Origin of the sequence: Microbispora rosea (genome assembly GCF_900156315.1) — a bacterium.
In the GTDB taxonomy this organism is placed as follows: domain Bacteria; phylum Actinomycetota; class Actinomycetes; order Streptosporangiales; family Streptosporangiaceae; genus Microbispora; species Microbispora rosea.
In genome coordinates, this window is record NZ_FTNI01000015.1 from 110,620 (window position 1) to 166,711 (window position 56,092).

Annotated in this window: 54 protein-coding genes, 2 tRNA genes and 1 riboswitch (2 of these 57 running past the window's edge); of the genes, 29 read left to right on the forward strand and 27 right to left on the reverse strand. The window is 71.4% G+C overall.

Going from position 1 to position 56,092, the window contains the following annotated elements:
• Positions 1-1,157: the 3' portion of a zinc-dependent alcohol dehydrogenase gene (locus BXA11_RS21515; protein WP_030512105.1), read on the forward strand. Its footprint begins 19 nt before the window's first position; 1,157 of the gene's 1,176 nt are visible here — the last part of the coding sequence; its start codon lies off the left edge, out of view; the stop codon is at positions 1,155-1,157.
• 446 nt (positions 1,158-1,603) lie between these two features.
• Positions 1,604-3,874 (forward strand): HelD family protein, encoded by a 2,271-nt coding sequence (locus tag BXA11_RS21520; RefSeq protein ID WP_076437190.1) that lies wholly within the window; start codon positions 1,604-1,606, stop codon positions 3,872-3,874.
• A 127-nt stretch (positions 3,875-4,001) separates the two neighbouring features.
• On the opposite strand, the gene BXA11_RS21525 is transcribed toward BXA11_RS21520, so the two are convergent.
• The gene (locus tag BXA11_RS21525; RefSeq protein WP_156081149.1) at positions 4,002-4,502 is read right to left on the reverse strand and encodes a hypothetical protein; all 501 of its coding nucleotides are present in this window, start codon (positions 4,500-4,502) and stop codon (positions 4,002-4,004) included.
• A gap of 140 nt (positions 4,503-4,642) precedes the next feature.
• On the opposite strand from BXA11_RS21525, the gene BXA11_RS21530 reads away from it, so the two are divergent.
• Both BXA11_RS21530 and BXA11_RS21535 read left to right on the forward strand, forming a co-directional pair.
• Positions 4,643-5,176: a peptidylprolyl isomerase gene (locus tag BXA11_RS21530; RefSeq protein ID WP_076437192.1), complete on the forward strand. Its 534-nt coding sequence runs from the start codon at positions 4,643-4,645 to the stop codon at positions 5,174-5,176.
• A gap of 120 nt (positions 5,177-5,296) precedes the next feature.
• Complete coding sequence (locus BXA11_RS21535) at positions 5,297-6,160, forward strand: rhomboid family intramembrane serine protease (protein WP_076437195.1); 864 nt, start codon at positions 5,297-5,299, stop codon at positions 6,158-6,160.
• Here BXA11_RS21535 and BXA11_RS21540 read toward each other — a convergent pair.
• Complete coding sequence (locus BXA11_RS21540; protein ID WP_076437197.1) at positions 6,153-6,866, reverse strand: TetR/AcrR family transcriptional regulator; 714 nt, start codon at positions 6,864-6,866, stop codon at positions 6,153-6,155. The genes BXA11_RS21535 and BXA11_RS21540 overlap by 8 nt on opposite strands.
• Before the next feature lie 112 nt (positions 6,867-6,978).
• Between BXA11_RS21540 and BXA11_RS21545 the strand changes: the two genes are divergently transcribed.
• Positions 6,979-7,713 carry an SDR family oxidoreductase gene (locus BXA11_RS21545; RefSeq protein ID WP_076437199.1) on the forward strand — a complete coding sequence of 245 codons (735 nt, stop codon included), beginning with the start codon at positions 6,979-6,981 and terminating at the stop codon, positions 7,711-7,713.
• 64 nt (positions 7,714-7,777) lie between these two features.
• The gene (locus BXA11_RS21550; protein WP_076437201.1) at positions 7,778-7,984 is read left to right on the forward strand and encodes a 4-oxalocrotonate tautomerase family protein; all 207 of its coding nucleotides are present in this window, start codon (positions 7,778-7,780) and stop codon (positions 7,982-7,984) included.
• A 142-nt stretch (positions 7,985-8,126) separates the two neighbouring features.
• On the opposite strand, the gene BXA11_RS21555 is transcribed toward BXA11_RS21550, so the two are convergent.
• Positions 8,127-8,372, reverse strand: coding sequence for a cell division protein CrgA (locus BXA11_RS21555; protein ID WP_030511040.1), 246 nt, complete (start codon positions 8,370-8,372; stop codon positions 8,127-8,129).
• Between the two features lie 195 nt (positions 8,373-8,567).
• Here BXA11_RS21555 and BXA11_RS21560 point away from each other — a divergent pair, with 195 nt between their 5' ends.
• Positions 8,568-9,146, forward strand: a complete 579-nt coding sequence (locus BXA11_RS21560) for an anthranilate synthase component II (protein WP_030511039.1) — start codon at positions 8,568-8,570, stop codon at positions 9,144-9,146.
• Positions 9,147-9,437: 291 nt separating this feature from the next.
• Here the strand turns inward: BXA11_RS21560 and pknB are convergent, their stop codons facing one another.
• The 7 genes from pknB to BXA11_RS21595 form a co-directional block, all read right to left on the reverse strand.
• Positions 9,438-11,369, reverse strand: coding sequence for a Stk1 family PASTA domain-containing Ser/Thr kinase (gene pknB, locus BXA11_RS21565; protein ID WP_076437203.1), 1,932 nt, complete (start codon positions 11,367-11,369; stop codon positions 9,438-9,440).
• A gap of 67 nt (positions 11,370-11,436) precedes the next feature.
• The gene (locus tag BXA11_RS21570; RefSeq protein WP_076437205.1) at positions 11,437-12,921 is read right to left on the reverse strand and encodes a serine/threonine-protein kinase; all 1,485 of its coding nucleotides are present in this window, start codon (positions 12,919-12,921) and stop codon (positions 11,437-11,439) included.
• Positions 12,922-12,928: 7 nt separating this feature from the next.
• Positions 12,929-14,386 carry a peptidoglycan D,D-transpeptidase FtsI family protein gene (locus BXA11_RS21575; protein ID WP_076437207.1) on the reverse strand — a complete coding sequence of 486 codons (1,458 nt, stop codon included), beginning with the start codon at positions 14,384-14,386 and terminating at the stop codon, positions 12,929-12,931.
• Positions 14,383-15,732 (reverse strand): FtsW/RodA/SpoVE family cell cycle protein, encoded by a 1,350-nt coding sequence (locus tag BXA11_RS21580; protein ID WP_076437209.1) that lies wholly within the window; start codon positions 15,730-15,732, stop codon positions 14,383-14,385. Before BXA11_RS21580 ends, BXA11_RS21575 begins: the two co-directional genes overlap by 4 nt.
• A 26-nt stretch (positions 15,733-15,758) precedes the next feature.
• Entirely contained in the window at positions 15,759-17,033 is a 1,275-nt protein-coding gene (locus BXA11_RS21585) for a Stp1/IreP family PP2C-type Ser/Thr phosphatase (RefSeq protein ID WP_030511034.1), read from the reverse strand.
• Complete coding sequence (locus BXA11_RS21590; protein ID WP_030511033.1) at positions 17,030-17,494, reverse strand: FHA domain-containing protein FhaB/FipA; 465 nt, start codon at positions 17,492-17,494, stop codon at positions 17,030-17,032. Before BXA11_RS21590 ends, BXA11_RS21585 begins: the two co-directional genes overlap by 4 nt.
• A 17-nt stretch (positions 17,495-17,511) precedes the next feature.
• Positions 17,512-18,252: an FHA domain-containing protein gene (locus BXA11_RS21595; protein ID WP_030511032.1), complete on the reverse strand. Its 741-nt coding sequence runs from the start codon at positions 18,250-18,252 to the stop codon at positions 17,512-17,514.
• Between the two features lie 157 nt (positions 18,253-18,409).
• Between BXA11_RS21595 and BXA11_RS21600 the strand changes: the two genes are divergently transcribed.
• A tRNA-Leu gene (locus BXA11_RS21600) sits at positions 18,410-18,492 on the forward strand.
• A gap of 639 nt (positions 18,493-19,131) precedes the next feature.
• Here BXA11_RS21600 and BXA11_RS21605 read toward each other — a convergent pair.
• Positions 19,132-20,148 carry a hemolysin family protein gene (locus BXA11_RS21605; protein WP_076437212.1) on the reverse strand — a complete coding sequence of 339 codons (1,017 nt, stop codon included), beginning with the start codon at positions 20,146-20,148 and terminating at the stop codon, positions 19,132-19,134.
• Positions 20,145-21,629: a hemolysin family protein gene (locus tag BXA11_RS21610; RefSeq protein WP_076437214.1), complete on the reverse strand. Its 1,485-nt coding sequence runs from the start codon at positions 21,627-21,629 to the stop codon at positions 20,145-20,147. Before BXA11_RS21610 ends, BXA11_RS21605 begins: the two co-directional genes overlap by 4 nt.
• A 254-nt stretch (positions 21,630-21,883) precedes the next feature.
• On the opposite strand from BXA11_RS21610, the gene BXA11_RS21615 reads away from it, so the two are divergent.
• Positions 21,884-23,137 (forward strand): LCP family protein, encoded by a 1,254-nt coding sequence (locus tag BXA11_RS21615; protein ID WP_239105076.1) that lies wholly within the window; start codon positions 21,884-21,886, stop codon positions 23,135-23,137.
• A gap of 71 nt (positions 23,138-23,208) precedes the next feature.
• Here the strand turns inward: BXA11_RS21615 and BXA11_RS21620 are convergent, their stop codons facing one another.
• Positions 23,209-23,859 carry a GOLPH3/VPS74 family protein gene (locus BXA11_RS21620; RefSeq protein WP_030511028.1) on the reverse strand — a complete coding sequence of 217 codons (651 nt, stop codon included), beginning with the start codon at positions 23,857-23,859 and terminating at the stop codon, positions 23,209-23,211.
• 43 nt (positions 23,860-23,902) lie between these two features.
• On the opposite strand from BXA11_RS21620, the gene BXA11_RS21625 reads away from it, so the two are divergent.
• The 4 genes from BXA11_RS21625 (at position 23,903) to BXA11_RS21640 (ending at position 27,339) form a co-directional block, all read left to right on the forward strand.
• Positions 23,903-24,508 carry a TenA family protein gene (locus BXA11_RS21625; protein WP_076437216.1) on the forward strand — a complete coding sequence of 202 codons (606 nt, stop codon included), beginning with the start codon at positions 23,903-23,905 and terminating at the stop codon, positions 24,506-24,508.
• A 23-nt stretch (positions 24,509-24,531) separates the two neighbouring features.
• A complete protein-coding gene (locus BXA11_RS21630; RefSeq protein WP_076437219.1) occupies positions 24,532-25,410 on the forward strand; it encodes an Fpg/Nei family DNA glycosylase in 879 nt (292 codons plus the stop codon).
• Positions 25,411-25,511: 101 nt separating this feature from the next.
• A complete protein-coding gene (locus tag BXA11_RS21635; protein WP_030511025.1) occupies positions 25,512-25,835 on the forward strand; it encodes a rhodanese-like domain-containing protein in 324 nt (107 codons plus the stop codon).
• Between the two features lie 56 nt (positions 25,836-25,891).
• Positions 25,892-26,009, forward strand: a riboswitch (TPP riboswitch).
• Positions 25,999-27,339: a purine-cytosine permease family protein gene (locus tag BXA11_RS21640; RefSeq protein WP_076437221.1), complete on the forward strand. Its 1,341-nt coding sequence runs from the start codon at positions 25,999-26,001 to the stop codon at positions 27,337-27,339. It overlaps the preceding riboswitch by 11 nt.
• A gap of 55 nt (positions 27,340-27,394) precedes the next feature.
• Here BXA11_RS21640 and BXA11_RS21645 read toward each other — a convergent pair whose 3' ends face one another.
• Entirely contained in the window at positions 27,395-27,991 is a 597-nt protein-coding gene (locus tag BXA11_RS21645) for a TetR/AcrR family transcriptional regulator (RefSeq protein ID WP_076437224.1), read from the reverse strand.
• 24 nt (positions 27,992-28,015) lie between these two features.
• Positions 28,016-28,741 (reverse strand): ABC transporter ATP-binding protein, encoded by a 726-nt coding sequence (locus BXA11_RS21650; protein WP_076437227.1) that lies wholly within the window; start codon positions 28,739-28,741, stop codon positions 28,016-28,018.
• A gap of 1,353 nt (positions 28,742-30,094) precedes the next feature.
• Between BXA11_RS21650 and BXA11_RS43250 the strand changes: the two genes are divergently transcribed.
• Complete coding sequence (locus tag BXA11_RS43250; RefSeq protein WP_159454821.1) at positions 30,095-30,256, forward strand: hypothetical protein; 162 nt, start codon at positions 30,095-30,097, stop codon at positions 30,254-30,256.
• Between the two features lie 46 nt (positions 30,257-30,302).
• On the opposite strand, the gene BXA11_RS21660 is transcribed toward BXA11_RS43250, so the two are convergent.
• The gene (locus BXA11_RS21660) at positions 30,303-30,863 is read right to left on the reverse strand and encodes a methylated-DNA--[protein]-cysteine S-methyltransferase (RefSeq protein WP_076437230.1); all 561 of its coding nucleotides are present in this window, start codon (positions 30,861-30,863) and stop codon (positions 30,303-30,305) included.
• A 326-nt stretch (positions 30,864-31,189) separates the two neighbouring features.
• Here BXA11_RS21660 and BXA11_RS21665 point away from each other — a divergent pair, with 326 nt between their 5' ends.
• Positions 31,190-33,040: a sensor histidine kinase gene (locus BXA11_RS21665; RefSeq protein WP_076437348.1), complete on the forward strand. Its 1,851-nt coding sequence runs from the start codon at positions 31,190-31,192 to the stop codon at positions 33,038-33,040.
• A gap of 150 nt (positions 33,041-33,190) precedes the next feature.
• Entirely contained in the window at positions 33,191-33,643 is a 453-nt protein-coding gene (locus tag BXA11_RS21670) for an ATP-binding protein (protein WP_308441062.1), read from the forward strand.
• An 84-nt stretch (positions 33,644-33,727) separates the two neighbouring features.
• On the opposite strand, the gene BXA11_RS43255 is transcribed toward BXA11_RS21670, so the two are convergent.
• From BXA11_RS43255 to BXA11_RS43680, 4 genes are all read right to left on the reverse strand, one after another.
• Positions 33,728-33,874, reverse strand: coding sequence for a hypothetical protein (locus BXA11_RS43255; protein WP_159454822.1), 147 nt, complete (start codon positions 33,872-33,874; stop codon positions 33,728-33,730).
• A gap of 24 nt (positions 33,875-33,898) precedes the next feature.
• Positions 33,899-34,561 (reverse strand): YidC/Oxa1 family membrane protein insertase, encoded by a 663-nt coding sequence (locus tag BXA11_RS21675; protein ID WP_076437231.1) that lies wholly within the window; start codon positions 34,559-34,561, stop codon positions 33,899-33,901.
• A gap of 68 nt (positions 34,562-34,629) precedes the next feature.
• Positions 34,630-34,911, reverse strand: a complete 282-nt coding sequence (locus BXA11_RS21680; protein WP_076437233.1) for a DUF6412 domain-containing protein — start codon at positions 34,909-34,911, stop codon at positions 34,630-34,632.
• 1 nt (position 34,912) lies between these two features.
• On the reverse strand, positions 34,913-35,080 hold the full coding sequence (locus BXA11_RS43680) for a hypothetical protein (RefSeq protein WP_167769268.1): 168 nt from the start codon (positions 35,078-35,080) through the stop codon (positions 34,913-34,915).
• Positions 35,081-35,271: 191 nt separating this feature from the next.
• Between BXA11_RS43680 and BXA11_RS21690 the strand changes: the two genes are divergently transcribed.
• Both BXA11_RS21690 and BXA11_RS21695 read left to right on the forward strand, forming a co-directional pair.
• A complete protein-coding gene (locus BXA11_RS21690) occupies positions 35,272-35,985 on the forward strand; it encodes a response regulator transcription factor (RefSeq protein WP_076437237.1) in 714 nt (237 codons plus the stop codon).
• Positions 35,982-37,097, forward strand: coding sequence for a sensor histidine kinase (locus BXA11_RS21695; RefSeq protein ID WP_076437239.1), 1,116 nt, complete (start codon positions 35,982-35,984; stop codon positions 37,095-37,097). Before BXA11_RS21690 ends, BXA11_RS21695 begins: the two co-directional genes overlap by 4 nt.
• A 54-nt stretch (positions 37,098-37,151) precedes the next feature.
• On the opposite strand, the gene BXA11_RS21700 is transcribed toward BXA11_RS21695, so the two are convergent.
• From BXA11_RS21700 to BXA11_RS21710, 3 genes are all read right to left on the reverse strand, one after another.
• Positions 37,152-38,687: a multicopper oxidase family protein gene (locus BXA11_RS21700; RefSeq protein WP_076437241.1), complete on the reverse strand. Its 1,536-nt coding sequence runs from the start codon at positions 38,685-38,687 to the stop codon at positions 37,152-37,154.
• Between the two features lie 11 nt (positions 38,688-38,698).
• Positions 38,699-39,169, reverse strand: coding sequence for a hypothetical protein (locus BXA11_RS21705; protein WP_076437243.1), 471 nt, complete (start codon positions 39,167-39,169; stop codon positions 38,699-38,701).
• A gap of 168 nt (positions 39,170-39,337) precedes the next feature.
• Positions 39,338-39,739, reverse strand: coding sequence for a hypothetical protein (locus BXA11_RS21710; protein WP_239105075.1), 402 nt, complete (start codon positions 39,737-39,739; stop codon positions 39,338-39,340).
• Here BXA11_RS21710 and BXA11_RS43685 point away from each other — a divergent pair.
• The 8 genes from BXA11_RS43685 (at position 39,725) to serS (ending at position 48,787) form a co-directional block, all read left to right on the forward strand.
• Positions 39,725-39,967 carry a hypothetical protein gene (locus BXA11_RS43685; protein ID WP_167769266.1) on the forward strand — a complete coding sequence of 81 codons (243 nt, stop codon included), beginning with the start codon at positions 39,725-39,727 and terminating at the stop codon, positions 39,965-39,967. The two genes, BXA11_RS21710 and BXA11_RS43685, sit on opposite strands and share 15 nt — an antisense overlap.
• Before the next feature lie 32 nt (positions 39,968-39,999).
• Positions 40,000-40,350, forward strand: a complete 351-nt coding sequence (locus BXA11_RS21715) for an STAS domain-containing protein (protein WP_030511009.1) — start codon at positions 40,000-40,002, stop codon at positions 40,348-40,350.
• 4 nt (positions 40,351-40,354) lie between these two features.
• Complete coding sequence (locus tag BXA11_RS21720) at positions 40,355-41,089, forward strand: glycosyltransferase (RefSeq protein WP_076437246.1); 735 nt, start codon at positions 40,355-40,357, stop codon at positions 41,087-41,089.
• Between the two features lie 145 nt (positions 41,090-41,234).
• Positions 41,235-42,695 (forward strand): polyprenol phosphomannose-dependent alpha 1,6 mannosyltransferase MptB, encoded by a 1,461-nt coding sequence (mptB, locus tag BXA11_RS45770; RefSeq protein ID WP_373320610.1) that lies wholly within the window; start codon positions 41,235-41,237, stop codon positions 42,693-42,695.
• A gap of 2,079 nt (positions 42,696-44,774) precedes the next feature.
• Positions 44,775-46,028: a glycosyltransferase 87 family protein gene (locus BXA11_RS21730; protein WP_076437251.1), complete on the forward strand. Its 1,254-nt coding sequence runs from the start codon at positions 44,775-44,777 to the stop codon at positions 46,026-46,028.
• 22 nt (positions 46,029-46,050) lie between these two features.
• On the forward strand, positions 46,051-46,470 hold the full coding sequence (locus BXA11_RS21735) for a DUF4446 family protein (protein WP_030511003.1): 420 nt from the start codon (positions 46,051-46,053) through the stop codon (positions 46,468-46,470).
• A gap of 92 nt (positions 46,471-46,562) precedes the next feature.
• Positions 46,563-47,483 carry a prephenate dehydratase gene (gene pheA / locus BXA11_RS21740; protein ID WP_076437253.1) on the forward strand — a complete coding sequence of 307 codons (921 nt, stop codon included), beginning with the start codon at positions 46,563-46,565 and terminating at the stop codon, positions 47,481-47,483.
• Positions 47,484-47,521: 38 nt separating this feature from the next.
• Positions 47,522-48,787, forward strand: coding sequence for a serine--tRNA ligase (gene serS, locus BXA11_RS21745; RefSeq protein WP_030511001.1), 1,266 nt, complete (start codon positions 47,522-47,524; stop codon positions 48,785-48,787).
• 352 nt (positions 48,788-49,139) lie between these two features.
• Here serS and BXA11_RS21750 read toward each other — a convergent pair whose 3' ends face one another.
• Complete coding sequence (locus BXA11_RS21750; RefSeq protein ID WP_030511000.1) at positions 49,140-49,343, reverse strand: cold-shock protein; 204 nt, start codon at positions 49,341-49,343, stop codon at positions 49,140-49,142.
• A gap of 240 nt (positions 49,344-49,583) precedes the next feature.
• Here BXA11_RS21750 and BXA11_RS21755 point away from each other — a divergent pair, with 240 nt between their 5' ends.
• Positions 49,584-50,381, forward strand: coding sequence for a Cof-type HAD-IIB family hydrolase (locus BXA11_RS21755; protein ID WP_076437255.1), 798 nt, complete (start codon positions 49,584-49,586; stop codon positions 50,379-50,381).
• Positions 50,382-50,402: 21 nt separating this feature from the next.
• Here the strand turns inward: BXA11_RS21755 and BXA11_RS21760 are convergent, their stop codons facing one another.
• Both BXA11_RS21760 and BXA11_RS21765 read right to left on the reverse strand, forming a co-directional pair.
• Positions 50,403-50,930 (reverse strand): bacterial proteasome activator family protein, encoded by a 528-nt coding sequence (locus tag BXA11_RS21760; protein WP_030510998.1) that lies wholly within the window; start codon positions 50,928-50,930, stop codon positions 50,403-50,405.
• Positions 50,931-50,988: 58 nt separating this feature from the next.
• Positions 50,989-51,951 (reverse strand): NAD(P)H-quinone oxidoreductase, encoded by a 963-nt coding sequence (locus tag BXA11_RS21765; RefSeq protein ID WP_076437258.1) that lies wholly within the window; start codon positions 51,949-51,951, stop codon positions 50,989-50,991.
• A gap of 186 nt (positions 51,952-52,137) precedes the next feature.
• Between BXA11_RS21765 and BXA11_RS41450 the strand changes: the two genes are divergently transcribed.
• Together BXA11_RS41450 and BXA11_RS21775 are read left to right on the forward strand one after the other, a co-directional pair.
• A complete protein-coding gene (locus BXA11_RS41450) occupies positions 52,138-54,606 on the forward strand; it encodes a MinD/ParA family ATP-binding protein (RefSeq protein WP_083744452.1) in 2,469 nt (822 codons plus the stop codon).
• 98 nt (positions 54,607-54,704) lie between these two features.
• Positions 54,705-54,793, forward strand: a tRNA-Ser gene (locus BXA11_RS21775).
• 254 nt (positions 54,794-55,047) lie between these two features.
• Here the strand turns inward: BXA11_RS21775 and BXA11_RS21780 are convergent.
• A protein-coding gene (locus BXA11_RS21780) for a P-loop NTPase family protein (RefSeq protein ID WP_143734431.1) crosses the window boundary here: on the reverse strand, positions 55,048-56,092 show its end. 1,406 nt of this gene lie beyond the right edge of the window; only the last 1,045 of its 2,451 coding nucleotides appear in the window; its start codon lies beyond the right edge, outside the window — the gene reads right to left on this strand; the stop codon is at positions 55,048-55,050.

Genomic DNA, 56,092 nt, shown 5'->3' on the forward strand with positions numbered 1-56,092 from the left:
AAGGCGTGAACGAGCTGTCGGTCGAGCAGGTGCCCGACCCCGCGATCCTCAACGCCCAGGACGCGATCGTGAAGGTGACGGCGAGCACCACCTGCGGCTCCGACCTCCACCTGCTCGGCGGCTACATCCCGGCCATGCGGGCCGGCGACGTCATCGGGCACGAGTTCATCGGCGAGATCGTCGACGTCGGCCCCGAGGTGAACCGGCACCGGCCGGGCGACCGGGTGGTGGTCTGCTCGATCATCGGATGCGGCCGCTGCTGGGCCTGCCGTCACGACGAGTGGTCGCTGTGCGAGAACAGCAACCCCACGCCGGGCGTCACGGACCTGATGTGGGGCGGCACGACCGCCGGCATCTTCGGCTACTCCCATGCGATGGGCGGCTTCCGGGGCAGTCACGCCGAGTACATCCGGGTGCCCTTCGTGGACTACAACGCGTTCACCATCCCGGAGGGCGTCTCGGACCTCGACGCGCTGTTCGCCTCCGACGCGGCCCCGACGGGCTGGATGGGCGCCGAACTCGGCGGCGTACGGCCGGGAGACGTGGTCGCGGTGTGGGGATGCGGCGGGGTCGGCCAGATGGCCGCCCGGGCCGCCATGCTCCTCGGCGCCGAGCGGGTCATCGCGATCGACCGCTATCCGGAACGGCTGGCCATGACCGCCCGCCACGTCGGCTGCGAGGTGATCGACTACACGAGCACCGACGTCACGGCCGAGCTGCGTGAGCGCACCGGCGGCCGGGGCCCGGACGTGTGTGTCGAGGCCGTCGGAATGGAGGCCGACAGCACCGGGATCCAGCGCGTCTACGACGGGATCAAGCAGCAGCTGCGCCTGGAGCAGGACCGCCCGATCGCGGTGCGGGAGGCGATCCACGCCTGCCGCAAGGGCGGCTCGGTGTTCGTGCTGGGGGTCTTCGCCGGCTTCGTGGACAAGTTCCCGCTCGGGGCGCTGATGAACAAGGGCCTCACGCTGCGCGGCGCGCAGCAGCACGGCCAGCGGTACATCCCGAAGCTCCTCGACCGCATCGCGAAGGGCGATCTGAAGACGTCCTACCTCGCGACGCACACCATGACGCTCGACGAGGGGCCCAAGGGCTACGACATGTTCAAGCACAAGAAGGACGGCTGCGTCCGCGCCGTCTTCCGCCCCTGGGCCTGACGGGTGAGAGGGCGCCCGCCGCCCCACTGTGAGGCGGCGGGCGGTGATCTCAGCGGACGGCCGGGGCGGCCAGCCGTTCCGCCTCGTGATGCAGTGCCTCGATGAGGACGAGCTCCAGGCGGAGCTCGTCGTCCACGAGGCTCTCGAGGACGTCCATCCGGGCCTCCTTGTTTCCAAAGACGTCCCGCGCCGCGCGACGGTTGACCAGGGCGCGATGCGAATCCGGACGGAATGTGGCGATGCGTCCCACCGATCGCGCCGTCTCCCCGTTACCCAGGAGAGACGCGACATCACTCACATCAGTCACAGAAGTCCCGTGAAACAAAAAAATCCACCCCAGACGGAGTGGACGGAGACATGACACGCCACAGAGGTGCGGTGCCGTATAGTGAGAGATTCCCAGTTATCTGAAAGTCAGACGCTCTCACTAGGAGTTTATCACAGGAATGGGTGACCGTCAATCCGACTCCGCTCGCGCCGAGGCCCTGCGGATCGAACAGTCCTACGTGTCCATGCTGTACGGCCGCCTCGACGTCGCCCGCGAACGGGCCGAGCGCGGCATGCATGACGTCCTGGCCCGCGGCGGCACGGGCACCCGGCAGGCCGTCGTGGAGCGGGAGGTGATGGCGGCCGAGCACGCCCGCCGCCTCGCGCAACTGTCGGCCGTCGAACGCGGCCTGTGCTTCGGGCGCATCGACGAGGCCGGGGGCGAGACCCTCTACGTCGGCCGCGTCGGGCTGCGCGACGACGACCACACGTCCGTGCTCGTCGACTGGCGGGCCCCCGCCGCCCGCCCTTTCTACGTCGCCACCCCCAGCGATCCCGGCCCATTCGTACGCCGCAGGCACCTGCACACGCGGCACCGCGATGTCGTGGGCATCGACGACGAGGTCTTCGACCTCGACCGGATGGCCGACGGAGACCGCCGTACGCTCGTCGGCGAGGCCGCGCTGCTCGCGGCGCTGCGGCGCGGACGCACCGGACGCATGGGCGAGGTCGTCGCCACCATCCAGCGCGAGCAGGACCGGGTGATCCGCTCGGGCCTGCCGGGGGCGCTCGTCGTGCAGGGCGGGCCGGGCACGGGCAAGACCGTCGCCGCCCTGCACCGGGCGGCGTACCTGCTCTACACCCATCGCGACACGCTGGAGCGGCGTGGCGTGCTCGTCGTAGGGCCCAACGCGACGTTCTCCCGCTACATCAGCCAGGTGCTGCCCGCGCTGGGCGAGACGCAGGTGGTGCTGACGAGCATGGGCGGCCTCCACCCCGGGGTGCGGGCCACCGCCGAGGACGAGCCGGCCGTCGCCGTCGTCAAGGGCGACCCGCGCATGGCCGGGGTGGTCGAGGAGGCGGTCCGCGACCGCGAGCGGGTGCCCGAGGGCGACCTGGAGGTGAAGATCCCCGTCCGCACGTCGGTGCGCGGCGGCGTGGAGGTCGTGGTCGAGGAGATGATGCTGCGGGTGGACCACGCCACGTGCCTGCGGGCCCGCGACCGCGCCCGCGGCCTGCGGCGGCAGCACAACATCGCCCGCTGGACGTTCGTGGACCCGGTGCTGCGGGCGCTCGCGCTCGACGAGGCGGCACAGCTAGACCGGCCGCTGGAGGACGGCGACCTGCAGTACGCCGCCACGACCCTGTGGGAGCACCGGACGGTGCGCGACGCGCTCGACGCCCTGTGGCCGGAGATCACCCCGGAGCGGCTCGTCCGAGAACTCCTGTCGGACGAGGAGCGGCTGCGCGCGGCGACCGGGCCGTACCTGACAGAGGAGGAGTCGGCGCTCCTGCTGCGGCCCAGGGAGGCGCCGTGGACGGTCGGCGACGTCCCCCTGCTGGACGAGGCCGCGGAACTGCTGGGCGAGTACGACTACGGGGCGGGGGCCAGGCGACGCCGCGCGGAGGACGAGCGCCGCGAGGAGGAACTGTACGCGCGGGAGGTCCTGACGATCACCGACGTCGATCCGGTGCTCGATGCGACCCTGCTGGCGGGCCGCAACCGCGAGGACGGGCCGTACGTGACGACGGCCGACCGGGCCGGTCATGACCGCACCTGGGCGTACGGGCACGTGATCGTGGACGAGGCGCAGGAGCTGTCGGCGATGGCCTGGCGGACGGTGATGCGGCGGGTTCCGGCCCGCTCCCTGACGGTCGTCGGCGACATCGCCCAGACCGGCTCGGCGGCGGGCGCGCGGTCGTGGGGGGAGATGCTCGACCCGTACGTCAAGGGACGCTGGCGGGAGGAGCGTCTGCTGGTCAACTACCGGACGCCGGCCGAGATCATGGAGGTCGCCGCCGACGTGCTGCGCGCCGTGGCGCCCGGGGAGGAGCCGCCCGAGTCGGTCAGGTTCGGCGGCGCCCGTCCCCGCGCCGTGCCCGCCGACGGCACCGACCTGCGGCTGCTGGTGGAGTCGGAGCTGCGCGAGATCGAGGAGGGGCGGGTCGGCGTCGTCACGCCGGACGCCCGGCACGCGGAGGTCGCCGCGCTGTTCCCCGAGGCCGTCGATCCCCTGGACAGCCCGGTGGCCGTTCTCACCGTGCGCGGCTCGAAGGGCCTGGAGTTCGACGCCGTGGTGGTCGTGGATCCCGAAGGCATCCTGTGTCAGTCGCCGAAGGGCGGCCAGGACCTGTACGTCGCCATCACCCGGGCGACCCGGCGGCTCACCGTGGTCTACGAGGACCGCCTCCCCGCCGTGCTGCACCGCCTGGAGACTCCGATCACCTGATGGGAGCTCCCCCACCGAGCGAAGCGGGAAACACCGAGCGAACCGGGCAAAACCGAGCGAAGCGGGCAACACGGTACGGCCGGCGTTGGGGGAACGCCGGCCGTACCGGGTGGCTGTGAGGGACGTGCTAGGACATTTTTCCCGAGATCTCGTCGGCGGCCTTGTCGGCCTTGTCTTCGACCTCTCCGGCCTTGTCGCCGACCCACTTGCTGGCGTCGGAGCCGGTGTGCCTCATGCTCTCCCGCATGGTCTCGGTCCAGCGCTGGGCGTTGTTCCGATACATCGCCACACCGACCGCGCCGATGGCGACGCCGCCCAGCAGTGCGACGACCGGCCAGCGCCGTCGGGTCTTCCTGGTGCTGGTCACGTCGATCCTGCGGGCCAACTCGGCCAGGAACGCGCTCACGATCGGAGCGATCTGCTCCTCGACCGACTGCGCCGCCTGGTCGAGCTTCGGCGCCGCCCAGACCCTGGCGTCCTCGATCCGGTGCGTGGCGAGATCCCTTGCGGTCTCCGCCACCGGGCTCATCCGGCCGCTGGCCTTCATCGCCTGGTCTCTCATCCTGCTCAGCCACGTTTGCGGGATGACCACCTCGGCGCGGCGCCTTCTGTTCATTGTCAGGGACACGATCAACCTCCCCAATCGACGGGGCCCCGGAACGACCCCTTCCCGGATGGTTGTGGCTCAATCACGAGCGGTGCTTGAAGGCATGCTCGCTACCCTGTTCACCGGACAACTAACACGAGCTACCTAAGGGGGCGGCCCTCGTGGCTGACAACCTCATCGCGAATCTGCGCACGAACCACGGCACGATCCGCATTCAGCTTTTCCCCAACAAGGCGCCGAAGACCGTGCGCAACTTCGTCGAACTCGCCGAGGGCACCCGGGAGTGGACCCACCCGGAGACCGGTGAGAAGCAGACGAACACCAAGCTCTACGACGGCACGATCTTCCACCGCGTCATCAACGGCTTCATGATCCAGGGCGGCGACCCGCTCGGCCAGGGCGTCGGCGGCCCCGGCTACAGCTTCGACGACGAGATCCACCCGGAGAACCAGTTCAACCGGCCTTACCTGCTCGCCATGGCGAACGCGGGCAAGCGGTTCGGCAAGGGCACGAACGGCTCCCAGTTCTTCATCACCGTCGGGCCGACGCCGCACCTCAACCAGGGGCACACGATCTTCGGTGAGGTGATCGAGGGCACCGAGGTGGTCGACGCGATCGCCAAGACCCCCACCGGCCGCAACGACCGGCCGGTGAACGACGTGGTCCTCGAAGAGGTCACCATCGAGCGGTCCTGACGCCGCCCCTTCCGGCGCTCCCGAGACGCCCCGGCCGCGAACACGCGGCCGGGGCGTCTCCGGCTTATAGGCTGGCTCATGGATGCGCCCCCACACAGGGACTCGTCAGGAAAGGACCCCATGACCTCCCAGCCTCCGCCGCCCCCGCAGCCGGGGGCGCAAGCCGTGCCCACCTGCTACCAGCACCCCGACCGCGAGACCTACGTCCGCTGTCAGCGCTGTGAGCGCCCGATCTGCCCCGACTGCATGCGCGAGGCGGCGGTCGGCCACCAGTGCCCCGAGTGCGTCCGCGACGGCAACCGCGAGGTGCGGCAGGCCCAGGCGACCTTCGGCGGTGCCGCCGTGGCCGCGCCCCGCGTCACGTGGGCTCTGCTGATCCTCAACGTGCTCGCGTACGCGGCCGAGGTCCTGCGCCCCGACGAGGTCATCCAGCGGTTCGCGATGTGGTCGCTCGGGGTCCACATGGGCGAGTGGTGGCGGCTGATCACCAGTGCCTTCCTGCACTCCCCGCCGCCGTCGTTCTGGCACATCCTGTTCAACATGTGGGCGCTCTATGTCCTGGGCCCTCAACTTGAGCGCGTGCTCGGCGCGGGCCGGTTCGCGACGCTATACCTGCTGTCGGCCCTCGGCGGCTCGGTCGCCATCTACCTGTTCGGCACATCGGCCGTCGGAGCCTCCGGCGCCATCTACGGCCTGTTCGGCGCGTTGTTCGTCATCGCCCGCAAGCTCGGCTACGACATCCGAGGCGTCCTGTGGCTGATCGGCATCAACGTGGTGATCACGTTCCTCCCGGGCGTCAGCTGGCAGGCCCACCTCGGCGGGTTCGTGACCGGCGCGATCATCGCCGCGGGCTTCGCCTACGCCCCGCGGCGCAACCGCACCCTCGTGCAGACCTGCATCGCCGCCGCGGTGCTGGTGGCACTGGTCCTGCTCGTCACCACGTTGCCGCCGTACGGTCTGCCGCTCGAGGGCGCCTTCACCTGACGCTCCCCTCGCCGGGCTGCGTGATGCGGTCGAGCCAGCGCCGGAGCAGGGCGGTCTCGACCGGTTCGAGGGCGTCGGCACCTGCGAGGTCGAGCTGCGCGCGCAGGCGCAGCGCGGCCTCGCGGAGGGGATCGGCGTCCTCCCGCGCGGTCGCCTCGGTGAGCACGTGCGCGAACACGGCCTGGCGCATGCGGTGAGACAGCGCGGGGTCGTCGAAGAGCTCCGGACTCGCGATGTGGTCGAGGGCGGTCCCGACGCTCGCGGAAAGGATCAGCCGGGCGGCGACCGGCGGATCCACCCTCAGCGCGCCGATCGCCGCGCACCGTACGAGCGTCTCCTCCAGCAGCTCGAACACCCGGTCGCGAGCCGTGGATCGGGACCACGGCCGGGGCGTGAACATGAGCTGGTAGAGGGCGGGGTTCTCCCGTGCGAACGCCATGTGACCGTCCCAGCCGGCCCGTAGGTCGGCCACCGGGTCGGTCGTCTGCTCCTGCGCGGCCTTGAGCGCGGCGTAACGCTCGTATCCGTGGTCGGCAACGGCGTCGAGGAGCCCCCGCTTGTCTCCGAACAGCCGGTAGAGCACGGGCTGGGTCACGCCGACCGCCTCACAGACCGCCCGCGTGGCGATGTCGTTGTCCGTAGACGTCGCCAGTTGCTTCTCGGCCGCCTCGATCATCGCCGCACGTAGGGTGTCCACACCTGCCATGTAACCGATGATACGGAATTTCGCTAGCGCCGATATGGAGATCGTGCTAACGTCTCTCGCGTAACGACGATACGTAATGTACGTATCGCCGATATGACCAAGGAGTTGTCCAATGAGTGCTCAGCGCGTAGCCGTCGTCACCGGCGGCTCCCGCGGCATCGGCCGGGCGATCGCGACGACGCTGGCGGCGCGAGGCTTCGCCGTCGTCGTGGGATACCAGGGAGCGGCCTCGGCCGCGGCCGAGGTGGTCGACGCCGTCACGTCGGCCGGCGGCCGGGCCATCGCGGCACAGGCCGACGTCGCGGACGAGAACGCGGTCGCGGCGATGTTCGACGCCGCGGAGAAGGAGTTCGGCGGGATCGACGTCGTCGTCAACTCGGCGGGGCGCCTGTCGCTGTCCCCGATCGCCGACCTCGACCTCGACGACCTGGACGCCCTGCACCGCACCAACATCCGCGGCACCTTCGTCACGGCGCGGGAGGCCGCGCGCCGCGTGCGCGACGGCGGCACGATCATCACGATGTCCACGTCCATCGTCGGCCTGCAACTGCCCACCTACGGGGCGTACGTCGCCAGCAAGGGCGCCGTCGAGGCGATGACGCTCGTGCTCGCCCGCGAACTACGGGGGCGGCAGATCACGGTCAACGCGGTCGCGCCCGGCCCGACCGCCACCGAACTGTTCCTCGACGGCAAGGACGAGACCACCGTCGAGCGGATGGCCAAGCAGCCCCCGCTCGAACGGCTCGGCACCCCCGAGGACATCGCGGAGGTCGTCGCCTTCCTGGCGAGCCCCGCGGGGCACTGGATCAACGGGCAGGTCGTGCGCGCGAACGGCGGCATCGTCTGACGTCCGCCGCGCTCCTCTGCCACACACCTCCGGAAACACCCGAAGAGATCCGAAAGGAACGACCATGCCGTTCGCCAACCTCAAGGTGCCCGCAGGCACCCTGACTCCCGAGTCCAAGAAGAAGCTCATCGACGCCGTCACCGACGCCTACGCCGACGTGTACGGCGAGCGGGCCCGGGCGACCACCCTGGTCCTGCTCGAAGAGGTGCCTGACGGCGGCTGGGGCCTCGGCGGGAGCATCCTCACCGTCGAGATGCTCGGCCGGAGCTGACGCTTCTCGCGGCCGGGCCGGGCAACGCACCGCCCGGCCCGAACCCCGCGCCAAGCCCGCGGCGCCCCGTCCAGGGGCCGCTTATCGCCTGCTGCCCACAGGCTGTGGATAAAGGCTGTGGAAAGAATCTTAAGGAAGCAGCCTAACGCCACTTCGTCGACAGTATGACGCCGACGATGATGAGCCCGAAACCGATGAGCAGGTTCCAGTTCGCCAGAGTGGAGATGCCGGGAACGCTCGGCGCGATGTAGTAGATCGCGATCCAGGCGATACCGATGATCCAGCAGGCCACCATGACGGGGGCGAGCCAACGAGGGCTGACCTTCACCGTCTGTGCCTTCTGCGGCGGCGTGTAAACGGCCTTCTTGCGGGTCTTCGACTTGGGCACGGGAGCTTCTCCTGGTGGGTACCCGCGCGGTCGTGCGGGCTGGTGTCAATAGCGTAATCGCTGTGGCGGTGAAGTCCCGAGCAAGGATAGTCGGCGCGGGCCCCGCCGGGCGATCCCCCATGCGGGATTGCCGTACGCTGAAAGTCCGATTTCCGCTTGGCACACCCAGCCACCCCGGTGAAGCGGGAGACACCGATGAGCCCGACCCGGGTGCTCGTGGTCGACAATCACGACAGCTTCGTGCACACGATCGTGCAGTATCTGCGCGCTCTGGGCGCGGACTGCGACGTACGGCCGCGCGACCGCGTCGCCGTGGGCGACGCCGACGGCTTCGACGCCGTGCTCGTGTCGCCGGGACCCGGCACGCCGGAGGCCGCCGGGGTGTCGGTGTCCCTCGTGAAGCACTGCGCCGAGCGCGGCCTGCCGCTGCTCGGGGTCTGCCTCGGTCACCAGGCCATCGCCGTGGCGTACGGGGCCACGGTGGACCGCGCGCCCGAGCTCATGCACGGCCGCACCAGCCTGATCTCCCACGACGGGCGAGGCGTGTTCCGGGAGCTCCCGTCGCCGGTCACGATGACGCGCTACCACTCGCTCGCCGTGGTCCCCGGCACCGTGCCGGACGCGCTGGAGGTGACGGCTACCACCCCGGACGGCGTCATCATGGGCCTGCGCCACCGCGACGCCCCCATCGAGGGCGTGCAGTTCCACCCCGAGTCGGTCGTGTCCGAGCACGGTCATCGGCTGCTCGGAAATTGGCTCGCGCAGATTGTGTAACGCTTTCCGCTCTTGTTACGACTAGAAGAGTGAGGGCTTCCGCCATTGCCCCCGAGTGGCGGAAGCCCTTCCTCATGCCCGGCCTCATGCCCGGCGCCTGTCCTGCGGCCGGCCTGTGCGGGGATGCCGCGGCGGCCACGGCCCCGTCGACGGCCCTGCCGGCGTCGATGCCTCATCCGGGCCGCTCACCGGGGACCTTCCCCGGGACGAATGGTCCCGGCGAAGACCTCGGCCGACGAAACGCCGACGGCGGCCACCGCCCCGCGATGGCCGCCGTCCGCTCATCTCGATCTAGTTGCCGAAGGGGTTGTCCCCGCCCTCTCCGGGCGGCCCGATCTGCACACCGCCGCCGCCGCCGTTACCGGGGTCGCCGGTGTCACCGGTGTCTCCGGTGCCGTCGCCGGGGTCGCCGGTGTCTCCGGTGCCGTCCGTGGGCAGGTCGGTGTTGGGCTGGTCGGTCGGCGGCTGCTGCTGCGAGGGGCCGCTGGAGACCGTCAGCGTGATGGTGGTGCCGGGGTTGAGCTTGGTCCCCGGCGGCGGCGACTGGTCGATCACGCTGCCCTGCGGCACCGTGTCGCTCGACCGCTGCTGCGACTTGACCTTGAAGCCGGCGCCCTTCAGCGTCTGTGTGGCGTCCTCCAGGGTCTGGCCGAGCACGCCCGGGACCTCGGTCATCTCCTGGGGCACGTACAGCCTGACCAGGGCGCCCTTCTGGACCTTCTCGCCCGGCTTGGGGTTGGTGTCGAAGACCTTGCCCTGCTCCTTGGCGGAGGCCTTCGGCACGATGCTGACCTTCAGCTCCAGCGCCTCCAGTTCGGCCTTGGCCTCCTCCTGCGTCTTGCCGATCAGGTCGTCCGGGACGGTGACCTTCTCCTCGCCCTTGGACACGACGACGGTGACCGTGGCGCCGGGGTCGGTCTGCTCACCCCCGGCGGGGTCGGTGCTCACGACGGCGCCCTTGGGCACGTCGCTGTTGAACTCCTCCGGCCCGAAGGTGACCTTGAACCCGGCCGCCTTCAACGCCTGCTCGGCCGCCGCCTTCGTCTGGTTCGTCACCAACGGCACCTGGATCTTGTCGGCGGTCGCGGAGCCGCCGGACCCGAGGAAGGCGTAGCCGACACCGATCATGGCGCCGATCACCGCCAGCGGGATGAGGATCCACAGGGCGGTCTTCAGCGCGGTGTTGCCGCCGCCGCCGCTGCGCCGCCGCCCGTCGTACCGGCCGCCGCCGCGCTCCTCACGGGCGTACTCGTAGTCGGGGATGGCGCGGGTGCTCTGCGTCATGGGCGCGCCGCCGGCCGTGGTCATCGTCCGCGTGCGGTCGGGCGCGCCGTACCCGTTGTACTGCTGGGTGGCCATCGCCATCGTCTGCGGGTCGACCGGCATGCCCGACAGGGCCCGCTGGAGGTCGCCGCGCATCTCCGTGGCGCTCTGGTAGCGGTGGAGCGGGTCCTTGGCCATCGCCTTGAGCACGATCGCGTCGGCCCACTGCGGGATCTCGGGGTCGATCCGCGACGGCGGGATCGGGTCCTCCCGCACGTGCTGGTAGGCGATCGCCACGGGCGAGTCGCCGGTGAAGGGCGGCTGGCCGGTGAGCAGCTCGTACAGCACGCAGCCGGTGGAGTAGATGTCGCTGCGGGCGTCCACGCGCTCGCCGCGGGCCTGCTCGGGGGACAGGTACTGCGCGGTGCCGATCACCTGCGCCGTCTGGGTCATCGTGGCGGCGGAGTCGGCCATCGCCCTGGCGATGCCGAAGTCCATGACCTTGACCTCGCCGTTGACCGTCAACATGATGTTGGCCGGCTTGATGTCCCGGTGGACGATGCCGCCCCGGTGGCTGTAGTCGAGCGCCCGCAGAATGCCGTCCACCAGCTCCATGGCCCGCTCGGGCAGCAGCCGCCGGTCGGCGCGCAGCAGGTCGCGCAGCGTCCGCCCGTCGACGAACTCCATCACGATGTACGGCACCGGTGTGCCGTCCATCATGTCCTCGCCGGTGTCGTACACGGCGATGATCGACGGGTGGTTGAGCGATGCGGCGGACTGCGCCTCACGCCGGAAGCGCGCCTGGAACGTGTGGTCCCTGGCGAGGTCGGAGCGGAGCGTCTTGATGGCGACGATACGGTCCAGCCGGATGTCCCGGGCGCGATACACCTCGGCCATGCCGCCACGCCCCACGACGCCATCCAGCTCGTAGCGTCCGCCGAGAAGTCGTGGCTGAGTCATTTCCTGCACTGTCCCTTGCCGTTCATCGTGGGGTGCCACCGGTCTCCATCATCGACCCCTCTGCTCATCACTCCCCCTCATCCGGAGGGTTCGTGTCGGGTGGGGCTTCCGTAGGGGGCGGAGTCTCACTGGGTTCCGTGGCCGGGGTGGACGTCGGAGTAGGGGTCGAGGTCGGGGACGAAGCCGGTGTGGGCGTCTGCGTTGATGCCGACCTGCTTACGGTAGCCGACGGAACGGCGCTCGGCTCGTCCGACGCCGCCGGAGCGGTCGGCCGTTGCGTCCGTGGAATCTCTGACCTGTGCGTACGTGCCGGCGACGGCTTCGGCGACGGCGAGGGGGACGTTGAGACGGGCGCTGCCGTCTCACCGAGGTCCGGCGGCGGTTCGCCGGTGTGGGCGGCGGTGAAGGCCAGGACCCCGATGCCGACCGCGGCGGCGCAGCCCGCCGTCGCGAGGATCAGGGTCGTACGGCGGCGCCGCCCGCCCGCGGGCCCCTCGAGGCCGCCGGGACGTCGCGTACGGGCGTCGGGGACGCCCGAGGGGGCCCTGCGCGGGGTGGGCGGGACCGGCCCCAGCGGCGCGGTGGCCCCGGGACGCGGGGCGCCGGCCCCCGCGGGCTCACCCAGGGGCGTCGTCAGGCCGGGCGCGGCCGGAGGCATCGTACGGCCGGCGCCGCCCGCCGCGGGGAAGCCCCCGGGGTCGGTCAGCGACCCGAGGACCGCCGTCGAGGCCGCGGTTCCCGCGAGGGTCTCGCGCAGCGTCCGCACCCTGTCGAGGAGCACCGGCCCGGTCTCCGGCCGCGCGGCGGGGTCCTTGGCGAGCATGGACATCACGAGAGCCGCCACCGGAGCGGGCACGTTCCCGGGCAGCGGCGGAGGCGTGTCGTTGAGGTGCCGCAGCGCGAGCGCCACCGCGGTCTCCGCCGTGAACGGCGGGCGGCCCGCGAGGCACTCGTAGGCCACCACCCCGAGCGAGTAGACGTCGCTCGCCGGGGTGAGGGTGGTGCCGGACGCCTGCTCCGGGCTCACGTACTGGGCTGTGCCGAGGATGGTGCCGGTCGCGGTCAGCGGCGCGGCCTCCAGCGCGCGGGCGATACCGAAGTCGGTGATCTTGACCTGGCCCGCCTCGGTGACGAGCAGGTTGCCGGGCTTGACGTCGCGATGGATGACGCCGGCCCGGTGGGCCGCGTGCAGGCCCCGGGCGGTCTGCTCGACGACGTCCAGCGTGACGTCCGGCCCGAGCGCGCCGGTGCGGGCGAGGATGGCCGACAGCGGCTCGCCCCGCACCAGTTCCATCACGAGGTAGGCCAGGCCGTCGCTCTCGCCGTAGTCGAAGACCTGGGCGATGCCGGGATCGGTCAGGGCGGCGGTGATCCTGGCCTCGGAGCGGAACCGGTCGCGGAAGGTGGCGTCGCCCGCGACATGGCGGCCGAGCAGTTTGATCGCCACCTCCCGGCCGAGCAGCTCGTCCTCGGCCCGCCAGACCTCGCCCATGCCGCCCGCGGCGATGGGGGAGGTCAGCCGGTATCGGCCACCGAGCACGGTGTCGCTCATGTGTCGGTCACCGCCCGAGCACCGCCTGCATGACGTCGTGCGCGATCGGTGCGGCCACCGCGCCGCCGGTCGCGTCGTTGCCGGCGCTGCCGGACTCCACGAAGACCGCCACGGCGACCTTCGGGTCCTCCACGGGGGCGAAGGAGATGAACCACGCGTGCGACGGCTTGCCCGGCAGGGTCTCCGCCGTTCCCGTCTTGCCCGCCACGGTGATGCCGGGGAGCCTGGCCGCGCCGCCGGTGCCGTTCTCGATCACGCCGATCATCATCTTGGTCAGCTCGCCGGCCACCTCGGGCGTGACGGCCTCGTCCAGCTCCTCGGGGTCGGTCCCGTCGATCTCCGCGCCGTCCGGACCCATGATCTTGTTGACCAGGTACGGCTTCATGACCGTGCCCTGGTTGGCGATGCCGGCCGCGACCATCGCCATCTGCAGCGGGGTCATCTGGTTGCTCTGCTGGCCGATCGCGGTCTTGGCGAGAGCCGCCTTGCCCTCGTCCGGGCCGATGTTGCTGGCCGCGACGTTGAGGGGGATCTCCAGCGGCTGGCCGACCCCGAACTTCTCGGCCTGCTCCTTGAGCTTGTCGTAGCCGACGTCCATGCCCATGATGGCGAACGGCGTGTTGCAGGAGATGGTGAGCGCCTGCACCAGCGTCGCCCGGCCGCCGCACGACTCGCCGTGATAGTTGGGCAGCGAGATGCTCGTGCCCGGCAGCGGCAGCGAGTCGGGCGCGTCGACCTGCGTGTTCTCGTCGCGTGAGGTGTCGTCGCTGAGGAAGGCCGCCGAGGTGACCGTCTTGAACGTGGACCCCGGGGCGAACGTCAGGTCGATGGCCCGGTCGAGCAGCGGTTTGTTGTCGTCCTTGTCCAGCTTGTTGTACGCCGCGTTCACCTTGGCCTTGTTGACCTGGGCCAGCGGGTTCGGGTCGTACGACGGCACCGACACCATCGTCAGGATCTTGCCGGTCTTCGGCTCCAGCGCGACGACCGCGCCGCGCTTGCCGGTGCCGGCGAGGTCCTTGTACGCGATCTCCTGGGCCTTGCTGTTCAGGGTGAGGTCGACGCTCGCGCCCTTGGCGGGCTTGCCGCTGACCATGTCGATGGCCCGGCGCACCACCAGGTCGGGGTGGCTGCCGTCGAGGTAGCGGTTCATGGCGGCCTCGATGCCCGAGGCGCTCTCCGGCGCGAACCAGCCGACCACGTGCGTGAACGGCTTGCCGAGCGGATACTCCCGCTCGAACCGGTACGTCTTGTCCCCGGTGTCCACGGTCTTGGCGAGCGTCGTCTTGCCGTTGTCGGCCGTGATCCAGCCGCGGTCGATCGCATATCGGGCGTAGAAGCCCCTGACGTTGCGCGAGTCGGACCGCAGTCCGTCGGCCTTCACCGTGCCGATGTAGGTCACGTTGGCCATGAGCAGGCCGAACATGAGCAGGCAGGCCACGGAGACGCGCTTGAGCGTGCTGTTCATCGCTGCATCACCTGTGTGAGCCCCTCGTCCTGGATCGCCTGCGGCGGCGGCCGGCGGGCCGCGTCGGACATCCGTACGAGCAGGGCGATGAGCATCCAGTTGGCCAGCAGCGCCGAGCCTCCTGCGGACATGAACGGCGTCACGAGACCGGTCAGCGGGATGAGCCGGGTCACACCGCCGACGATGATGAAGATCTGCCAGGCGAGGATGAACGACAGGCCGCCCGCGAGCAGCTTGGTGAACGGGTCGCGGGCGGCCAGCGACGTGCGCAGCCCCCGCTCGACGATGAGCGCGTAAACCATGAGGATGGCCATCAGGCCGGTGAGGCCGAGTTCCTCGCCCGCCGCCGTGAAGATGAAGTCGGAGAACGACAGCGGGATCAGCCTGGGGTGACCCTGTCCGAGCCCGGTGCCGAGGATGCCGCCCGAGCCCATGGCGAACATGCCCTGCATGAGCTGGTAACTGCCGCCGCCCGCGTCGTAGAGCGCGGGGTCCTCCGCGTGCAGCCAGACGTTGAAGCGGGCCTCGACGTGACTGAAGACCTGCCCGGCGAGGAAGGCGCCGCCGACGAACAGCAGGATGCCGATGAGCACCCAGGAGGTGCGCTGGGTGGCGATGTAGAGCATCGCGATGAACGCGCCGAACAGCAGCAGCGAGGTCCCGAGGTCCTTCTCCAGGACCAGTGTGGCGATCGCGAAGCCCCAGGTGATGAGCACGGGACCGAGGTCGCGGGCGCGGGGGAGGTCGATGAACAGCAGTCGGCGGCCGGCGAGGGCGAGCACGTCGCGCTTGGCGACGAGGTAGCCCGCGAAGAAGACGACCAGGGCCAGCTTGGCGAACTCGCCGGGCTGGATCGAGAACCCGCCGATGCGGATCCAGATCTTGGCGCCCTGGACCTCGCTCAGCGACCCGGGCAGCAGCGCCGGGATGGCCATCAGCACCACGCCGACGAATCCGGCGGTGTAGGTGAGGCGCTGCAAGGTGCGGTGGTCCTTCAACACGATCAGAGTCGCGGAGAACATCACCACGCCGAGCGCCGTCCACATGAGCTGGTTCGTGGCGGACGCGCCCGCCTGCCCGGACAGCTCGATCCGGTAGATCATCACCAGACCGATGCCGTTCACCAGCGTCACGAGGGGAAGCAGAAGGGGGTCGGCCCACGGTGCCCACTTGGCCAGCACCAGGTAGGCCGCGAGCATCAGACCGCCGAGGCCGAGGCCGTAGCCGAGCATGCCGGACGGGACCTTGCCGTTGATCCCGAGCCCGACGCCGGCGTACGCGCCCATCACGATCAGCACGGCGAAGGCGAGCATGCCCAGCTGGGCGCCGCGCCGCTTCGCGGTCATCGGTACGGGCGTGGCTTCGACAGCAGTCACTTACTGGACCTCGTGGGGGTCGGCGTCGACTTGGCGTCCGCCGTGGGCGTCGCCGAGTCGCCGAAGCTCTTGATCCTGGATATCCCGGCCTGCAGGTCGTCGACCGGGATGCCGCTGCGGACCTGGTCCTGCTGCACCGCCGGCAGCGACGAGACGCGGAGGTGGTCGGTGTAGGCGACCTTCTTGAAGGACACCGGCCCGACCTCCGCGTCGACGCCCTGGAAGACGACCAGCTCGTCCCCCTTGGCGCCTATGTAGAACTGGCTCTGGGTCCACTGGTAGCCGAAGTAGCCGCCGACCCCGAGCGCGGCGGCGACGACCAGCACCCCGACGGCCACTTTCGGGCCCGATCGGCTTTTGCGCGAACGCCGCGCGGAGGCCTGGGCCTCGCGCGCGGGTTCGTCGTCCAGGTCGTCGTCGATGATCACGGGTTGGGGCGCGGTGACGGTCGTGGCCCGGCCTGCGGGGGTGTCGGGCGGCGCCGAGCGGGCCCGGCCGGAGCCGGCCGCACCGACGACCGCCGCCGTCCCCAGGGGCGGCTGCAGGTCGTCCACCTCGACCACGTCGGCGACCACACAGGTGATGTTGTCCGGCCCGCCGCCTCGGTTGGCGAGGTCGATGAGCTGCCGGACGACGTCCTCGGGATCGTCGATCGTGCTCAGGGTGTGGTGCAGGGTCTCGGCGCTGACCACGGTGGACAGGCCGTCCGAGCACAGCAGGTAACGGTCGCCCACCTGGGCCTCCCGGTCCTGCAGGTCGGGATCGACCTCGCCGCTTCCGTCCAGCGCGCGCAGCAGGATCGAGCGCTGGGGATGGTTGGCGGCCTCCTCCTGGGTGATCCGCCCGTCGTCCACCAGTGACTGCACCAGCGTGTGGTCGTGCGTGATCTGGTACAGCTCGCCGTTCCTGAGCAGGTACGCCCGGGAGTCGCCCACATGGACCAGGGCGAAGCGTGAGCCGCTCCAGAGCATCGCGGTGAGGGTGGTGCCCATGCCCTTGAGGCTCGGGTCCCGGGCCACCATCGCGTGCAGCTGGTGGTTGGCGTCCCGGACCGCCGCCTCGATGGTGCTGAGCAGGTCACCGCCGAAGGCGTCCCGGTCGAGGGACGACAGTGCGGCGATGGCGACCGAACTGGCCACCTCGCCGTGGGCATGCCCGCCCATGCCGTCTGCGACGGCCAGCAGGCGGCCGCTGGCGTACGCCGAGTCCTCGTTGCCTTCACGGAGGAGCCCGACGTCCGAGCGAGCGGCGTAGCGGAGTGCGATGGTCATTTGCGCAATTCGATGACGGTCTTGCCGATGCGGATCGGAACTCCGAGGGGCACCGGGGTCGGGCGGGTCACTTTCGAGCGTTCGAGGAACGTGCCGTTGGTGGATCCGAGGTCTTCCACGATCCACTGGCCGTCCTGAGGAAAGAGCCGGGCGTGCCGGCTCGAAGCGTAGTCGTCGCTGAGAACCAGCGTGGCGTCGTTCGCCCGGCCGATGGTGATTGGCGTCTCCGTGAGGTTGATGATGGTCCCTTGCAGGGGGCCACCGGTGACGATCAGCTGGCGGGGTTCGCCCTTTTTGGGCTTGGAAACCGATCGGGGCTGCTTGACCGGTTTGCGTGCGGGCGCGGGAGCCGTACGCGGACCGAACAGGTCTGTCCGGATGACGCCGACCGCGGCGATCACGAAGAACCACAGCACCGCCAGGAAGGCGAGCCGGATCAGCAGCAGCGTTAGCTCGGACATGGACCGTTTGTCTACCTCTAATCGCGCCTGAAAACCAGTGTCGTGCGGCCGAGCGTCACCCTCGTCCCGTCCTGCATCTCGATCCTGCGGATCGGCTGGCCGTTGATGAAGGTGCCGTTGGTCGAGCCCAGATCCACGAGCACGACCTGCGGCCCTTCCACTCTTAGCTCGGCATGATGCCGTGATACGCCGGGATCCACCAGCCGAAGATCACAATCGGTTCCGCGGCCCAGCAAAGTGACCGGCGTGGTCAGCTCGTACGAGCGCTGGCCCTGGGGGTCGTCCTGCGTGGAGACGAGCAGCCTGGGACGGCCCTGGAACGCGCTGGGCCGGCCGGCCGGCACGTCGCTCGGCGGCTGACGGATCTCGTCCTGCTCGACCGTGGCGCCCCGGATCACACCCGACCGGATGCGGAAGAGCCCGACCGCGAGGTCGTCTGCGGTCTCGAAACGCACCCGCACCGGCCCGACGAACGAATAGCCCTGCTCCTTGGCGTACTCCCGTGCGAGAGTGGCGAGCTCGTGGCTGATGCTGTCGGCGTACACCTCCAGCCGCTCGCTGTCGGTCGTCGACAGCTCCACCACGAAGTCGTTCGGCACGAGCGTGCGACCCTGAGCGACGATCGCGGCGCGCTCGTCCATCTCCCTCTGCACGGCGCTGGCGACCTCGACCGGCTGGAGATCGGACTTGAACGCCCGCGCGAAGGCACCTTCAACCAACCCTTCGAGCCTGCGCTCGAAGCGCTGAAGGACTCCCACCGGATCCCTCCCTTCCATTGCCACTATGGTCGCGACCGCTCCGGTGCTGCACTGAGCCCCTTCGCATCGTCGTTTAGAAGGATCGTATCCGGGTTCGTAAGCACGGGCGGATACGTGCTAACCTTTCCAGGCACCCAGAGATGGGGGTCAACCGCAAGGGCAAGTGGCGGAATGGCAGACGCGCACGGTTCAGGTCCGTGTGTCCGAAAGGACGTGGGGGTTCAACTCCCCCCTTGCCCACGAGAAAGCAGCCTCGTGTGGTCGGAAGCGAAGCTTCCCACCCGTGAGGCTTTCTCTTTGTCTCGCCCAGGGGGGCAACCCCCTGGAACCCCCGGGTAGACGGGCAGCCTCGTGTGATCGGAAGCAGAGCTTCCCCTCCGCGGGGCTTTCTTTTTGGGCCAAGAGTGGCAACCCCCCGGGACCTCCGAGCAGGCGAGCGGCCTCGTCCGGCCGGAAGAAAATCTTCCGCCCGGCGGGGTTCTTTCTTTGCACCGGGGAGGGGGATCACTCCCTGCGGCCCCCGGCCAGACGGGTGGCCTCGCCTGATCGCAAGCGAAGCGTCCACGTCCGGCCTCCCCTCCCGGCCCGTACGGCACGGGCACTCCTGGCGATGTCGCGGCGGGGGCCCAGAAGATCGGGGCCCCTCCGTCGCGCACTGCACATTCTCAGGAGACCGCCTTTCAAACCACTTTCCCCGCGCTTGCAGGGGGTGATCTTTACCCTCTGTCCCAGTTCGTGGGCGCAGACGTCTCGCAGTGGGAGATTTCCGGGGACATCGCGGGCGCCGGGGCGGGGCCGTGCCGCCCCGTGCTGCCCCGTGCTGCCCCGTGCCGCCCCGGGTCGGCGCGCCCGCTGACGCGGCGGGCGCGCCGCTTCCCGTCAGGCGGCGAGCAGTTCGCCGACCAGAGTGGTGAGATCGATCACACCGACGGGTGTGCCGCCGGCGTCCGTGACGAGCCCGAGCTGCGCGCGGGCCTCCTGCAGCAGGGTCACGGCGTCGGAGATCGTGGTGTCCTTCGCCATGCGGGGGGCGGGAGTCGCGAGCTCGCCGGCCCTGCGTCCCGGCTGGAGGACCGCGTCGCGCACGTGGAGCACGCCGACCACGTCGTCGGGGGTTGTCGTGTGCGCGACGACCAGCATGCGCAGGCTCCCGCCGTGCGCGGCCGTCCGGCGGACGAGCAGGTCGTCGGCGTTCACGGGCACCGAGGGCGCGTCGCCGACGGGCACCATCAGCCGCTCGACCGGCTGGGAGTGGACCCGCAGGGCGCGGGTGAGAAGGTCGTGCTCGTCGCGGTCGAGCATGCCCATCCGGCCCGACTCCGCGACCAGCATGGCGAGCTGCCGGGGTGTGCGGGTGGTGGCCAGCTCGTCGCGGGGCCGCACGCCGGCCAGCCGCAGGATGCCGTTGGTCAGCGCGTTCAGCAGGGCCAGGATCGGGCGGACGACCCAGGCGAAGCCGCGGAACGGCAGCGCCAGCCCCATCGCGGCACGCTCGGGCCGCGTGAGCGCCAGCGACTTGGGCGCCATCTCGCCGACGACCATGTGGAGGAACGTCACCAGGGCGAGCGCCACGACGTACGCCACGGGCGTGCGCAGCGACTCCGGCAGCAGCGTGAGGACCGGCTCCATCAGGTGCTCGATGGAGGGCTCGGCGACCATGCCGAGGCCGAGGGAGGCCAGGGTGATGCCGAGCTGCGCCCCGGCGAGCATGAGCGACAGCTCGCGTCCGCCCCTGACCGCGGCGCGGGCCGTGACCTTGGCCAGCATGCCGCCGTGGACGGCGATCTCCTCCAGCCGGTGGCGGCGGGCGGAGACCAGGGCGAACTCGGCCGCGACGAAGAACCCGTTGACGGCGAGCAGGACGACGCCGAGCAGGACGCCGGTGAGAGAACTCATGCGGGCCGTCCCTGGAACAGCGCGGAGAAGAGCTCGGGGGCGTAGTCGGCGCCGCCCCCGCCGCGGGCCGCCGTGCGGGCCTTCTCCCGACCGTGCCGCTCCCCGGCGTCGGCATCGGCCGGCTCCTGGGCCGGCGCGTCCGCCGACGCCTCCGTCGACACCCGCACCCACTCGGGGACGCGGCGGCGCACGCTCAGGACCGTGAGCACGGCCCGTTCGGCGTCGTCGTCCCCGTCGTCGAAGAGGTGCGGCTCGGGCACGAGGCTGGAGACGACCCGGTCGCCCGGCTCGGCCATCCGGCCGAGGAGCGCGAGGACGAGGCCGGCCACGGTCTCGTAGTCCTCGCTCTCGGGCAGCCGGACGTGGGTGGCGCGCTCGACCTCGTCGAGGCGGAGGGTGCCCGGCACGTCCCAGACGCCCGCGCCGCGCCGTACGACGCCGAGCGGTTCGGGGTCGTTCTCGTCCACCAGCTCGCCGACGAGCTCCTCGGCGAGGTCCTCCAGCGTCACGACGCCGGCCAGACCGCCGTACTCGTCGATCACGCAGGTGAACGTCTCACCCGCTGAGGTCATCCGCCGCAGCAGTTCGGGCAGCGGCAGGGTCGCGGGGACGAGCAGCGGCGCGTGGGTGATGCCGCCGACGAGCCCGTCGGAGGGCGAGCCGGCCTTCAGATACTCGGGCAGCCCGGCCACCCCGACGACGTCGTCGGCGTCGGTGCCCAGGACCGGATAGCGGGAGTGGCCGTGCGTGCGCAGGGCGGCGAGGAACTCGTCGACCGGCCACTCGGCGCGCAGCGAGACCACGCGCGGGCGCGGGACCATGACGTCCTCGGCGGTGCGGTCGCCGAACTCCAGCGCCCGCTCCAGCATGTCCGCCAGCCGGGGCGGCAGCTCGCCGGCCGCGGCCGACTCCGTCACGATGCGCGACAGCTCCTCGGGCGTGGCGCCGTGTTCGAGCTCCTCGACGGGCTCGATGCCGAACAGGCGCACGAGCCGGGTGGCCGCGGCGTCGAACAGGCGGATGACCGGTCCGGCGACCACGAGATAGACGTGCGTCGGACGGGAGAGGAACTTCGCGACGTCGTCGGGCCGGGCGATGCCGAGGTTCTTGGGGGCCAGCTCACCGATGATCATCTGCACGACCGTGGCGATCGCGACCCCGAGGGCCACCGCGACACCGGGAACGGCCGAGCCGGGCAGCCCGGCGGCCTCCAGGGGGCCGCGCAGCAGGTCGGCGATCGCCGGCTGGGCGATGAAGCCCACCAGCAGGGTGGTGACGGTGATCCCGAGCTGCGCGCCGGAGAGCATGAACGACAGGCGTCCGGTGATGTCGAGCGCCCGGCGCGCCGCGACGTCGCCCGCCGCCGCCTGCTCGCGGAGGGTGCCGCGATCGGCGGCCACGAAGGCGAATTCCTGCGCCACGAAGAATCCGGTGGCCAGGGTCAGAAGGAGAACGGCCAGGAGGCCCAGAGCGGCGCTCATCGGGCGGCCGCCGTGCGATCATGAGATCCCGTGCTGGTGCACGGGCAGGTACTCCAGGGGTCCGGAACGGACACGACGATCCTTTCGCGTGGTGGTATACCACCGTAACGGCTGGAATCTCTCCTGTGTTTCCCAGCAGCCTTTACTGACTGCTTAGAGGACGTCTGGGTACCGTGAAGACGGGGGCGCAGCGGTAAAGACTTCCGCCGCTGCGGACAAAGCAGTCGCAAGGACGCTGAGGGCTGGGGGTTCAGGTGGCCGACGAGGACGAGGCGACCCGTGCGTACCGGCGCGCGGCCCGGCCACCGGCGGCTCCGCCACCGGCGGCCCAGCCCATGCCCGGCCCGCCTCAGACGGCCGCTCCGGCAGGGTCCGGCAGGGAGGACACGGTCCCCCGCGCCCGGTCCAAGGTGTACGGCAAGCCGCGCTCCGGCGACAGCCCGGTCCGTCCGCTCGGCGGGAACAGGCACGAGGCCGGAGACCGGGCAGGCGCCCCGCACGGCGGGGGCGGCGGGCCGACGGGCCGCGACGGGTCCGTACGCGGCGGCGGACGCGGGCCGCGACGGACGGGCAGGATCGTCCTGCGGGTCGTCGTCGTGGTGGTCGTGCTCCTGCTCGTCGCCGCCGTCGCCGGATATTTCTGGATCGGGTCCCGGCTGAAGCCGGTCGAGTCGTTGACCGACTACGACGGACGGCCCGCCGAGACACCGGGCCAGGACTGGCTGCTGGTCGGGTCGGACAGCCGGGCGGGCCTGACGGCCGCGCAGCGCAAGAAGCTGGCCACCGGAAAGGCGGTCGGCAAGCGCACCGACACGATGATGCTGCTGCACATCCCCGAGAGCGGCCGGCCGACCCTGGTCAGCCTGCCCCGTGACTCGTACGTCCCCGTCGAGGGGCACGGCAGCACCAAGCTCAACGCGGCCTACGCCTTCGGCGGGCCGAAGCTGCTGGCCAAGACGGTCGAGCGGGTGACGGGCATCAGGATCGACCACTACATGGAGATCGGCTTCGGCGGGTTCGTCGGCATCGTGGACGCGGTCGGCGGGGTCAACATCTGCGTGAAGCAGGACATCAAGGACCCGAAGGCCGGGATCAACCTGAAGAAGGGCTGCCAGGACATGGACGGCGGCACGGCGCTCGGCTATGTCCGCACCCGGGCCACCGGCGCCATCCCGGACTTCGAGCGCACCCAGCGGCAGCGTCAGTTCTTCTCGGCCGTCGTCCAGAAGGCCGCGAGCCCCGGCACGCTGATCAATCCGTTCACCTCGGTCCCGCTGGCGCTGAGCGCGGCCGACTCGGTCGCCGTCGATCCCGGCACCGGCCTGTTCGACCTGCTGTCGGTCGGCATGGCGATGCGCGAGGGGCCGGTCGCCACCGCCGTGCCGATCGGCTCGCTGCCGACGATCGGCGGCCAGGCGGTGGTCAAGTGGGACACCCAGAAGGCGCTGCGCCTGTTCGAGGCGCTCGCCGCCGACAAGCAGGTGCCCAAGGACGTCATCACCAAGTAGGCCGTCGTCCCCGCGTGGGGGCACCGCCGCTCGCGCGGCGCACGACGTGCGCGGCACGAGCGGCAGGGGGGTCAGCTCCCGGCGGTGGCGGCGACCGTCGCGGCGGTCGTGGCCGCGGCCACGGCGGCGTGGATCGACGCGATCGTCTTGCGAACGGCCTCGGCGGTCCACTGGCCCTCGGCGATCTCCTTGATCCGGCCCTTCGGCGCGTCGGGGAACGCCTTGCGGTCGAGCTTCGCCGCGTGCATGACCGCGATCAGGACCGCCGTCCGCTCGTCCGGCTCGGCTCCGGCCAGCACGTTATGAACGCGTTCCCGCACGCCCTGCTCGTGGCTCGGGTCGAGCTCGGGATAGCGCGTGGTGGGGAAGATACCCAGGATCTTGCCCACCTGCTCGCTCAGCACGCCCCGGGCGGCCAGGCGGGTCAGCAGCCGCTTGCGCAGCTTGCTCGCACGGAGCTTGCCCACCCACCAGTCCGCCTTGCGCGGACCGCGCTCCTCGGCGATACGGGTGAGGGCCGTGTCCAGTTCCTCCTCGCCCACCGGGGTGGGATCGACGGGCACGACCTTCGCGCCGTCGAGGTCCACCCGGCGGCGTACGGTCAGCTCCGCGAGCAGGGCCCCGGCGAGCGCGCAGTCGAGCTCCACCGACCCGATGACCGGCTTGCCGGTGTCTTCCCGGTAGGCCAGGAGCAGCACTTCCTCGGCGATCGTCAGTGTCACGGAGTCGAGCCTAACTCGCGGATTACGGCCACAATGAGCCCTTATGGGAATCTCTGCGGACCTGCATGCCATCGGGCGGCCGATGCTGGACGCCCAGCTCGCGCACCCGACCGTACGCGGCATCGCGGCGGGCCACCTGCCCGAGGCGGTCTTCCGGTCATGGCTGGAGCAGGACTACCTGTTCCTGCTCGACTACGTCCGGGTGTTCTCGCGGCTGGCCTGGCAGGCTCCGGACGCCCATCTCGGCGACCTGGTCGACCTGGCGCACGCGACCTGGCACGACGAGCTCGACCTGCACCGGTCGCTGGCGGCCGGCTTCGGCGCCGACCTCGACGGCGCGGTGAAGGGGCCGGCCTGCGCGGCGTACACCTCGTTCCTGCTGGAGTCGGCGGCGGACTACGGCGAGGGGCTGGCGGCGCTCTACCCCTGCATGTGGGGCTATTCGACGCTCGGCCGGATCCTGGCCGCCGATCCGCCGGCCGAGCCGCGCTACCGCGCCTGGGTGGACACCTACGCCGACCCCGGGTTCGCCGCCCTCGCCGCGCGCATCGCCGTGATGATCGACGAGGCGGCTCCGGACCCGGCGCGCGCCCGGGAGATGTTCGTCCGCGGCATGGAGCACGAACTCGCGTTCTGGGACGTCCCCTGACCGGCCGGGGTTAGTGTGAGGGCATGCCGGAGCTGCCCGAGGTCGAGGCGCTCGCCGAGTTCCTCCGCGAGCACGCCGTCGGCCGTGCCGTCATCGGGGTGGACGTGACCGCCTTCCAGGCGCTCAAGACCGTCGACCCGCCCGTCACCGCGCTCGCCGGGCTGCTCGTCACCGGCGTGGCGCGGCACGGCAAGTTCCTCGACGTCGACTGCGACGGCCTGCACTTCGTCACCCATCTCGCCCGCGGCGGCTGGCTGCGCTGGCGTGACGACCTCACCGGCGCCAAACCGGTGCGGCCGGGCAAGGGCCCGCTCGCGGTCCGGGTGAGGTTGTCGCCGGGCGAGGACGGCCGCGCCCCCGGGTTCGAGCTGACGGAGGCGGGCACGCAGAAGCGCCTGGCCGTCTACGTGGTGCGCGATCCCGAGGACGTTCCCGGCATCGCCGGCCTCGGGCCCGACCCGCTGGCCGAGGACTTCACGCCGGACCTGCTCAAGACGATCGTGGGCGGCAGCCGCGCGCAGATCAAGGGCCTGCTGCGGGACCAGAAGGTGATCGCGGGCATCGGCAACGCCTACTCCGACGAGGTGCTGCACGTCGCGAAGATGTCCCCCTTCAAGATCGCCGGAACGCTGACGGACGGCCAGGTCGCCGACCTGCACGACGCGATCGTGAGCACGTTGCGGGACGCCGTCGGGCGAGCCAGGGGGCTGGCCGCCAAGGACCTCAAGTCGGAGAAGAAGTCGGGCCTGCGCGTGCACGGCCGTACGGGCGAGGCGTGCGAGGTGTGCGGCGACACGATCAGGGAGGTGTCGTTCGCCGACTCGTCGCTGCAGTACTGCCCGACCTGCCAGACCGGCGGCAAGCCGCTGGCCGACCGCCGCATGTCGCGCCTGCTGAAGTAGGCGGGGACTGGAAAGTCCCACGGGCGCGGCCCGCGGATCACCGTGGGTCACAGCTCGCCGCCTGGGCCCGGGCATCGGTGGCGTGCCGTCACAATGGGCGCATGACATTGCCGGAAATCGCCCCCGACGCGTTGCCCGAGGACGCGTACCTGCTGGACGTGCGCGAGAACGAGGAGTGGGTGGCGGGCCACGCGCCCGGCGCCGTCCACATCCCGCTCGGCGAGTTGCAGACGCGGGCGGACGAGGTGCCGCACGACCGGCCGGTGTACGTGGTCTGCCGGGTCGGCGGCCGGTCGGCGCACGCCGCGATGTGGCTCAACCACATCGGCCGGGACGCCGTGAACGTGGACGGCGGCATGCGGTCCTGGGCCGCCGTCGGGCGTCCGATGGTGAGCGAGACCGGCGAGGCGCCCTACGTCGCATAGGGACCGGGGCGGCGTAGGAAAACGGTCAAAGAAGTGTCATAATCCCAAAGACATCATCAATACCCCGCGGGAGCTCGGGCGTGACCGGGCTGAGAGGGCGGATCGAACTCGTGCCGCCGACCGCATGAACCTGTCCGGATAATGCCGGCGTAGGGAGCGTGTGATGACTTCTGCCGTCGTCGACGACGTGCACGCGGAGGTTCCGCTCACTCTGGACGAGGAGGCCCCGAGGACGCTGGGCCTGCTCGACCAGGGTGCCTTCTGGGCCAACCTCGGCGTCAGCCTCCTCGGCTTCTCGGGCGCGTTGTTCCTGCTCGACCCGCTGGGCGGCAAGCCGCTCACGTTCACCGCGGCGGTGCTCGCCGCCGTCGTCGGCAGCCTGCTCGGGACCGCGATGGTCGGCCTGGCCGCGATCCCCGGCGTACGCACCGGGCGGCCCGCGATGGTGCTGCTGCGTGGCCTGTTCGGGGCCCGGCTCTCGTACATCCCGACCGTGCTGAACATCGTGCAGATGCTCGGCTGGGGCGCCTTCGAGCTGTGGGTCATCGCCAACGGCGCGCAGGCGCTGTTCGGCACGGCGGTGCCGTACGCGGTGTGGGCGGTGGTGGCGGGTGCGCTGACGATCGCGCTGACGATCCGGCCGCTCGGCGCGCTGCGGCTGCTGCGGCGGTACGTCACGGCCGGCGTCGTGATCGCGATGATCTGGCTGTCGATCGCCCTGTTCCGGCAGGGGCCGTCCGTGGGGGGCGGCACCTGGGACGCCTTCGCCCCCGCCGTCGACTACGTCATCGCGCTGTCGGTGTCGTGGGTGCCGATGGCCGCCGACTACGCCAGGCACTCGCGGTCGAGCGGCGCGGCGTTCACCGGCGTGGTCGCCGGATACACGATCGCCCAGGTGGCCTGCCTGGCCCTCGGCATCGCCGCGCTCGCCCTGGTCGGCAACGACGGGGACAAGGTGTGGGACCCGTTCGTCGCCGCCCCTCTCGGGGTCGTGTTCTTCGGCATCCTGGTGCTGCGCGAGGCCGACCAGTCGTTCGCGAACGTCTACTCGACGACCGTGTCGATCCAGAACCTCGCGCCGCGCTGGGACCGCCGGGTGATCTCGGTCGTGATCGGCGTGCTCACCACGCTGATCGCGCTGTTCGCCGACGTGAACTCCTACGGCGCGTTCCTGAGCGTGATCGGGGCGGTGTTCGTGCCGATGTTCGCCGTGCTCGTGGTGGACTACTTCCTGCTCGGCGGGGCCGCCCGGTGGAACACGGCCGAGGACGCCCCCTCGCGCTGGCTCATGGTCGTGCCGTGGATCCTCGGGTTCGCGGCGTACTGGATCGTGACCTCCACCCCGACCGTCGGCTGGTGGGACGGGATCTGGACCGAGGTCCGCCTCGCCCTCGGCTTCGTCCACCAGCCCTGGATGAACGCCGCGCTCGCCGCGTTCCTGGTGGCCGCGCTGGCGACCGTGGCGCTGTCCGTCCCGGCCCGCCGCCTGCGGTCGCGCCGTTGAGTTCATCGAGCCTCACCTGACGCTCCACGAGCCGTTCGAGGGCGCGTCCGGCGGGTCAGGACGGGCGGACGGTCGTGCCCGCGGTGCGCACGAACGGCTCCAGCAGCGCCCGTGCGGACTCCCAGACGGTCTGCAGGTCGGTGCCGGACTCGATCAGCCGGGACCCGGCGAACACGATGGCGTTGATCATCTCCGCGGTCTCGGGCACCGCGGAGACGCCGAGATCGCGGAGCGCCCGCACGAGCGGCTCCAGGAGCTGCCGGTGCATGGCACGGCTCTGCTCGGCGACCGTGTCCCCCGGCGCGACCTCCGCGAGGACGGTGGCCAGCGCGTGCTCACCCTCGCTGATGAGCTCGAAGTTGGTCAGCACGTAGGCGAGCACGCGGTCGCCGGGGGTCGCAGCGGCGTCCATCGCTGCGGCGACCCCCGCCGACCAGCGGGGGAAGACGTCCTCCACCAGCGCGTTCAGCAGGTCCTCTGAGGACCGGAAGTACTGGTAGAGACTGGGGCGGGCCAGCCCGGCGCGCTCCGCGACCCGGGTCAGCGTCGGCGGCCGGCCGGTTTCCGCGAGGATCTGCCTGGCGGCGTCGAGCAGCGCCCGGTGCTGGGCGGCCCGATGCTCGGCAACGGTAGACGCCCGGATGCGTGGCACCTGCTCCCCTCCACCCTGGTCGGCCTATTCCGACAGTCTCCCATCCACCATCGACAGGACGCGATCGCAGTGGCCGAGCACATCGTGATCGTGGGTGACCATGATCGTCGCAACGGCGGACTCGTGCGTCTCGTGTGCGAGCAGCGTGACGATGTCGTCGCTGCGGGCGCGGTCGAGCGCGGCGGTCGGCTCGTCCACCAGCAGCACGGCTGGGCGCGTGACGAGTGCGCGGGCGATGCCCACGCGCTGCCGCTCGCCGCCGGACAACTGGTGGGGACGGTGCCCGGCGCGGTGCCCCATGCCCACCCGGTCGAGCAGCTCTCGCGGGTCGTGACCGTCGGCCGGGCGTTTGCCCCCCACGTCGAGCGCGAAGCGGAGCTGGTCGAGCGCGGTGAGGGCCGGGATGAGGTTGCCGGACTGGAAGACGAACCCGATCCGCTCGCGGCGGTGCCGCGCCTTTTCATGGGTGCTCGCCCGGGTTATGTCGACGCCGTCGAGCAGCACCCGGCCGCTGTCCGGCGTGGTGAGCGCGCCGGCGACGGCGAGCAGGCTCGACTTGCCTGAGCCGGACGGCCCGACGATGGCGACGAACTCGCCGGGCGCCACCCCGAGGTGTACGTCGTCGAGCGCGGTGACCGTGGCGTCCCCGTCGCCGAGGGTCAGGGTGACGCCCTCCACCAGCAGGCCGCCGCGTTCCTGGGCGCCGGACCGGAGCGAGTCCGGGCGCGGGGACGTGGAGCTGGTGGTCATCTTTGCCCTCCCAGGGCTGCGAGCGGGTCGACGCGGACGATGCGGCCCACGGCCGCCACGGCGCCGGCGAGGCCGAGGCCGATGAGGAGCAGGGCGGCGAGGACGATCGGCCCCACCTCCAGCAGGAAGGGCATGGGGGTCGTGGTGAGCAGGCTGCCGCCGCCCACCCCGATCAGGAAGCCGACGGCGGTGGACACGGTCAGGATGACGGTCGCCTGGATCTTCCCGCATGAGATAGCCGGTCGAGGCACCCATGGCCCGTATGACGGCGAGTTCGTGTTTGCGCTGGATCGTCCACACAGTGAAGAACGTCCCGACGACGAGCGCGGAGATGGCGTACAGGAAGACCTGGATCAGCGTGAGCGTGGAGGTCTCTGCGGAGTAGCCGGGGGAGGCGTTGAAGGACTCCTCGAGCGTCATGCTTGTGGTGCCCGCCGCGGCGTCGCCGCCGGGCAGGTCGATCCGGTTTCCGTCCCGGGCGCGCAGGGCGATGGCCGTGGCCTCCTCGTACGCCCCGTCACGCACCTCGTCTCCCGGCCCGGCGCCGGCGTGCACCTGCTGCCAGGTGCGCAACGGCAGGTACGCCACGTCGACATGCCCGAAGGTGCGCTGGTCGCCGGTGGTGCCGACGACCTTGAGCCGGGTGCCCAGGCGGTCGACGACGACGGTGTCGCCGATCGCCACGCCCTCGTCCAGCACGGTCTTGCTGACCACGATCCCGTCGGGGTCGCCGAGTCCGGCGCCGTCGGAGACGGAGGGTGCGAGGAAGGAGCCGGGGTCGACGCCGAACAGGGCCAGGTCGATCGGCACCTGCGCGCCGGCGGAGGTCGTGGCCTTGGCGTTGACCAGCATGTTGCCGAACGGCGCGGCGTCGCCGACGTCGTCGCGGCCCTTCCACGCCTCGGCCTGGCTCACGTTGACGGTGCTGCGGGAGAAGGCGGAGTCGGTCTTGGTGCCCTCGGCGAAGGCGAACGCGGTGACGGGCAACCGCTTGAGCCCGGAGACGCCGTCGTTGACGAGCCCGGAGGAGAGGCCGGACAGCAGCACGACGAGGATCGCGATGAGGGCGACGACTCCGCCCATCAGGCCGAAGCGTGCGCGGGCGAAGACCAGCTCGCGCCAGGCCAGGAACATGACACTCCTCAGAAGCAGGGATTCAGGGACGACGAGCCCCCCGACTTCCCGACGCGCCGTTGGTAAACATACCAACAGTGCGTCGGGAAGATAGCGTGCGCATGGTCTTGGCCGGCGCCCGCTCCTCAAGGGGAGATCGGTCTCGAAAGCGCCCGTACTCAGTTCGCAGAGGACCTCGTCGCCCTCGGCGCGCTCCTGGACGCCGGCAGCCCGGGCAGCATGCCGCGCCGCATCCTGTGCCGCATGCTGTGCCGCATCCTGTGCCGCATGCTGTGCCGCATCCTGTGCCGCATGCTGTGCTGCATGCTGTGCTGCATGCTGTGCCGCGACGACCTCGCCGTACGCGCCGAGCGCACTGTCGGGGCCGTCCACCGCACCTGACCCTCGGCGGGTGCTCCCAGGCGATGCCGGCTCTCGGAACTACCGTCTAGAGAGCGCCCTCCAGGCGGAGCAGGTGCTCCTTGGCCGCAGGGCCGCCGGCGTACCCGCCGAGCGAGCCGGGACCATCCACCGCCCGGTGGCACGGCAGGAGCAGGCAGACGGGGTTGCCGGCCAGGGCGTTGGCCACCGCGCGGGGCGCCTGCGGCCGCCCGATCCGCTCGGCGATCTCCTGATAAGTGGTGACGCTGCCGTACGGCACGGCCGGCATGAGCTGGATCACCGTGCGGCTGAAGCCGGTGACCAGGCGCAGGTCAACGGAAAGGGAGAAGGTGCGCAGCCTGCCCGTGAAGTACGCGTCCAGTTCTCTGCGCAGGGGATCGAGGCGGCGCGGGTCGGGCCCGATGAACGAGCCGACGGCGCGGGAGACCCGGGCGAAGACCTCGTGCTCGTCCTCGTAGGTGCAGGCCAGCACGCCGCGCGCGGTCACCGCGAGGACCAGGCGGCCCACCGGCGCGTCCATGGTGCCGAAGGCGACCTCGGGCGGGGTCACGCCGACGTAGCCCGGCGAGGTCACGCGGAGTAGGGCTTCGAGGTCCTCGGTGGACATGGGCGCCCCACTTTCTCTTCTCTGCGTGCAGGCAGCGTATCGGAGCGGTCGCGAGGTGACGGAAAACCCCAAGATCAAAAGGTGAAAGACGGCACGATGGGGACGTGGGTGACAGCAGCGTGGACGGCCGGGCGGCGGACCTCGCCCCCGCGGTCCCGGACGCCGCGGTCCCGGACGCCGTGGGTGCGGACGCCGGGGCTCCGGACGTCGCTGCCCTGGGCGACGCGGCTTCCGCCGGCGACGGCCATCCGGCTTCCGGCGCCGTTGCCCTGGGCAACGCTGCTCTAGATGATGCCGCCCCGGGCGACGCGGCTTTCGGCGACGCGATCCTCGACGACGCCGATGAGGGCCTCGCGCGTGCGGTCCTGGCCGGCTCCCCCGACGCGATCGTCGCGCTCGACCGCGACCTGGCGGTGCTGAGCTGGAACGCGGCGGCCGAGCGGCTGTTCGGCTGGCCCGCGTCCGATCTGCTGGGCAGGCGGGCCCCGCTTGTGCCCGACGAGCTGATGGCCGAGCACAACGCCGTGCTCGAACGCGTACGCGCGGGCGGCCGGGTGTCGCTGACCACCAAGCGCCTCCACCGCGACGGGCGGCTGCTCGATCTGCGGGTGGACACGAGCGCGTTGTGCTCGCCGTCCGGCGTCCTGCTGGGCTACGTGAGCGTCTACCACGCCGCCGAGGACGACGACGCCGCGCACGGCAGGATGGTGCGCCGCGCCCGACTGGTGCGGCGGCTGACGGACGTGGTCGGCGACATCAACGCCGAGCTTGACCTGCCCGTCGTCCTCGACCGCATCGCCGCGAGCCTGACCGAGCTGACCGGCGCCGACGCCGGCGGTTTCGTGTCCATCGAGGGGGAGCGGCTGCGCCTGGTCGGCGTCCACCAGTTGCCGGAGACGCTGCGCGGGGCCACCGCGGGGCTGCACACCAGCCTGGTCGCCAAGCTGCTGCGCACCGGCAAGACCGTGCTGCTCGAGACCGGCCCCGAGGGCTTCCAGGACCTGATCTGGGCGCGGGTGCCCGGCCTGCACACGATCGCCGTCGGCATCGCCGCCGTGGGCGGGCGTCCCTATGGAGCGCTCTACGCGTTGTTCGCCCGGCGCAAGGCGAGCCATCTGGAGCTCGAACTGCTCGAACTCCTCGCCGGGCACGCCGGCATCGCGGTCGCCAACGCCATGGCCTACCAGGACGCGGTGCGGCAGCGCGCCCACGAGCGGGCCGTCTTCGACGCCAGCGCCGACGGCATCGCGGTGCTGGACGGCGCGGGCGCGGTCGTCCGGTGGAACCCTGCGGCGGCCGAGCTGACGGACCACCCGGCGGACCGGGTCATCGGCAGGCCGTTGCCCTTCCCGCTGCCGGCGCCGGGGGAGAAGCTCACCTTCCAGCTCCCGTCCGGCCGATGGCTCGACGTGCTGTGCGCGGAGATCCGGGAGACAGGGGAGACCGTCGTCGACTTCCGCGACGTCACCCGGGCCAAGGAGCTGGAGGAGGCCAAGGACCTGTTCCTCGCCACCACCAGCCACGAGCTGCGTACGCCGATCACGATCGTGCACGGCTTCGCCAGCACGCTCGACTCGCGGTGGGACCACCTGTCCGACGAGGAGCGGCGTTCGGCGGTCCACACGATCGCCGAGCGCGCCCGCTCGCTCGGGCAGCTCATGGACCACCTGCTGCTCGGCGCGCGGGCGGGCGCGGAGGAGCTGAAGGTCAGGGTCGAGCCCTTCGACCTGGCCGCCCGGGTGCACGCGGCGACGCTCGGGCTGCCGGTGCTGTCCGACCGGCACCGGCTGGAGGTCGACATCCCACCCGATCTCCCCTTCGTGTACGGGGACGCGCTCGCCACCGACATCCTCCTCGCCCAGCTGCTGGAGAACGCGTTCAAGTACTCCCCCGACGGCGGCCTGATCCGGGTCGAGGCGTGGCCGGAGGACGACCGGGTCGTGCTGGTGGTGGACGACGAGGGAGTGGGCATCGCGGCGGGCGACCGGGAGCGGATCTTCGAGCGGTTCGTCCAGGCCGACAGCGGCAACCGGCGCAGGTTCGGCGGGGTCGGGCTCGGGCTCTACATCGTGCGCAACCTCGCCCGCGCCCAGGGCGGAGACGTCGCCGCGCTGGCCCGATCCGGTGGGGGAACCCGGATGCGGCTGGTGTTGAACTCCGCAGGATCTTCATCCTGATAAGACAGATCGGAGCGTGGCGTCACCACTTAAGGACTGAACTATTGTCCAATGTGCACAAGCTGTGATCCGGGGCACGGTTTCCCGGCCGAGTAAGCGGGGCATTTCGGTCGTACTGGCTTGTGCAGCAGGAACGGGGGGATCGGGGAGGTGAGTGCGTCGAGCGTCGTGATGCTGCCGTACGCACCGTCGAGCGTCGCCGTCGCACGTCAGCGCCTCAGCGCCGATCTTTCGAGCGCGGGGCTGCTCGCCTCCGCTGTCGACGACGTCGTTCTGATCATGAGCGAACTGCTGAGCAACGCGCTGCGACACGCCCATCCTCTCCCGTCCGGGCAGCTCAAAGTGGCGTGGCTGTGCTCGGACACCCAGGTCGAGGTGGCCGTGAGCGACGGGGGCGCGTATACGGAACCCCGCGCGGGCCGCCCGACTCTCTCGTCCCTCGGCGGTCGCGGACTCGGCATCGTCGAATACCTGGCCGAGCGCTGGGGAGTCAGGCACGAGGAGGAGACGACCACCGTCTGGGCCGTCGTCCCCGCCTCATGGCCCGCCCAGAACGGGCATCATGAGCTGTCCGAAACCCCGGTGCTGCGCGAGGTCGGCTGAGCGTCCCCGCCGCTACGCCGCGCCCATGTCGTCACGCTGCGCTTTCGCCGTCGCGCTGTGTGCTCTGCCGTCGCGTGCTCGCTGTCACGCCGTTCTCCCGTCGTTACGCTTCGCCTCGCCGCCGAAGGCGTGCTCCATGCAGACCAGGTCGTCCCGGGAGTCCCACGACTCGGTGACGATGAAGCCGAGCCGCTCGTAGAGAGCGATCGCGGTCGTCCGCCAGCGCCACACCGACAGCCGTACCGCTGCCCGCGGTCACGCCGTGCGCGGATAGAGCACGGCCCGCTCGGCCGTCGTCCAGGCGCTGCTCACGAGCAGGTAGACACCCGCCGCGAGTGGGAGGAAGGCCGCCACGGCCACGGTCCAGAACGGTGTGAGGAGCTGGATGCGCCGCATCGGAGCCGTGGGCTCGACCCTGCGGGCGGCGATCACGGCCACGGCCACGAGCAGCGCCAGCAGCACCGCGAACACCGCGACCGGCGGGCTGACCAGGCCCGCCCCGGCGACCGCGGCCGCGAGGTGCTCCCCCAGCGGCACGCCGAGCACGCTCTGCGCCAGCAGCAGGTTCGGGTGCCCCGCGATCACGGCGGCGGTGAACAGCCGGTAGGTCACCATGAAGAACGGCGACTGTGCGAACGCCGGAAGGTAACCGGTGAACTGGCCGACGCCCTCCTTGGCGTACACCGCGTTCACCTCACGCATGAGCCGCTGCGGGTCGTTCTTCCACCGTGTGCGGAGCCTGTCCACCTGGGGAGCGAGCCGCGTCCTGATCCGCTGGGCACGGGCGACGCGGACGCTCAGCGGCAGCAGCGACAGCCGTACGGCGAGGGTGACGAGGACGATCGCGAGCCCGCCGCCGGTGACCGAGCTGAGCGCCTCGATGACCCGGTAGGCGGGGTCGAGCACGAAGTCGAACATGGGAAGCCTCTGTGGCCTTCTGCCGATGGATGAGGGCATGACGAAAGCGCTCGCGACCGGATGGCCGGTCAGACGAGCGCGGGGCTTCCTGATGGTGCGCGGGGACGGGGACGGCCGGGCGCGCCGGGATCGCGCAGCCTGACCATCGCCGTCTCACCGGTGTACGACGGCCTGCCCGGCCCCTGACGCAGAACGGGGACACCGGTCAGCCGGCAGAGCATCCAGGCGAACACCAGGACGGCCAAGCCGGCCAGGCCGGCCGCGGTCAGCGCGCCGGGGCCCGAGGGCCCGGCGGCCAACCCGGCCAGCAGCCAGACGAGCGATCCGACGGCGGCCTGGAGAGCGTTCACGTCAGCGGGACAGCTTCCCGACGACGGTGACCGCGACAACGACGACGAGGGCGATGATCCCGATGATGAACAGGAACTTCAACGTCGCGAACAGCGCGGGGATCACGAGTCCGAACACCAGCCACAGGGCCAGGAGGATCCCCAGTACGGTCAGTACGGTACGGGCCATGGCCCCAAGGTACGCGGTGACACCGACAACCGCGAGCTTGATCCAGAATCGGTTCACATACCCGCGATCCATGAGGTTTCACGTGAATCATCGTGTTCGGCGGCGAATGGCCAGGACTGCTCGCGCGGCCGGTTCTTACGAGACGGTGACGGGGCTCGGCCGGGTGGTCCGGCGGACGTACCGTTGAATCCGTGCCTGCGCCGAAGACTCCCCCGAATCCCGCCCGTGTCCTCGTGGTGGACGACGACCCCACCGTCGCCGAGGTGGTGGCCCGCTATCTGGAGCGGGACGGGCACGAGGTCGAGTGCGTGGGCGACGGGGCCGAGGCGCTGCGGCGGGCCCTGGCCGACCCGCCCGACCTGATGGTGCTCGACCTGATGCTGCCCAAGCTCGACGGCCTGCAGGTCTGCCGCAAGCTGCGGGAGCGGTGGCCCGTCCCGGTGATCATGCTGACCGCCCTCGGGGAGGAGATGGACCGGGTGGTCGGCCTGGAGACCGGCGCCGACGACTACGTGGCGAAGCCGTTCAGCCCGCGCGAACTGGCCCTGCGGGTGCAGTCCGTGCTGCGGCGGGCCCGCGGCGCACTGGTGCCGACGGGCACCGGAGTGTTGCGCGACGGCGACCTCGTGGTGGACGTCGGCGCCCACGAGGTGCGCCTGGGCGGAAAGGAGATCACGCTGACCGCCCGGGAGTTCGACCTGCTCGTCTACCTGCTGCGCAACCCCCGTCAGGCGTTCAGCCGCACGGCCCTGCTCGACCAGGTCTGGGGCTGGTCGTTCGGTGACTCCTCCACGGTGACGGTCCACGTGCGCAGGCTGCGGGAGAAGATCGAGGTCGACCCCACCGATCCGCGCCGCATCGTCACGGTCTGGGGCGTCGGCTACCGCTACGAGCCCCTGCCGTGATCGTCCAGATCGTCGCGGTCGCCGCCGGCCTCGGCCTCGTCATCGCGGCCCTCGGTCTGGCGCTGCTGCGGGTGCTGCGCCGCCGGTCCATCGGCGTGATGCTCGCGGTCGTCGCGGCCGTGACGGTCGCCGCGACGCTGGCCGGGGTGGTCGCCATCACCCTTGCCATGATCATCGACGGGGGGCCGAAGAACATCGTGCTCAGTGTCGTCGCCATCGGTGGCCTGGTCGGCCTCGGCGTCGCGCTGGTGAACGCCCGCACTGTGGTGCACGCCAGCAGGAGCCTCGTCGGCGCGCTGGAGCGCGTGCCGCCCTCCGGCCGGTTCACCCCGCCGCCCGCGCCGCTCCCCGCCGAGCTGCAAACGATCAGCACCGCACTCGAGCAGGCGTACGAGCGGCTGCGGCTGGGCCACGAGCGTGAGCGGGCGCTGGAGAGCGCGCGCCGCGAACTGGTCGCCTGGGTGAGCCACGACCTGCGCACTCCCCTCGCGGGCATGCGGGCGATGGTGGAGGCCCTGGAGGACGGGGTGGCCGACGACCCCGAGACCGTCAAGCGCTACCACGTCCAGATCAGGGTGGAGGTCGACCGGCTCGCCGGGATGGTGGAGGACCTGTTCGAGCTGTCGCGCATCCACGCGGGCACGCTGCGGCCCAGGCTGACCCGTACGGGGCTCGGCGACCTCGTCGCGGACACCCTCGCCGCCGTCGAACCGCTGGCCCGCGCCGAGGGCGTGCACCTGACCGGCGAGGCGGACCCGCGGGTCCCGGTGTCCGCGGACGCCGGGCAACTCGGCCGGGCCGTACGCAACCTGGTGGTGAACGCCATCCGCCACACGCCCGCCGGGGGCACGGTCGTCGTGCGGGCGGTGGCGGAGGGGACGATCGCCCGCCTGTCGGTGCTGGACGGCTGCGGCGGCATTCCGGAGGCGGACCTTCCCCGGGTCTTCGACGTGGCGTTCCGTGGCGAGGCGGCGCGGACGCCCGGCCCCGACGGCGGCGCCGGGCTCGGCCTCGCGATCGCGCGCGGCATCGTGGAGGCCCACGACGGCGAGATCGGCGTGGTCAACGAGGGTCCCGGCTGCCTGTTCACGATCACGCTGCCCCTGGCCTGACGGCGCGTCGGCCGACCTACGTGATCAGGTTCGCCCACAGGCCCCGGCAGGGACTCACTCCGGCTCGTTTCCCGCCGTCCCGCCCACGGTGAAGGGCGTGGTGACTCCCTCGTACATGAGGTGGGCGACCAGACCCTCCGTGGCGTGCGGCAGGTTGTGGCAGTGGTCCATCCAGATGCCCGGGTTGTCGGCGACGAAGGCGATGTCGTACGACTCGCCGGCGCCGACTTCGAGCGAGTCCACCCACCAGGGGCTTCCCGTCGCGCGCACGCCGTCGCGGCTCAGCACCACGGCGTGGTGGCCGTGCAGGTGCATCGGGTGCGGCTCGCCGCTGTCGTTGACGATCCGCACCCGCACCACGTCGCCCTCCGCGACGACGAACATCGGCACGTCGGGGAACATGTGACCGTTGATCGTCCACCAGATGCCGGGACGTCCGTCCAGGAAGCCCGGACGGCGCCCGATCTCGTAGTCGAACCGCCGATCGGGCCGGTCCGGGTCGAACCCGAGCGCCGCCCGCGTGCCGTAGGAGAGCAGGTCCAGCGAGGTCGCGGGCCGGGGGACGGCGGGCACGTCGTACGACCGCGAGCCGAGCACGACGCCGGCCGGGCCGCCGATGTGCACCCGCACCGGCGAGCCGTCCTCGGGCATGGTCACCTCGATGTCGGCCCGGCCTCCCGCCGTGACCATCGCGGCGGTGTCCCGTACGGGAGCGGGCTCGTGCAGGTCCGTGCCGTCGACTGCGGCGAGCCGGAACGGGGCGCCGGCGACCCATACGGGAGTCTGGCCGTTCTCCGTGTTGATCACCCGGACCCGCACCCGTTCGCCGGGGCGCGCCTCGGCGTGGACGTCTCCCTCCCGTCCGTTGATCGTGCGGACCCCGTCGTAGAGGTGCAGCAGCGCCACGACGTCGGCCGTGCCCGCCGGCGGTCGGGCAGCCGGGGTCACCACCAGGGCGCCGAGCAGACCGCGGCGCACCTGCTCGTGGGACACCTGGTGGGAGTGGTACCAGAAGGTGCCGGCCTGGCCGGCGACGAACCGGTAGGTGAACGACCTGCCCACGCCGACCGCGTCCTGGGTGACGCCGGCGACCCCGTCCGCAGCGTTGGGCACGTCGACGCCGTGCCAGTGCAGCGTGATGCCGTCCGGCACCGACTCGTTGACCAGGCGGACCTGCACCAGCTGCCCGACAGCCGCGTGGACGACCGGGCCGGGCGAGGCGCCGTTCAGCGTGTATCCGTCCACGGAGCGGCCGCCGGCCAGCCGGAACCGCTGCCTGCGCGCGACCAAAGTGATCACGACGTCGGCCGCGCGGTCCGGGTCGGCCGTCAGCGACGTCAGGCTGCGCGCCGACGCCGGGTGCGCCGAGTGCCCGCTGTGCTCCGCGTGCGAGCCGTGCGCGGAGGTGTCCGCGGCGGCCACGTGGGTCAGGGCGCCGCCGTAGTCCGCGTACCCCATGTCCATGACGGAGTACGCGCCGGGCATGAGACTGTCCTGCCACATCCAGGCCGGCGGGCCGAGCAGGGCGATGGTCGCGGCGCCCGCCAGGGCGAGCCGGAGGCGGGCGCCGCGACGGCGAGTCCCTTCCATGCGCGATGTCGTCAGACGACGGTCTCGACGCGGGCGTGGGGCTGGGCGGTCGCGCCCGTCGCCGCCCGGCGGCCGCGGAGCGCGGCGTGGACGGCCGCGCCGAACAGCAGCAGCGCGTTCAGGCCGTGCAGGGCGCCCAGGGCGGTGATCTGGTGACCGAGGAGGCCCAGGGAGACCTGGACCGCGACGAGCAGGACCACGAGGGCGGCCCCCTTGACCGCGCCGGGGATCTTCGCGAAGAACGAGGAGACCAGCAGGAGCAGCGCGATCGTGGGGATGACCATCATCCCGTTCATGCCGTGGACCACGAAGGCGAAGAACTCGGGGAACGCCATGTCGCCGCTCTCCGCGCTCGCCTTGTCGATCACTCCGCCCTGCTCGACGTACCTGAACAGCCCGGCGTCGCCGAGCACGACCATCATCGCCTGCACCGCGACCTCGGCCGCGACGAGTGAGGCCAGGACCTTGTAGACCAGTTTCATGACGCTCTTCCCCTCCTGTGTCGGCCAGCGCACGTCTGCGCGCGCCGGCCCTTACACAGAGGAAGGTAGGGACGCCTCCATGGAGAACACTTAATGATGACTTGTAACTCTTGGCGTCGCCGGATCCCGGCACGAAAGCCCAGCTCGGCGCGGCTCTGGCCGCCCGGGTCACAGGTCGCGCTGGTGCTCCAGTTGGCCGCGCCAGGAGGGGATGCCGGGTGCGGCCTCCCGCTGGCGCGGGGTGAACGCCTCCGCCATGGCCCGGAACGTGGGGCACGGCCAGCGCCACATGCAGCTCCGGCACCGCAGGATCGGATTGGCCGGGTCGCTCGAGATGCCGCCCGCGTCTCTGGGCTGGTGCAGGTCGAGCAGCCGGATGCCGAGCTCGGAGAAGCTCAGCAGCTCCTCGCGCGCTTCGGAGAGGAAATCGAGGTCCTCGGCCGCCAGTCGGGCGCTGACCGGGACGTACCCCTCGCGGTTGACGAGGCCGCGCAGCGGCTCGGCCGCGTCGCGCCACGACGAGGCCTTCTCGGTGCGCACCTGGATGGTCTCCAGATGCTCACGCAGCACGCGCCGCTGTGGATCCTCGGGTATCTCAGTATTCATCTGCTCTCGGGCCCGCTGTGCTCGGCGCCCGCCCTCCTTTGCGAAGTGACGACCAAGACGCGGAGGTTCCGGGCCCTCCATCCGGCGACGCCGGTGTCGCATAGCGTCAAGCTTCGCGCACTCGGCGTTTACATGGGGCCGGAATCGGGGACAAAGGGCGGACGACTCTTCGACGAATACGATGGAGCGTGACCCGGGGCCGGGACGACGCTAGTGTGCGCCTCGTGGAGCTCAAAGTCGCGACGCAATCCCACGCCGGTCAGGCCGTCATGGCCGTCTTCGGCGAAATCGACCTATATACCGCGCCCCGGCTGCAGGCGGAGTTCACCCGCCTGTTGGAGACCGGGCCCGACCGGGTGGTCATCGACATGTCCGGAGTCGAGTTCTGCGACTCCACCGGCATGAACGTGCTGCTGTCGGCGCTCAAGCGGCTGCGCGAGCGGGGCGGCACGCTGGAGGTGGCGGCGCCGAGACCGGCGGTACGCAAGATTCTCCAGGTCACGGGCCTGGACTCGGTGTTCACCGTGCACGACACGGTGCCCGCCGACCTGCTCACGGCCGAGCATCAGGGCTAGGCACATGGGGGAGATGGCAGTGCCCGAGCCGGACACCGCGGTGGTGATCCCGGCGAAGGACGAGGCCGACAGGATCGGCGCCACCGTGACCGCCGCCCTGAAGCTGCCCGGTGTGGATCTCGTGGTCGTGGTCGACGACGGCTCGTCCGACGAGACCGGCCGGGTGGCCAGGGCGGCGGGCGCCCGGGTCGTACGGCACAGCCGCAACCGGGGCAAGGCGGCGGCGATGGAGAGCGGCGCCGAGGCCGTGCGCCTCCTGGACGAGGACCATCCCCGGCACCTGCTGTTCCTCGACGCCGACCTGGGCGAGACGGCGGCGGCGGCGCTCCCGCTGATCACGCCGGTGCGCGACGGCGAGGCCGACATGACCATCGCGAAGTTCGCGACCAGGGTCAAGCTCGGCGGGCACGGCATCGTCGTACGGCTGGCCCGCGACGGCATCAAGAGGCTCACCGGCTGGGAGGCCACCCAGCCGCTCAACGGGCAGCGGTGTCTCACGCGGGAGGCCTTCGAGGCGGCCCGGCCGCTCGCCCACGGCTTCGGCGTCGAGACCGGCATGACCGTCGACCTGCTCAAGAAGGGCTTCCGGGTCGTCGAGGCCGAGGTCGAGATGTCGCACCGGGCGACCGGCACCGACTGGCGCTCCCAGTTGCACAGGGCCAAGCAGCTCCGCGACGTCGGCCTGGCCCTCGCCGCCCGTGACCCCTTGATGCCCCCGATCCGCCGCCACCTCCCCTGACCCCCGCCGTGATCTTGTAGAGATGCCGCAGGTGAGCGCCCGTCGGACGTGACCAGGGCAAGATCACGAAAGGGATAGCCCCTGGTCGACGCCGCCACTTGCGACAAAATCCAAGATCACGGCACGGGTGTGGTGGAATTTGCGGGTGGATTCGCGGGGGCGCGCTCGGATCGCCGCCCGGCTGGCCCCGGCCGCCGGCGGCCTTTCGATCGTCCTCACGATCACGATCGGGGTCCTCGGGCCGTCGGCGATGGTGCCCGGGCTGCCCGGACCGTCATGGCAGCCCCCCTACTCGCTTGATCTCGCGCCCGGCGGTCATCTCGTCGTCGCGCTGGCCGCCGCGGCGCTCGTCCTCGGCACGGCAGGCCTGGCCGCCGGCCTTGCGTACGCCGACCGGATGCCGCGGGCGCGCACGCTGGTCGTCGCCGGGTGCGCCGCCGCCGCGGTCCTCGCGTTCCTGCCGCCCTCCGGGTCGGCCGACCACCTCAACTACGCCGCGTACGGCCGGATGGCGGCCCTCGGCCACGACCCGTACCTGACGGTGCCCGCCGACCTTCCCGCCGATCCCGTCATCGGCCGGGTGGAGGAGTGGACCAGGACGCCCAGCGTGTACGGCCCGGTCGCGACGGCCGTGCAGGCGCTGGCGAGCCACGTCGGAGGCGACTCGGTCCGCCTGACGGTCTTCGTGATGGCCCTGGTCAACGCCGCCGCCTTCGTCGCCACCGGCCTGCTGCTCCACCGGGCCGCCGCCGGTGACCCCGTACGGCAGCGCCGCGCGGCCCTGCTGTGGACGGCCAACCCGCTGCTCGTCTACGAGCTCGTGGCCGGGATGCACCTCGACACCGTGGCGATCGCGTTCGTCGTGGCGGGGCTGGTCGCCCGCAGGGGGGTGCCGCTCGGTCTGGGGGTCGCGGTCAAGGCCACCGTGGGCCTGGTGGCGCTGGGCACGGCGTGGGAGCTGCGCAGGAGCCCCCGGCGGCTCGCCCTGGTCGCCGGGCTGGCGGCGCTGACCGTGGTCGTGGCCTATCTGCTCGCCGGGCCGCACTCGCTCGACCAACTGCTGAACGCCAGCAAGTCGGTCTCGCTCGCCACGCCGTGGAAGCTCGCGCAGAGGGCGCTGCAGGCGCTGTTCGGTTCCGGGGCCTACCGGGCCTGGATCCAGGCCGGGTCGCTGCTCCTGCTGGCCGCGCTCGCCGTCCTCCTCCTGCGCGGACGTCCCGTCACCGAGCGCGAGGGGCCGGTCGTCGCCCTGGCCGTCGCCGTGGCCTGGCTGTTCGCCACGCCGTACGCGCTGCCCTGGTATGACGGGCTGGGGTTCGCGCTGCTGGCCCTGGTCGCGTGGCCGGGCCTGGAGGCGTTCCTGGTCGCCCGGCTCGCCGTGCTCGCGTCCGCCTACCTCCCCGCGCGTCAGGCGGACCAGCCGGACGACCTGGGGTGGCTCGTCGACGTGGTCAGAGGCTGGGTGGCGCCGTCGCTCCTGCTGGCGCTGACGATCGCGCTGCTGTGGTGGGCGGCGCGGTCTGGAGCGCGTGTACGGACGCCGCCAGCGCCAGCGGCACCGCGACCGTCAGGGCCATCGCCGGAATCGCGATTCCCGAGTCGTTGATCAGGAACCCGGCGAACGCCGAGGTCAGCGCGCCGAACAGCCCGGCCCGCAGCTGCGGCGCCCGCTCGTAGGCCAGGCTCAGCGCGGGCGCGCCCCACCGGGACGGCCGGGCCAGCACGAGGAACAGGAACGCCAGCGCGACCAGCGACAGCAGCGTCAGCGGGAGGTTGCCCAGCGTGTGGAGCATCGCCCCGAGCTTGCGTCCGACGACCGAGCCGCCCTCGCCGCCGATGATCTGCTGGACGAACGCCCCGAGGTGGGTGCGCCGGTCGGCGGGGCGCAGCCAGTCGGCCACCGCGATCAGCGAGATGAGCACGACCCCCGCCACGGCGACCAGCCCGAGCCGGAGGACCGACACCCGCCTGCCCGTGACCATCAGCACGCACACCGCCACGCCGAGGACGAACGACGGCACCCCGCCGAAGTCCGCGCCCCACGTCGGCCAGCCGTCCCCGGCGATCGCGAGCAGGCCGTACGCCAGGCAGACGGCCACGGCGAGCCTCGGCCGGCGGCGCAGCGCGCAGGCGACGGCCGCCAGGAGCAGGATCGTGCCGGTCGAGTAGACGGCGAAGGCCATGTTGCCGAAGCCGTAGAACCTGCCGCCGGTCACGGGCTCGTAGCCGGCCACCGCGTTCACCTGCAGCCGCGAGCCCGTCACCACGTCGGCGAGGAGCGCGAGCGAGCTGATCCCGGCGACCACGGCGGGCGGCCCCAGCACGTGGCGGCGCCACGGCCCGGCGTACGCGAGCCCAGCCACCAGGACGGCGAAGCCCAGGATCGTGCCGAGCAGGGCGGGCATCGGGTGCGCGAAGCCCCACCACGGCACGAGCTGCGCCAGGAAGATCGACACCGGGAGTGCGCCGCTGACCGTCGCGACGACCCGCGTGGTCGTCGGCATCCGCCGATAGCGCCTGATCATGAGCGCGGCCAGGCCGTAGAAGAGCAGTTGCGCGGCGACCAGCGTGATGAAGAACGGCTCCCTGACCTCCCTCAGCACCTGGCTCGCCAGGTCGGCGTCGGCCAGCTCGGCCACCGAGGGCGCGTCGCCGCCCCCGGACCATGCCCTGCCGACCGCGCCCTCGGGAGTGGGGACGCCGAGCAGGTGCGTGACCGTCGTCGTGACGTCGGTGATCGTGACCAGCGCCCGCTGCCGGGTCGAGGCGGCGGTCAGCGACCCGTGCCCGTACGGCCCGCCGGAGGCGATCGCGACGTGCAGGTGGGCGATGGGCCCCTCGCCGCGGCCGGGGGAGTCCGACAGCCCCGCCACGAGCACGGCCGAACCGGCGGGCACTCTGGCGAGCACCTCGGCGACGGTCCTGTCGGCCGCGCTCACGGCCGCCCGCCGCGCCTGGCCGCCCCCGTCGCCGGCCGGGTCGCCGGCCCTGTCGTCGGCGGGGCCGTCGGTTTGGGTCCTGGTGATCTCCCCCGCCTCGGCGACCACGAGGGCGTACGGCGTGAGGTCGGGCAGTGCGGCGGGGGTCGCGGCGTACGTCGCGACCCTGCCGGACCGGTCGGCGGCGGCCAGGGCGGCCCCCGGGCCGATGGCGGCGATCTTCCCCCCGGCGGCGGTCACGGCGTCGGCGAGGAGCCCGAGCCGGGCCTTGAAGGGACTTGCCTGCTGCGCGGCGACCAGCTCTGACCAGTTCGGGATCGTCGCGCCGCCGGCGGCGGTGACGGGCTCCGGAAGGGGCGCGCAACCCGGGCCGGGAGCCTTGGCCCGCTGGCCCGCGGAGACCGTCAGCCAGCCGGCGGCCGGACAGGTGACCGGCAGACCCTCGGGAGGGACCGCCCTCGTGGACAGCGACGCGCTGGAGCCGCGGGCGGCCAGCCCCCACAGCGCGGGGGTCCGCCGCGGGTCGAGGTCGTCCCAGCGGAGGCCGGGCACCCCGATCACCACGACTCGGCCCGTCACCGCGGCGGCCTGCCGTGCGGCCGACGCGGGAGCGGCGGGCAGGACGAGGGCCGCCACGACGAGCACCAGGATCGACGCGAAGAACCCCGCCAGCCTGCCACGCACTGTTCCGTGCTCCCTCATGATCAATAACGGTGCGGACACGGTCCACGGTAGCCTGCCTGGTCATGACGACTGGCCGCATCGCCGGGGCCCGCCGGCCCGCCTGGGCGTGGGCGCTCGCCCTGGTGGCGCCGGCCGCCGCGGCGTCGCCGCTCATCGCCTACTGGCTGACCAATCCCGAGGACCAGCGTCTGGTGGACCTGGACGTCTACCGTACGGGCGGCTGGGCGCTGCTGCGGGGTCTGCCCGTCTACGACGTGATCACGCCCGCTCCCCAGCTGCTGCCGTTCACCTATCCGCCGGTGGCCGCGATGCTGGCGGTGCCGCTCGCCATGATGTCGTGGCCGGTCGCGCAGTGGGTGTGGACGGTCGCCCTGGTCGCCGTGCTCGCCGTGACGGTCCGGCACGCCTTCCGGGCCTTCCTGGACGGTGTGCGGGGCGCCTTGGCCGCTCCGCTGCTGTTCGCCGTGCTGTGCGCCGCGTGCACCTATCTCATGCCGATCAGAGACCAGTTCAGGTTCGGCCAGGTAGACCTGTTCCTCCTGGCGTTGTGCCTGCTCGACTGCGTGGTGCGCAGGCCGTGGTGGCCGCGCGGCATGCTGATCGGCATCGCCACGGCGGTGAAGCTGACCCCCGGGGTGTTCCTCGTCTACCTGGCGATCACCGCCTTCTCCGCCCGGGAGGGGGATGAAGGACAGCGCCGGGCCCTCTTCATGGCGGTGTTCACGGCGGCCCTGCTCACACTGCTGCCGTTCCTGGTGATCTTCGATGACGCCCGGGACTTCTGGTTCGGGGCGCTGCTCGACTCCGAGCGCCTCGGCGCGAACGCCGCCACCACCAACCAGTCGCTGCGCGGCATGCTGCTCAGGCTCTACCTGCCCGGCTGGCTGACCACGGTGCTCTGGCTCGCCGCCGTCGCCCTGATCGGCTGGTACGGCTTCCGCCGCGCCCGCCGGGCGTACCTGGACGGCGACGTGACGACGGCGGTGGCGCTCACCGGGCTGATGGCGGTGCTGCTTTCGCCGGTGGCCTGGATCCACCACATCGCCTGGGTCGTGGTCGTGCTCGCGGCCCTCGCCGGGTCCGGGCGCGACCGGGTACGGCTACTGGTCGCGGCGGGCGTGTGGCTCTACTACGTGCTGCCCATCCCGTGGTGGGGGGTGTCGCTCAAGGCGCTGGAGATCCCCCTGCTCAGCCCGGTCGCGGGCAAGATCGTGCAGAACGCCTTCGGCCTCGGCGCGATCGGCCTGGTCTGGCTCCTCGGGGAGTGGTTGCCCCGGCGGCGGGCCGCTGTCGCCGTTCCCGCTGCGGCCACTTGACCAATTCATTACGCTCGGTGCCGTGCTGGTTACCGTTGTGGAGATGGCCGCTGTGCTGGCGGGGGCGACAGGCGTGGCCGTCGGCCTGATCGCGCTGCGCGCCGCACGCCGTTCCGTGGGGGTGTGCCTGGACGCCCTGGACCGGCGGGCCGCCGTCGACGGCCCGGTGGACAGCAGGGCGATCCGCGACGTGGCGCTGTATCGATATGACGCGCTCGACGAGATGACCGGCAGGCTGTCGTTCTCGCTCGCGCTCATCAACGGCTTCGGCGACGGCGTCGTGCTGACGTCGATCAACGGACGCACCGAGACCCGCACGTACGCCCGTGCTGTACGCGGGGGGAAGGGGCTGCAGCCGCTGTCTCCGGAGGAGGAGCACGCCGTGCGCGCCGCCAGGCTCGGCATCGGGCCGGAGGTCGAGCCGCAACGCCTCCCCCACTGAGCAGCCGGGACGGCGGTTCGCGGGCGAAAGCCGGTCGGCGCAGGGGAGTCTCCGCACGCCTGCCATACCGACCTGCGGATACCCTTGGGGACATGTCGAAGCTCGCGTACCTGGGGCCTCAGGGCACCTTCTGTGAGGCAGCCCTGCGACTCCTGGAGCCGGATGCCGAGCGCCTGCCCTGCGCCAACGTCGGAGCCGCGCTCGACGCCGCCCGCGACGGCGAGGCGGACGGCGCGGTGGTCCCGCTGGAGAACTCGGTCGAAGGGGCGATCACGCAGACCCTCGACGAGCTGGCCGGGGGGAGGCCGCTCCACATCACCGGCGAGTGGCTGCTTCCGGTCGAGTTCTCCCTGCTGGTGCGGCCCGGCACCGAGCTGGCCCAGATCAAGCGGGTCATCACCCACCCGGCGGCGCACACCCAGTGCCGCGGGTTCATCGAGCGCGAGATGCCCGGCGCCGTGGTGATCGCGGCCTCGTCGACGGCCGCCGCCGCGCAGGAGGTCTCCTCGCCCGAGTCTCCGTACGACGCGGCGATCAGCCCGGCCATCGCCGGGGAGTACTACGGGCTCGACGAGATCGCCTCGGACATCGGCGACCGCTCCGACACCGTCACCCGGTTCATCAGGGTGAACCGTCCGGGGCAACTGCCCGCGCCCACCGGCGCCGATCGCACCTCGCTCGTGGCCTTCCTGCGCGACGACCACCCGGGCGCGCTGCTGGAGATGCTGAGCGAGTTCGCGGTGCGCGGGGTCAACCTGACCCGCATCGAGTCGCGCCCCACCGGCGACGGCATCGGCCGCTACTTCTTCCACTTCGACTTCGAGGGTCACATCGCCGACGCCCGGGTCGGCGAGGCCGTCTCCGGCCTCCACCGGCTCTGCGACGACCTGCGTTTCCTCGGCAGCTATCCGCGGGCCGACCGGGTTCCGACGCAGATCAAGGAGGGTACGGCCGACACGGACTTCGCCGAGGCCGCCGAATGGCTCGGAAAGATCCGCGCCGGGCTCGCTTGACGGGCGGGAGCCGCACCGGCTCCGGTAGCCTTTGAGCCGTGATTGACCTGCGAACCCTTCGTGAGGACCCTGACCGGCTCCGGGCGTCGCAGCGCGTCCGCGGCGAGGACGACTCGGTCGTGGAGACCCTGCTGTCGCTCGACGAGCGCCGCCGTGCCGCGCTCAACAACTTCGAGTCGCTGCGCGCCGAGCAGAAGAGCATCGGCAAGTCGGTGTCCCGCGCGTCCGGAGACGAGCGCCAGGCGCTGCTCGACCGGGCGAAGGAACTGGCCGCGCAGGTGAAGGCGGCCGAGACCGAGGCCGCCGCGCTGGCGAGCGAGCTTGACGAGCTGCTCATGACCGTCCCGAACTTCGTCGAGGAGGGCGCGCCCTCCGGCGGCGAGGACGACTACGTGGTGCTGGAGGAGGTCGGCGAGAAGCCGGTCTTCGACTTCGAGCCCCGCGACCACGTCGAGCTGGGCGAGCTGCTCGGCGCGATCGACACCGAGCGTGGGGCCAAGGTGTCCGGCGCCCGGTTCTTCTTCCTCAAGGGCGTCGGCGCGCGGCTGCAGCTCGGGCTGCTCAACATGGCGATCCAGCAGGCCGTCGAGGCCGGCTTCACGCCGATGATCACGCCCGTTCTGGTCAAGCCCGAGGCGATGGCCGGCACCGGCTTCCTCGGCGCCCACGCGAGCGAGGTCTACCGGCTGGAAGCCGACGACCTCTACCTGGTCGGCACCAGCGAGGTGCCGCTTGCGGCCTACCACTCCGACGAGATCCTCGACCGGGCGGCGCTGCCGATGCGGTACGCCGGCTGGTCGTCCTGCTTCCGGCGTGAGGCCGGGTCGTACGGCAAGGACACCCGGGGCATCATCCGCGTCCACCAGTTCGACAAGGTGGAGATGTTCTCCTACTGCCGTCCCGAGGACGCGCACGAGGAGCACCTGCGGCTCCTCGCCTGGGAGAGGGAGATGCTGGAGAAGGTCGAGGTCCCCTACCGCGTGATCGACGTGGCGGGCGGCGACCTCGGCTCGTCGGCGGCGCGCAAGTACGACTGCGAGGGCTGGGTGCCCACGCAGGGCCGCTACCGCGAGCTCACCTCGACCTCCAACTGCACCGACTTCCAGGCCCGCCGGCTGAAGGTGCGCTACCGGGACGAGGACGGCAAGCCGCAGCACGTGGCCACGCTCAACGGCACGCTGGCGACCACCCGCTGGATCGTGGCGATCCTGGAGAACCACCAGCAGGCCGACGGCTCGGTGGTCGTCCCCAAGGCGCTGCGGCCGTACGTGGGACTCGACGTTCTGGAACCGCTGTCGCGGTAGAAGACCCACGACTCAGATCGAGGACCTCCGGATGTGGTGCCGCCCACCGCGTCCGGGGGTCTTCGCGTCTCACGGTGACGTTCTGCGGCGGGTTCCGGGATAGCCACCCGCGTTGGTGGGGAATGCCTCCGTCGTCCACCGAAAGTGCAATCCGCACCTTTGACGGCAGGACCGTCAGATGTGATGTAAATCTCGTGGTTCGGAGGGCATCCGAGCGTCGAGAAGGCCTCTGTTCGTGAAACTTTCATGCGCTCGGCCTTCCGGGGGTCCGCCCCCCGGCTCACGGCCGGGCACCCCCGGACATGCGAAAGGCGGGGCTCGCAACCGCGAACCCCGCCTTCGTCAAGTCAGGTCAGATGCCCCGGACGTTCGACGCCTGCGGACCCTTCGGACCGGCGATGACCTCGAACTCGACCCGCTGGCCGTCCTCGAGGTTGCGGTAGCCGCTGCCCGTGATCGCGGAGAAGTGCACGAACACGTCGGGCTCGCCGCCGTCCGGTGCGATGAAGCCGAAGCCCTTCTCAGCGTTGAACCACTTGACGGTTCCCTGAGCCATTACTGCTCTCCCTAAGGAAGTGAATCTTGGGGACCACACCTCGTGGACCCCGGGTGTGTCGCACAGCTCCCCGGGTGGCTCATACAGTCAAACTGGTTTTCGCTACGGGAACAGCTAATACAACGCCTTCACATCTAACACTATGTAGCCCGTTGGTGTTCCACGTCCGGCGGAGATTTCTCGCCCTACGTGTGGCAGAGGGCATGGCACGGCATGTCTCGGTGCACACTGGAACCTGTCATGACCTGCCCCCGCCTCGTCGCCACGGACCTCGACGGCACCGCCCTGCGCACCGACGGATCGATCTCTCCACGCACCGCCGCCGCCTTCGCCCGGGTGGAGGAGTCCGGCGGCACTCTCGTCTTCGTGACCGGGCGGCCGCCCCGGTGGATGCACAGCGTCGCGGGAGCCGTACGGCACCGCGGGCTCGCGATCTGCGCGAACGGCGCGCTCGTCTACGACCTCCACACCGAGGAGATCGTCGAGTCGCACCTGATCGCGGCTGACGTGCTCGAAGAGTGCGTCGCCCGGCTGCGGCGGCACGTGCCCGGTCTCGCGTTCTCCGTCGAGTACGAGGGGGGCTTCGCGCACGAGCCCGACTACGCGCTGGGGCGCTGGGACGCCCGGGAGCTGTCCTACGGGCAGATGGTCGCCGTCGCGGCGCTGACGTCCCGGCCGTGCGCCAAGCTGCTCGCACAGCACCCCTCGATGGACCCCGACGAGTTGCACCGGGGCGTGCTGGAGATCGTCGGGGACATGGTGACTCCGACCCACTCCAGCGGGCGGGCGCTGATCGAGATGAGCGCGCGCGGTGTGACGAAGGCCACGGCGCTGGCCACGCTGGCCGAGGAGCGGGGGATCAAGCCCGGGGAGGTGGTCGCCTTCGGCGACATGCCGAACGACCTGCCGATGCTGATCTGGGCCGGCACGTCGTACGCCGTGGCGAACGCCCACCGCGACGTGCTGGCCGCCGTCGATCACGTGACGGCGGCCAACAACGACGACGGTGTGGCGGTCGTCCTCGAGACCCTGTTCTGAGCCGGCGGGGTATCGGGGGTTCTACAGGTAGGGGCCGCCCGCGCGGTGGCCCTGGTCGTCCTGCCCGGTCTGGGGCATGCCGCCGGGGAGTGCGCGGCGCATCTGCTCCAGCTGCGCCCGGGCGGCCATCTGCTGCGCGAACAGCGTGGTCTGGATGCCGTGGAACAGGCCCTCCAGCCAGCCGACGAGCTGGGCGTGCGCGACTCTCAGCTCCGCGTCGCTCGGCGGGGTCTCGTTCTCGTCGCTGAACGGCAGGGACAGCCGTTCCAGCTCCGCGACCAGTTCGGGGGCGAGGCCCTCCTCCAGCTCCTTGATGGAGCTCTGGTGGATGTCCTTGAGCCGCTTGCGGCTGGCCTCGTCGAGGGGAGCCGCCCGCACCTCCTCCAACAGCTGGCGGATCATGCTGCCGATCCGCATGACCTTGGCGGGCTGCTCCACCAGGTCGGCGACGGACCGCTCCTCGTGCTCGCCATTACCGTTGCCGCCGGAGACCGAAAGGCCCTGCGGACCCACGACCACGATCTGCGGCGTGCTCTCGTCTGCGTTCATCGATCGCTTACAACTCCTGATTCGCCGGGGCACACCGTGCTCACCCCTTCAACTTAACTCACCTGACCAGCAGCAGCTTTCCGATGTGTTCACCCTCCTCTAGCATCTGGTGGGCGAGGGCGGCCTGGTCGAGGGGGATCCGTTCGTGCACCACGGGCCGTACGGCTCCGGCGGCGACGAGCGGCCACACGTTGTCCACCACGCCCCGGCAGATCACGCCCTTGTCGTCCACCGGACGGTTGCGCAGCGCGGTCGCCTGGACCGAGGCCCGCTTGGCGAGCAGCGTGCCGAGGTCGAGCTCGCCCTTCGCGCCGCCCTGCATGCCGATGACGACCAGGCGGCCGCCGGTGGCGAGGGCGCGCAGGTTCCCGGGCAGGTACTTCGCGCCGATGATGTCGAGGATCACGTCGGCCTGCCCCTCGAACCGCTCGGCGAAGTCCTCGTCGCGGTAGTTGACGCCCTCGTCCGCGCCGAGCTCGCGGCAGCGCGCGAGCTTGTCCGCGGAGCCGGCCGTCACGAGTACGCGGGAGCCGTACGCCTTGGCGATCTGGACGGCCATGGTGCCGATGCCGCTCGCGCCGCCGTGGACGAGCAGGGTCTCGCCCTTTCGCAGGCGGGCGGTCATGAAGACGTTCGACCACACCGTGCAGGCGACCTCGGGGAGGCCGGCGGCCTCGTCCAGCGCGACGCCCTCCGGCACCGGCATCACCTGCTGCCAGGGCACCGCCACCCGTTCGGCGTACCCGCCGCCGGCCAGCAGGGCGCAGACGCGGTCGCCGGGCGCGAGATGGGGGACGTTCTCGCCGACTTCGACGATCGTGCCGGAGCATTCGAGTCCCGGGATCTCGGAGGCCCCGGGCGGCGGCGGGTAGAAGCCGCGGCGCTGGAGCAGGTCCGCCCGGTTGACGGCCGAGGCGGCGACGTCGATGAGCACCCCACCTGCGCCGGGACGCGGGTCGGGCACTTCCTTCCAGGCCAAAACCTCAGGTCCGCCGGGTTCGGAAATCACGATCGCACGCATGTGACCTAAAGTAGCGTGGCGGAGAACTCGGCGGTTGCCCGCATTCACCGTATTACGTGGCGCTAATCTGCAATGTGTTTGCTACCCCATTAGCCCAGCCCGAGGGGGTACACGGTGGCGAGACATGATCGTGAGGATCCGCATTCTCTCGAGGACCAGCTGGCATGGCTTGACGCGATCAAGGAAATGCCCGACGAGGTGGAGATAGCGGTCAGCGCGGTTACCTCCGCCACGCTCGCGTCTCCACAGCCGCCACCGCCCGCGGACCCCGAGCTCGCCTCGCCGTACCCGGCCGACCCCTGGAGCCTCGTCCCGGCCGAGCCCGCGTCCGGCGGCCTGCTCCGCGGCGCGGCCGACGGCGCGACCGGCTCCGCGTACGGCACCTCGGTGCAGGAGGACGCGCAGACATCCGAGGCGTCGTCCACGGGTCCCGTCCGCGATCCCCTCTTCGATCCCGACTATTCGGGGCGTTTTGGGCGTGAAAGCGGCAAAAAGTCCGGTTTTGGGGCTGGCTATGGCGCCGACTCGACCTACGGCGACACGAACTTCCGCGACACGACGGCCTTCGGCGACTCGAGCTTCGGCGATACGAGCTTCGGTGACTCGGGTTACGGTGACTCGGGTTTCGGCGACACGACGAACTTGAGTGACACGGCGGCCTTCCTGACCAGGCCCTCGTCCTCGCCTGCGTCCTCGTCCTCGTCCTCGTCCTCGCCTGTGGATCCGCGTGAGGACGCGCCGGCCGAGTCGCCCACCGCGAGCACCGCGTTCGGCACGCCGCCGGAGACGAGGAGCGAGGAGCCCGCCACCTCGACGGGGCCGGTGAACGCCCCGTCGTTCGGCTCGTCGTTCGGTAGTGGGGCGGCGTCGGAGTCGTCCTCCGAGCGGACGCCGGACCGTACTGCCGAGCCGTCGTTCCCGGGGTCTTCCGACGCCTCTTCCGGCTCGGGATCGGAGTCCTCCGAGGACACCTCGAACGCGACGCAGGAGACGCCGGGCGACGACCAGGCCTCAACGGACGACGACGGCCACCCCGCCCCGCAGCCGGGCGGGCTGAGCGGTCCCTCGTCCTTCACCACCCCCCTGTTCGGTGACGCCTTCCCCGGCTCCCCTGCGGACACCGACGCGTACAAGAACCTCGGCGCGTTCTCCGGCAGCGAGTCGGCCACGCCCTTCGTCTCCCCGGCGTCCGGCACGTCGTCCACCAAGGAGTCGCTGCGGGGCTGGCTGGAGCCCGCTGTGCCGGTGCCGGCCGCCCAGCAGGAACCTGCCGTCCCCGACGAGCCGGAGGAGCCGCCCGCGCCACCGGAGATCCCGTCTCCGTTCGCCACCCCACGGGCCGAGGCCGTGCCGGACTTCGCGGACGACCGTTTCACCGGCTCCCTGCGGGACGACTTGGCCGCCGAGGAGCGGAAGCCGTACGAGCCGGGTCCGGTCGCGGCGCCGACGCCCCCGCCCCCACCCGCGCCGTCGCCTCAGCCCGCACCGCCACCGGTGCCGTCGCTGGCGCCTCAACCCGCGCCCGAGCGCGCCTCGGCGCCGAGCCCCGCACCGGCCGAGGCGCCGGCCGTGGAACGGGACGCGGTGGCGGAACGGGAGGCGTACCAGCCCCCGCGCCGGCCGGCTCCCGCCTCCGCCTTCAGCTCGCCCGCGCGTACGACGGGGAAGTCGGCGGGGTCGAAGCCGACCGCCGACAGCCTCGATCCGGTCACCCTGCTGAGGGGCCGGCGGAACGCTCCCTCGACAGGCTGGCGGCGGCTGATCTACAAGGCGTCCGCCGGGATAATCAAACCGGGTGAGGCCCCGGAGGTGCGGCGGCGTCGTGAACTCGTGCAGCGCGCCCGCACGCCCGTCGCCACCGGTCACCACCGGGTCGCCGTGCTCAGCCTCAAGGGCGGGGTGGGCAAGACCACGACGACCGTCGGGCTCGGCGCCACGCTCGCGCAGGTGCGCGGCGACCGTGTCATCGCGGTCGACGCCAACCCCGACCGTGGAACGCTTTCCGACAAGGTCGAGCTGGAGACTTCGGCCACCGTACGGGACCTGCTGAACGAGCGCGCGCAGATCAAGCGGTACGTAGACATCCGGGCCTTCACCTCGCAGACCCCCTCGCGGCTGGAGATCCTGGCGTCGGACCGCGACCCATCGGTGTCGGAGGCGTTCAGCGCCAAGGACTACCACGCGGTGGCGAATGTGCTGGAGAACTTCTACTCCATCTGCATCACCGACTGCGGTACCGGTCTCCTGCACTCCGCCATGTCGGGTGTGCTCGGCATGGCCGACCAGATCGTGCTGGTCAGCTCGCCGTCCGTAGACGGCGCCCGGGCGGCCTCGGCCACACTGGACTGGCTGGAGGCGCACCACTACGGCGACCTCGTCCGGGCCGCCACCGTGGTGCTCTGCAGCGTACGGCCGCGGTCGAAGTCCACGGTGGACCTCGACAAGCTGGAGGCCCACTTTGCCGCCCGCTGCCGCACTGTGGTCCGCGTGCCGTACGACGCCCACCTGGAGGAGGGTGCGGAGATCGACCTGGACCGCCTCCAGCAGGCCACCAGGGACGCCTACCTTCGTCTGGCGGCGTCCGTGGGCGACGGCTTCGCCGGGCCGCAGGCGCTGGCCGCGCCCAGGTTCTCGGAGATCCCGGACCACCTGTGACTGAGCGCGGAGCGAGGATGATCTCTTTCACGGTCGCGGTCGTGTACCGGAGAGTGAGAGACTAGGCTGCTGCGTGGCGTTCCAGCATGGGGCGCCGGGGAGAGCTCGCCTAGTGGACGATGGCGGCGGTCTTGAAAACCGCTAGGCCGGGTGACCGGTCTCGTGGGTTCGAATCCCACGCTCTCCGCTCGACCAGCCAAAACGGCGTCTGACCAGCGGTTTCGCTCGGTTCAGACGCCGTTGATCGTTCCGGCTATGCGCAGCCGTACGCCACCCTGAGCAGCCCTCAGCCGCTGTCCGCGGGATATACGCAAAATGATCCTGTTGGTGTTTCCGCACGTCATGGGTGTCGCAGGCCGGGGCAGCGCTAATCCGCCCACAGGCCTCCCCAGCTACCGCCTCCCAGACGGGAGCCTCGCCTGACACCCCCGGCAACTGCACTCATCGGGTCAAGACGTTGCGCTCAGTGCCCTGTCCGAACGGACTGGTGGATTCTATGTCGATCCGGTCGCCGCCCGCGCTGACCTTCACGGCCGTCGCGGCGGCCCACTTGGACACGCAGTTTTGGCCGTTCTGGCCGTGGATCCAGAGAACCTCCGTGCCCGCGTAGTTGGGGTCGGCTCCGCGAATGCGCAGGGTGAGATCTCCGGTACGGAACACGCAGCGCGATATCGGCTCGCCCACATCGGCGCGCGTGTAGCCATCCCATCCTCCACGGACCGGGCGCAGCTCGAAGCTCCCGCTACCCCACTTCCACGTCCCGCTCAGGTCCCTGCCGGTCACCTGGAGGCGGGCGGGGGCGCGACGGTCCTGGCTGCGGCCCGTGGCGACGATCTCGAAATCGCCGGGTGTGCCGGGCGCGGTCGCCTCAAGGGAGGCGCCGCCGGCCTGCGCGGCGACGGTGCCGAGTGAGGCACCGTCGAGGGTGAACGTGACCGGCTCGCCATCGTCGAACCCGCGCGCCGAAACCGTGAGCTTCTGACCGGCGGCGACGCTGGGCGGCGACAGCGTAAGTGTGATGACCGATACGGTTCCATGCGCGGACCGTCCGGAGACGCTACCCGTCGCGGTGATCGTGTACGACCCGGGAGCGGTTCCCGGCGTGATGTCGCGCGCGGCCGCGCCCTGGGCGTCGGCGGTCGTGGTCGCTGGCTGCCCGGATCCAGCGGGACCCGACCAGACGAACGCCACGGGCTCGCCCGGCGAGAAGCCGGTAGCTCGCGCGGTCACCGCCTGCCCGGCGGAAACGGAGCTCGCGGAGAGCTTCAGCCCGGCGTCGGGGGGCGGCCTTTGTGGGCTGGGCGTGACCGTTTCCGGTGAGCGCGGTGGCGAAGGCGAAGGCGGGGGTGAAGGTGAGGACGGACGCGTCGTGACCGGCTGACCGGTGTCGGAAAGGGGCGGCACGACCGGCTGACTGGGGTTGTAGATGGTCGGCGTGACATAGGCTGCAGGGCTGGAACTCGGATGCGTTGTCGCGACGCTTACC

Bases quoted from the DNA above. Each gene is read 5' to 3' on its own strand.
- pknB (WP_076437203.1), bottom strand. From the start codon at position 11,369: ATGACTCAGCCACGACTTCTCGGCGGACGCTACGAGCTGGATGGCGTC.
- BXA11_RS41450 (WP_083744452.1), top strand. From the start codon at position 52,138: ATGCCCGACGAGGTGGAGATAGCGGTCAGCGCGGTTACCTCCGCCACG.
- BXA11_RS21650 (WP_076437227.1), bottom strand. From the start codon at position 28,741: ATGACCACCAGCTCCACGTCCCCGCGCCCGGACTCGCTCCGGTCCGGC.
- BXA11_RS21625 (WP_076437216.1), top strand. From the start codon at position 23,903: ATGGGAATCTCTGCGGACCTGCATGCCATCGGGCGGCCGATGCTGGAC.
- BXA11_RS21635 (WP_030511025.1), top strand. From the start codon at position 25,512: ATGACATTGCCGGAAATCGCCCCCGACGCGTTGCCCGAGGACGCGTAC.
- BXA11_RS21760 (WP_030510998.1), bottom strand. From the start codon at position 50,930: ATGAACGCAGACGAGAGCACGCCGCAGATCGTGGTCGTGGGTCCGCAG.
- BXA11_RS21660 (WP_076437230.1), bottom strand. From the start codon at position 30,863: ATGTCCACCGAGGACCTCGAAGCCCTACTCCGCGTGACCTCGCCGGGC.
- BXA11_RS21755 (WP_076437255.1), top strand. From the start codon at position 49,584: ATGACCTGCCCCCGCCTCGTCGCCACGGACCTCGACGGCACCGCCCTG.
- BXA11_RS21630 (WP_076437219.1), top strand. From the start codon at position 24,532: ATGCCGGAGCTGCCCGAGGTCGAGGCGCTCGCCGAGTTCCTCCGCGAG.
- BXA11_RS21590 (WP_030511033.1), bottom strand. From the start codon at position 17,494: ATGTCCGAGCTAACGCTGCTGCTGATCCGGCTCGCCTTCCTGGCGGTG.
- BXA11_RS21750 (WP_030511000.1), bottom strand. From the start codon at position 49,343: ATGGCTCAGGGAACCGTCAAGTGGTTCAACGCTGAGAAGGGCTTCGGC.
- BXA11_RS21540 (WP_076437197.1), bottom strand. From the start codon at position 6,866: ATGGCAGGTGTGGACACCCTACGTGCGGCGATGATCGAGGCGGCCGAG.
- BXA11_RS21720 (WP_076437246.1), top strand. From the start codon at position 40,355: ATGGGGGAGATGGCAGTGCCCGAGCCGGACACCGCGGTGGTGATCCCG.
- BXA11_RS43680 (WP_167769268.1), bottom strand. From the start codon at position 35,080: ATGGCCCGTACCGTACTGACCGTACTGGGGATCCTCCTGGCCCTGTGG.
- pheA (WP_076437253.1), top strand. From the start codon at position 46,563: ATGTCGAAGCTCGCGTACCTGGGGCCTCAGGGCACCTTCTGTGAGGCA.
- BXA11_RS21730 (WP_076437251.1), top strand. From the start codon at position 44,775: ATGACGACTGGCCGCATCGCCGGGGCCCGCCGGCCCGCCTGGGCGTGG.
- BXA11_RS21520 (WP_076437190.1), top strand. From the start codon at position 1,604: ATGGGTGACCGTCAATCCGACTCCGCTCGCGCCGAGGCCCTGCGGATC.
- BXA11_RS21675 (WP_076437231.1), bottom strand. From the start codon at position 34,561: ATGTTCGACTTCGTGCTCGACCCCGCCTACCGGGTCATCGAGGCGCTC.
- BXA11_RS43250 (WP_159454821.1), top strand. From the start codon at position 30,095: ATGCCGCGCCGCATCCTGTGCCGCATGCTGTGCCGCATCCTGTGCCGC.
- BXA11_RS21580 (WP_076437209.1), bottom strand. From the start codon at position 15,732: ATGACCGCGAAGCGGCGCGGCGCCCAGCTGGGCATGCTCGCCTTCGCC.
- BXA11_RS21705 (WP_076437243.1), bottom strand. From the start codon at position 39,169: ATGAAACTGGTCTACAAGGTCCTGGCCTCACTCGTCGCGGCCGAGGTC.
- BXA11_RS21640 (WP_076437221.1), top strand. From the start codon at position 25,999: ATGACTTCTGCCGTCGTCGACGACGTGCACGCGGAGGTTCCGCTCACT.
- BXA11_RS21535 (WP_076437195.1), top strand. From the start codon at position 5,297: ATGACCTCCCAGCCTCCGCCGCCCCCGCAGCCGGGGGCGCAAGCCGTG.
- BXA11_RS21560 (WP_030511039.1), top strand. From the start codon at position 8,568: ATGAGCCCGACCCGGGTGCTCGTGGTCGACAATCACGACAGCTTCGTG.
- BXA11_RS21575 (WP_076437207.1), bottom strand. From the start codon at position 14,386: ATGAACAGCACGCTCAAGCGCGTCTCCGTGGCCTGCCTGCTCATGTTC.
- BXA11_RS21545 (WP_076437199.1), top strand. From the start codon at position 6,979: ATGAGTGCTCAGCGCGTAGCCGTCGTCACCGGCGGCTCCCGCGGCATC.
- BXA11_RS21605 (WP_076437212.1), bottom strand. From the start codon at position 20,148: ATGAGTTCTCTCACCGGCGTCCTGCTCGGCGTCGTCCTGCTCGCCGTC.
- BXA11_RS21550 (WP_076437201.1), top strand. From the start codon at position 7,778: ATGCCGTTCGCCAACCTCAAGGTGCCCGCAGGCACCCTGACTCCCGAG.
- BXA11_RS21585 (WP_030511034.1), bottom strand. From the start codon at position 17,033: ATGACCATCGCACTCCGCTACGCCGCTCGCTCGGACGTCGGGCTCCTC.
- BXA11_RS21610 (WP_076437214.1), bottom strand. From the start codon at position 21,629: ATGAGCGCCGCTCTGGGCCTCCTGGCCGTTCTCCTTCTGACCCTGGCC.
- BXA11_RS21765 (WP_076437258.1), bottom strand. From the start codon at position 51,951: ATGCGTGCGATCGTGATTTCCGAACCCGGCGGACCTGAGGTTTTGGCC.
- BXA11_RS43685 (WP_167769266.1), top strand. From the start codon at position 39,725: ATGCTCACGCAGCACGCGCCGCTGTGGATCCTCGGGTATCTCAGTATT.
- BXA11_RS21570 (WP_076437205.1), bottom strand. From the start codon at position 12,921: ATGAGCGACACCGTGCTCGGTGGCCGATACCGGCTGACCTCCCCCATC.
- BXA11_RS21700 (WP_076437241.1), bottom strand. From the start codon at position 38,687: ATGGAAGGGACTCGCCGTCGCGGCGCCCGCCTCCGGCTCGCCCTGGCG.